Genomic DNA, 56404 nt, shown 5'->3' with positions numbered 1-56404 from the left:
CGCACATAGCCTTCCTCCGGCGCATCGCCGTAGAGCAGGCCGTCGATGCCGGCGAGATAGTAGTCGCGGCCGCGATCGCCGATCGTGCCTTCCGCGCCGAAGGCGCGGGCGTGCAGGCGCGCAAGCTCCACGCGCTGCGGCGCGTTCGGATGGCTCGACAGGAAATCGAGGCTCTGGTCGGAATCGGGATCGACCGCGGTGAAGCGGGCATAGGCCGCCATGGAATCGAGGAAGCGTGCGGCGGCGTAAGGATCGTAGCCCGCCTCGCCCAGCATGCGCACACCGATGACGTCGGCCTGGAGTTCCTGGTTGCGCGAGAAGGCGGCAAGGCGCAGCTTGCCGCGGGCCAGCGCCTGCTTGCCGGCAATGTTGCTGGAAAGCACCTCGGCCACCACGCGGCTCGCGATGACTTCCGCCTCTTCCTTCTTCTGCCGCTCGATGCCGTGGTTGGCGGTGACATGCGCCATTTCGTGCGACAGGACGGCGGCCACTTCCGAGGCGTCGTTGGCAAGCGCCAGCAGGCCGCGCGTGACATAGAGATAGCCGCCCGGCAGCGCGAAGGCGTTGATCGCCGGCGAATTGAGAATGGTGATGCGGTAGGACTGGTTCGGATTTTCCGACACCGCCGTCAGCGCGCCGGTGATGCGCGCGACGAGCCGCTCGGTCTTGGCGTCCTTGTATTCGCCGCCGTAGCTCGCGACGATGCGCGGATGCTCGCGGGCGCCCATCTGGGCGCGCGGGTCGTTCTTCTGAACCTCGTCGACGATCTGCGGATTGGACGAGGGCGAGATCGTCGGCTCATAGGTCTGCTCGATGAGCGACTGGCAGCCGGAAAGCAGCATGCCGGCAAGCATCAGGGCCGCGACGGGCCTAAACACCCCGCGTCCGGATACTGTTGCAGCTGCCTGCGTTGCTTTCGCCATCTCTTTTGCCCATAGCCCTTACCGGCTTCTCGAAGGATGAGATAGACGCGCCACACCCGGCCGGCAACTCCCGATTCGACAAACGGTTCCCATGTGGCTCCGGTGACACAGGGGGGCGTCCAAATTGTGGCGCGCCATCCGGTCAAATTGCTTCGTTTCCGGCTAAAGCGTGGATTGGCCGAGGAATTTTGCAACGGCCGGTGGCTCCCGGCGCGCAAGGAAACCCTGAACAGTCTCGTCGACCACGATCGCGCCAGCGTCGAGGAACAGGACCCGTTCGGCAAGCCGGCCGATATCCTCCGGCTGGTGGCTGATGAAGAGGAGCGTACTCTTCGTCTCTGCGTGAAGCTCGAGAAGGAGGCTCGCCATATCTGCGCGCATGGCCGGGTCGAGCGCGGCGAAGGGTTCGTCCAGGAGCAGGATCGGCCGGCGGCGCACCAGCGCGCGGGCCAGCGCGACGCGTTGCCGCTCGCCGCCGGACAGCGAGCCCGGCAGGCGCCGCTCATAGCCGCCGAGGCCGACGCGCGACAGCGCGGCGAAGACGCTCTGGCGGGCGGCGGAATCGAGCCTCAGGGCGGGATCGATGCCGAGGCCAACATTGTCGGCGATGGAGAGGTGGGCGAAGAGATTGTTGTCCTGGAAGACGATGGAGACCGGCCGCTCCGCCGGGTCGTGGCCCGCCATGTCCTGCCCGAGCAGCGTCACGCTGCCGGCTGCCGGCGTCTCGAAACCGGCAATGACGTTGAACAGTGTCGACTTGCCGGCACCCGACGGCCCGGCGACGGCGACGACCGCGCCCGCGGGAATGGCGCAGTCGAAGGCGAGGCGCTTTTGCGCAAAGCGCACGGTAACATCGGCAAGGCGAATGGCGGTATCAGGCATCGGAGCCGGGTCTTTCGGTTGTGCGCTCGGCGGCCGTCGAGGGCAGCGTCAGCAGAAGGCATAGCACGCCGAGGATCAGCGCAATGCCGGCCGCATCGGCCGTGCGATAGCTCGCCATGCGGGAATAGAGCAGCCAGGGCAGCGTGACGAAGCCTTCCGCGCCGAAGATGGCGACCGCGCCGAGATCGCCGAGCGACAGCGCCATGGCGAAGGCGAAGGCGGTGAGGAAGGGTTTCTTCAGCGCAGGCCAGTCGATCCAGGCGAGGCGCTGCCTGCCGGTGACGCCGAGGCTGAGCGCAAGCCGTGCGGTGCGGGACAGATGGGTGCGATAGGCGGGCTCCAGCACGCGCACGACGAAGGGCAGCGCCATCAGCGCATTGAGCACGGTGACGACGGTGGGCGCGAAACGGCCGGCCTCGCCGAAAGTGCGCAGCATGAGGAACCAGCCGGTCGCCACGACGACCGGCGGCACGAGCAGGATCAGCGAGCCGACTGCCGGCAGTATGCGCGCCATCAGCCGAGTTGCGATGCCGGCATCGCCGGTTTCCGCCAGCGGCGGTACCAGCACGATCGGCAGTGCGATGGCGAGGCTGAGGCTTGCCGAGGCAAGGGAAATCACGAGGCTGGTGAGGAGCGCCCGGTGCAGCAGGGGATCGAGCGCCAGCCGGGCGAAATCGGCGGCAAGGCCCGCGGTAAGGGTGGCGGCGAGCGGGGCGGCGGTGAACAGCGTGAAGACGAGGATGACCAGCCCGTCGCCAATGCGGTTCCGGCGACCGTCGAAGCGGCGGATTGCGCGGCCGGCGGTCATGCCCTCTTCCGGCGGGCGGGCGAAAAGCGAGATCAGCCACAGCAGGACTGCCGTCACGGCGATCTGCAGGAAGGCCAGCAGCACGGCGCGGCCGGGATCGAAATCGAAGCGTAGCGCCTGGTAGATGGCGACTTCGATGGTGGTGGCGGCAGGGCCGCCGCCAAGGGTCAGGACGATGGTGAAGCTCGTCACGCAAAGCATGAAGACGAGGCCGGCGATACCCGGCAGCACGCGGCGGATGACCGGCCATTCGATCAGCCGGAACATTGCTCCGCCTCTCATGCCGAGATTGGCTGAGGATAGCCAGTATTCCGGTGGAATACGGTCGAGCGCGGCAAGCAGGAAACGTGCGGCGAGCGGCAAGTTGAAGAAGACGTGGGCGATGAGGATGCCCGCAAGCCCGTAGACGCTGACCGGGCTCTGCAGCCCGGCAAGGCGCAGCAGATCGTTGACGACGCCCTGCCGCCCCCAGATCTCGATGACGCCGAGCGCTGCCACCAGTGCCGGCAGGCCGAGCGGCACGACGGAAAGCCGGATGATCCAGATACGTCCCCAGAAGGTCCGCTGCCGGGCAAGCGCGCGGGCAACGGGAATGGCGAGCACGAGGGAGAGCAGGGTTGAGAGCGCCGCCTGCATCAGCGTGAACCGTGCGACGCGGCCGATATAGGCGTCGAACAGCGGCGCGTCTCCACCGTCGCCCGCATGGGCGAGCAGCACGATGGTCGCCGCGCCGACAAAGGCGAGCACGCCGCCGAGGGCAAGGGCCCCGGCGGTGCGCAGCGTCCGACGCTCGTTGCGGGCGAAGATCACCCTGCCTGTCCCGTTACTTGGCGCTCATGGCGCCGAGCCATTCGTCGATCCAGGCCTTGCGGTTTGCCGCCACCTCGTCCGACTTCATCAGGAAGGTCTTTTCCGGCTTCACCAGCGCGTCGAAGGCGGCGGGCAGCGGGTCGCGGGTTTTCGCCGCCGGCATCATCCAGTTGGTTTGCGGGATGATCGACTGGAAATCCGGTCCCGTCATGAAGGTGAGGAACTGGCGGGCAAGCGCCTTGTCATGGGAGGTGCGCATCAGGCCGGCGACCTCGATCTGGATATAGTGCCCCTCGGAGAAGGCCGCCGCCTTGTAGCGCTCGGTGTTCTCGGCAATCACATGGTAAGCCGGCGAGGTCGTGTAGGACAGCACCATCGGCGCTTCGCCCTTGGTGAAGAGGCCATAGGCTTCCGACCAGCCGGGGGTGACCGTCAGGACGCGATCCTTGAGCTTTGCCCAGGCTTCCGCCGACTTGTCGCCGTAGACAGACTTCACCCAGAGCAGGAGACCGAGGCCCGGCGTCGAGGTGCGCGGGTCCTCGATGACGATCTTCTGCGAAGCGTCGCCCTCGACCAGTTCCTTGAGGCTCGCCGGCGGGGTCTTCAGCGTCTCGCTGTCGTAGACGACGGCGAAGTGGCCGTAGTCGTAGGGCAGGAACGTGTCGTCGGCATAACCGCCCGGCACCGTCAGGTCTTGCGGCGAAAGGTCGTGGGGCTCGAACAGGCCGGTCGCCTTGGCCTCCGTGATGAGGTTGGTGTCGAGACCGAGCACCAGGTCGGCCTTGGAGCTCTCGCCCTCGAGCTTGAGGCGGGTCAGGAGTTCCACGCCATCGGCAACGCCGACCCATTCCACCTTGCAGCCGCAGGTCTTCTCGAATGCTTCCTTGACCTTCGGCCCCGGACCCCATTCGGAAACGAAGCTTTCATAGGTGTAGACGGTCAGCGTCTTTTCCTGCGCGAAGGCGGGAAAGGCCAGCGATACGGCGAGCGCCGCGATGGAAGAAAGAAATGCCGTGCGCATCAGCGCCTCCTTGTCTGGTCACAAACGGGAATAGGGCGCTGGAATGTGCCGTCTAATCCCTCCGCCGGTGCTAACCGGATCAGGTTCTTCGGGTTGGCAAATGCCTCTCAGCCGGCGGATCGAAACCCGCGGAGCACCCCGTTAGAGCAGAAGAAGGCATAATGCCGCTTCGGGCGGCGCGCAAGGGCTGTTCCGCATGGAACAGCGGGCGGCGGGGCGGTGTGCGACCTTGTGATCACCGGATGAGAGAGGCTCATCCCCCACCGATCAGGAGAGACCCATGCGCAAGATCATCGTTTCCGCTGCCCTCGCCGTCGTCGCTGCCGTTTCCTTCGCTGCGCCCTCGCAGGCTGGCTACTACGGCTACGACTATCAGCCCACCTGCTTCGTCAAGAAGGTGAAGTCGTACGATTACTACGGCAATGTCATCATCAAGAAGTTCCGCGTCTGCCGCTAATCCCCCGTAGCTGCCGACCTCCAGACAGGCCCGGATGTCCCTGCATCCGGGTCTTCTTTTTGCCGGAGGGCCGCAAGGCGCAATGCTTCGCCCACAATGCATGGTGAAGCAGTTCGCGCGGGAGCCTTCAGAGGCCGAAGGCGTCCTTGAACTGGTACCACCAGGAGCCGACGGTGGAATACTGGGCGCGGAACATGCGCCCGCCCGGGAAGGGGATCCAGGGCAGTTTCTCGAACTGGCTGAAACGCGACAGGTCGCCGTCGATCGCCTCGCTGAGGATGCGGCCGAAGAGATGCGAACCGGTGACGCCGTGGCCACTATAGCCGTGGGCGAAATAGGTGTTCCTGCCGATCTTGCCCATCTGCGGCACGCGCGAGAAGGAGAGGGCGAAATTGCCGCTCCAGGCGTAGTCGATCTTCACGCCCTTGAGCGAGGGGAAGACCTTTTCGAGGTTCGGGCGGATCTTTGCGCGGACGTCCGCCGGGTCGGTGCCGCCATAGACGGTGCCGCCGCCGAAGATCATGCGCTTGTCGGCCGACAGGCGGAAGTAGTCGAGGATGTAACGCACGTCCTCGACGCACATGTCGCTCGGAATCAGTGCATCGGCGCGTTCGCCGAGCGGTTCGGTCGCGACCATCTGGGTGGAGACCGGCATGACGCGCGAGACGAGCTTCGGCACGACATGGCCGAGATAGGCATTGCCGCACAACACGGCGGCATTGGCCGTGACGCTGCCCTTCGCCGTGTGGATCACCGGCTTTTCGGCTTCGTGTTCGACGCGGATGACGGGCGACTGTTCGTAGATCACGCCGCCGAGCGATTCCAGCGCCTTGGCCTCGCCGAGGGTGAGGTTGAGCGGATGCATGTGGCCGCCGGTCGTATCGAGCATGCCGCCGATATAGGCGTCGGTATTGACCAGCTTCTGCATCGCCGCCTTGTCGAGCATCTGGTGGTCGTCCATGCCGTAGCTCTTCCACAGCGCCTTCTTGTGCTCCAGCTCCTTCATGTGGGCGGGCGTATAGGCGGAGTAGATGCTGCCGTCCTTCAGGTCGCAGTCGATCTGGTACTGGGAGACGAGGCGGCGGATGATCTTGCCGCCCTCCTGCACGAGGCCGCCGACAAAGGCGCCGGCCTGGTCTCCATAGCGGCGCTTGATCGTGTCGAGGCTGGCATTGAGGCCGTTGACGACCTGGCCGCCATTGCGGCCGGACGCGCCCCAGCCGATGCCCGCGCCTTCGACCATCACCACCTTGTAGCCCTTTTCGGCAAGGTGGATGGCGGTCGACAGGCCCGAATAGCCCGCGCCGAGCACGGCGACATCGGCGGTCACCGCGCCTTCGAGAACCTTCGGCGTGCGGACGATGTTGCGGGAGGCGGCATAGTAGCTGTCGGGATAGGCACCGTTGCCGGCATAGGACTGGTTGTTGGCCATCAGACGATTTCCAGATAGGCGCTGAACTCGAAGTCGGTCACCTGTTCGGCGAAACCGGCGATTTCCTGCCGCTTGCAGGCGATCAGCATGGAGCGGAGGTCCTGGTCGAAGATTTCCGAGACGATCGAGCCGTTCTCGAAGGCGGTGACCGCCGAGCCCCATTCCGAGGGAATGCGCGGCAGCTGCGAGATATAGGCTCTGCCCGAGACAGGCGCTGGTGGCTCCCACTTGTTGCGGATGCCGACGAGGGCGGCGCCGAGAATGGCGGCCATGACGAGGTACGGGTTGGCGTCGGCACCGGCGACGCGATGCTCGATGCGGCGCGCCTTGTGGTTGCCGCCGGGAATGCGGATCGCCGCCGTGCGGTTCTCGTAGCCCCAAGAGATCGAGGTCGGGGCGTGCGTATCGGGGCGCAGGCGCCGGTAGGAATTGTAGTGCGGGGCAAAGAGCAGGGTCGATTCGGCCATGCCGCGCGTCAGGCCCGCGACGGCGTTTTTCATGATGGCCGAGCCTTCCGCCGTGCCGTCGTCGAAGACATTGTTGCCGTCTTCGTCGATCACGCTGAAATGCATGTGCATGCCGCTGCCCGAACGCATGCCGTAGGGCTTTGCCATGAAGGTGGCGGCAAAGCCGTGCTTGCGCGCGACGCCCTTGATGATGCGCTTGAAGAACAGCGCGTCGTCGGCCGCCTTCAGCGGGTCGTCGGAATGCATCAGGTTGACTTCGAACTGGCCGATGCCGTTTTCCGCCACGGCCGAATCCGCCGGCACGTTCTGCCGCTCGCATGCCGCATAGACGTCGGAGAAGAATTCGCCGAAATCGTCGAGTTCGTCGATCGACAGGATGGCGTCGGAATCGAGGCGCTTGCCGGTATAGGGCGAGATCGGCGGCTCGGCATGGTCCGGTTCGGCGTCGATCAGGTAGAATTCCATTTCCGAGGCGACGACGGGGCGCAGGCCCAGGTCATGATACTGCCGCACGATATGGGCGAGCGCCTGCCGCGGGTCGGCCAGATAGGGCTCGCCGTCCTCCTTGAACAGCCAGAGCGGTACGACGGCGGAGGGCTTCAGCGTCCAGTTGACGGGCAGCGCGCCACGGCCGGTCGCCGCGCAGATGCCGTCCATGTCGCCGCTCGCGAAAATGTGGCTGGAGCCGACGATATCCTCGCCCCAGACGTCGACGCCGACGATGGAAAGCGGCATGCGGATGCCGCCCTTCAGAACTTTTTCCGCCTGTCCGACGGGAACGCGCTTGCCGCGCAGAATGCCATTCAGGTCGCAGACGACGGCCTGTATGCTCTCCACGCCATCGGCATTGATAAGCCAGTTGGAATCGTCGCTCACTGTATGGTCCTTTCCGTATCACATAATTATTTTTGTGATCACATTTTGAAAATATGCACACTTTCTTGTCGTGGGTCAAGCTGCTAGAACCTGTCACAAAGGGTAGGTTTGCACCCGCTATCCTGTCACAGGAGGGATCGATTGGGCAATTTGGCGCTGGAACCGCTGGAGCGGCCGGAAGGCATGACGACGCATGAATATGCGCATCGACGCCTGCGCCAGGCGATCATGGTGGGCTCGATCCGTCCCGGGGAATCCCTGACGATCCGTGGTATTGCCGAAGCGATGGAGAGCAGCCCGACGCCCGTGCGCGAGGCGCTGCGGCGGCTCTCTTCCGAAGGTGCGCTGCGGGTGCTCGACAATCGCCGCATCATGGTGCCGCGCATGACGGCGGACCGCTTCAGCGAACTCATCTCGCTGCGTGCGATGCTCGAACAGCATGCCGCCCGACGCGCCGTGCCGCATATCACCGAGCGGCGCATCGACCGGCTCGCCGAGATCGACAGCGCGCAGGACGAAGCGATCACCCGCAAGGACAAGGCAACCGCCCTGCTATTGAACCAGGAGTTCCATCGCACGCTCTACACGGCCAATCCCGATCAGGTGATCATGCCGATGGTGGAGAGCGTCTGGCTGCAGCTTGGTCCCTTCCTCGGCATTGCCATGGAGCATGTCGCCCAGCTCTATTTCGTCGACCGTCACCAGGAGGCGATCGAGGCGCTGCGCAAGCGCGACGAGGACGCCGTGGCGGTGGCGATCAAGGCCGACATTTCGGAAGGCATCGGCGGCTTCGAGCGGTCGGCGATCGAAAATCTGCTCAGGCTCGCCGGGCAATAGGCGTGCCGGCCGGGTCTTTCATTGAGGCGGACAGATGAAGACGGATGTCATTGTTCTAGGCGCCGGCGTGGTCGGTATTTCGACGGCGATCCATCTGGCGCGGCGCGGCAAATCGGTGGTGCTTGTCGACCGTCGCGGCGCGGCGGAAGAGACCTCCTACGGCAATGCCGGTCTCATCCAGCGCGAAGGCGTTTTCCCCTATGGTTTCCCGCATGATTTCGGTGCGCTGTTCCGCTATGCGCTGAACAACACGATCGATGCGCATTACCATCTGTCGGCGATCCCCGGCATCATCCCGTTCCTTGCGCGCTATTGGTGGCATTCCGGCTTTCGCCGGCACCAGAGCATCGCCCATCTCTATGCGCCGCTGATCGAGCATTCGATCACCGAGCATGCGGATCTGATCGCGGCCTCCGGTGCCGAAGACCTTGTCCGCAAGGATGGCTGGATGAAGGTTTTCCGCTCGGAGAAGGAGCGCGATGCGGCCTATGCGGATGCCGAACAACTTTCCGCCAATTTCGGTATCAGTCACCAGAAACTGACAGCGGCCGAGATGGCGGCGGCAGAGCCGGACATTCGCGCGGACCTGACCGGGGGCCTGCGCTGGACCGATCCCTGGACGATTGTCGATCCGCAAAGCCTGCTGAAGCGCTACCTTGCCTATTTCCAGTCGCTCGGCGGCCAGCTGAAATCGGGTGACGCGGCGACCATCGAGCATGTGCTGGAAGGGGAGGGCTGGCGCGTCGCGACGCCGGAAGGCCCGCTCGAATCCCGGGATGTCGTCGTGGCGCTCGGCCCCTGGGCGGATACGGTGACGCGCAAGCTCGGCTACCGCTTCCCGCTCGCCGTCAAGCGCGGCTACCACATGCATTACGGTACGCAGGAGGGCGCGAAACTCAACAACTGGGTGCTCGATGCCGAACGCGGCTATTTTCTCGCGCCGATGGCGCGCGGCATTCGCCTGACCACCGGGGCGGAATTCGCCGAGCGCGATGCGCGCAAGACGCCCGTCCAGCTGCGCCGCGCCGAAAAGGTGGCGCGCGAATTCTTCCCGCTTGCCGAAAGGCGCGACGAGGAGCCGTGGATGGGCGCACGCCCCTGCACGCCGGACATGATGCCGGTGATCGGCAAGGCGCCGCGTCATGCCGGCCTGTGGTTCGCCTTCGGCCACGCCCATCACGGCATGACGCTCGGCCCCGTTACCGGCCGGGTTCTGGCGGAGAAAATGCTGGGCGAGCGCACGGTCCTCAATATCGGGCCGTATCGCCCGGAACGCTTTATCGCTTGAGGCGCGCCCTCACGCGTAGGCGAAATCCGTCGTCATGCCGATCAGCACGGTCTTGAGCTTTTCCAGCGCCCGGTTTTCGATCTGGCGGACGCGCTCCTTGGAAATGCCGAGCATCGCCCCCAGCTCCTCGAGCGTCGCGCCGTTTTCAGCGAGGCGGCGGGCGCGAATGATCTTCATTTCCCGCTCATTGAGCTGACCGAGGGCGGATTGCAGCCAGCAATGGCGGCGCTCGCCGTCGATACTGCCTTCCGCCTGCTCGTCGGGAAGCGGTTCGTCGCTGGTGAGGAAATCCAGCCGGTTGGCACCTTCGCCCTCGGTGGAGGAAATCGGTGCCTGGAGGGAAATGTCGGAGGCTGAGAGGCGGGCGTCCATGGTGCGCACGTCAGCGGTCGAAACGCCGATCGCTGCGGCGATCTCCTGGTGCATGGCTTCGCTGGTGAGGTAGGTGTCGCCGCGCGCCAGCCGCGCGCGCAGGCGCCGGAGATTGAAGAACAGTGCCTTCTGCGCCGAGCTGGTGCCGCCGCGCACGATCGACCAGTTGCGCAGCACATAGTCCTGGATCGAGGCACGGATCCACCAGCTGGCATAGGTGGAGAAGCGCACCTGCCGCTCCGGTTCGAAACGGGCGGCGGCCTCCAGAAGGCCGATATAGCCCTCCTGCACCAGGTCGCTCAGCGGCAGACCGAAGTTGCGGAATTTACCGGCCATCGAGATGACGAGGCGCATATGCGCCATGGCGATACGGTTGCGGGCTTCCTGATCCTTGTTGTCCTTCCAGGCATAGGCGAGCGCCTGTTCCTCGGCGCGTTCGAGATAGGGGGCGGACATTGCGAGCTTGATCATACGGCGGTCTGCGGTCGTCGTAGCCATGGCGGTCTCTCCACGTGAACCGAACCGACGCAGGAAAGTGCCCTGCGCCCTGCTTAACGATGACGTTTCATGGAGACCGATGGGTTCATTCGAAAGTGATTTCGCGACGATAAAGTGGCTACGCCACACCCGCGGCCGCCCGAAGCCGGTCGTCCTCGGGCCTAACAACGATAGCCGCGTCAAAAAGTTCCAAGAAAAAATTAGGTTTCAGGCTGGCTGGTAACCGGATGAAATCAGGCGGGATGGCTGCCGCACCTGAATGAAATCCACAAAAAAACCGCCGGGGAAACGGCGGTTCTCAATAGCTTGACCCCGCCGTTTCCGGCGGGGTCCGTATCAGCCATCCGGCTGCTTGCGTTACTCGCGGTTGCCGAGGAAGCGCAGCAGGAACAGGAACAGGTTGATGAAGTCGAGGTAGAGCGTCAGCGCGCCCATGATGGCCTTGCGGCCGGCGACGGCAGTGTCGTCGGCGTCGAAGTACATTTCCTTGATCTTCTGCGTGTCCCACGCCGTCAGGCCGGCGAAGACCAGAACGCCGATCGCGGAGATCGCGAAGTCGAGCGCCGAGGACTGCAGGAACAGGTTGACGAGCGAGGCGATGATCAGGCCGAAGAGGCCCATGATCAGGAACGAGCCCATCGCGGAGAGGTCACGCTTCGTCGTGTAGCCGAACAGCGACAGCGCGCCGAAGGCGGCGGCGGAGACGAAGAAGGTCTGCGCGATGCTGGCACCCGTATAGACGAGGAAGATCGACGACAGCGACAGGCCCATCAGGCCGGCATAGACCCAGAAGGTCGCCTGCGCGGTGGAAACGCTCATCGTGTGGATGCGGAAGCTCAGGAAGAAGACCAGCGCGAGCGGGGCGAGCATGACGACCCACTTGAGCGGGCTGACATAGATCGCCTGGCCGAAGCCGGTCAGCTGGCCGTCTGCGAAGGCGGCCTGCGAGGCGAAATAAGCGACGACACCCGTGATCGCGAGGCCCAGAGCCATCAGGTTGTAGACCCGGAGCATATAAGCGCGCAGGCCCTCGTCGATGACGGCACCGGCCTGAGCGCCGGTATTGGCCGTTCGGGTCTGGTAGTTGCGGAGATCTGCCATGTTTTCCTCTCGTAAAGCCCCAAGAATTTACGGTGTCGGGCTCCCGCCTGTTCGCTCCGGTCGTTTGAAGCGCTTGCGGGATCCAGGCAGCCGCTGCGGGGCTCCAGCTTGCCTGCCCATAAATATGCGCATGAATTGTGTCTCGCACAAGACCCGCACCCCCTGCGGGGGACGCGGGCCGTGCCGATTTCATAGCTCGCGCAGGACCGGCGCCGCCTTCTGCCCCAGAATGCGCCAGGTGCCGGCAAGGCCCATGCCGACGGTCAGGACGAGCGCAATCACCACGGTCGTCACTGCCACATCCGGCAGGAAGCTCGACGGGAGTTTCATGATGCGGCTGACCACGAACCACGCGGCCACCCCGCCGGCAAACAGCGCGAAAACCGCCGTCGCCAGCCCCAGCATCATATACTCGTAGCTGAAGGCGCGGATCAGCGTCGTGCGCGTCGCCCCGAGCGTCTTCAGGACGACGGCATCGTGCACGCGCGCCCGGTTGCCTGCGGCAAGCGCGCCGGCAAGCACGAGGATCGAGGCGATGAGCGCGACGGCCGCCGCCGCGCGGATCGCCGTTGCTAACTGGCCGACCAGCTCGTTGACCACGTCGAGCGCATCCTTGACCCGCACGCTGGTGACGGTCGGATAGGCATTGGTGATGGCCTTCAAGGCCGCCGCCTCCTCGACTGCCGTTGCCGACGGGTCGATGACGGTGGCCAGCCAGGCATGCGGCGCGCCGGCAAAGGTGTTCGGCGAGAAGACCATGACGAAGTTGATCGACAGGGATTCCCACTCGACGTTGCGGAAATTGGCGATGCGGGCGGTGATGTTGCGCCCGAGCACGTTGACCGTCACCGTGTCGCCGAGCTTGAGGCCGAGTTCGCGGCCCTCTTCCGTCGAGAAGGAGACGAGCGGCTCGCCGCTATAATCTTCCGGCCACCATTCGCCGGCCGACAGGGTCGAATTCTCCGGCACGCGCTTGGCATAGGTGATGCCACGGTCGCCGCGCAGCACCCATTGCCCTTCCGGCGGCACCTTGACCTTGCCGACCTCCACGCCGTTCAGCTCCATCACCCGGCCGCGCAGCATGGGCACCTCGATGATCTTGCCCTCCGGCATGTTTGCCGAGAGCACGGTGCGGAAGCCTTCCACTTCGTTGCTCTGGATATCGACGAAGAAGAAGTTTGGCGCCCGCTCCGGCAGGTTGCCGGTAAGTTCGCGCCGCAGGTTCCCGTCGATCAGCGTCAGCGTGACGAGCAGCGCAAGGCCAAGGCCGAGCGAGAGCACGACGGAGGAGGTCAGCGCTCCCGGCCGGTGGATATTGCCGACCGCCAGCCGCAGCGCCGGCGAATTCACCCGCGGGCTGCGCCTGGCCAGCGCCGTGATCAGCATGGCGACGACCCGCAGCACGACGAAGGCGAAGGCGATCGCGCCAAGGAAGACGACGGCGATATAGCGATCATAGGCCGTGAAGATCGCGAGCCCCGCGAGTGCCGCGAGAAAGACGGCCGCGCCCAGCACATAGGGCCAGCTCGGCAGGCGTCCGGCATCGAAACCCTGTTCGCGGAAAAGCGCCGTCGCCGGCACTTCGCGGGCATGGCCGAGCGGCAGGACCGCGAAGGCGAGCGCCGTCAGAAGGCCGAAAACCGCAGCGAGCAGCAGGGAGGAGGGATAGAGCGCGGCTTCCGCCGGCACCGGCAGCACGCCGCCGAGGAACTGCATGGCCACCATCGGCATCAGCGCACCGGCGACTAGGCCGATCAGGATGCCGACCGAAGCGATCAGCGCGATCTGCATGAGATAGACCAGCGCCACCAGCGAGGCGGGCGCGCCGAGGCATTTGAACGTCGCGATCACCGAACGCTTGGAATCGAGATAGGCGCGCACGGCATTCGCCACGCCGACGCCGCCCACGATCAGCGCCGTCAGGCCGACGAGCGTCAGGAACTGCGAGAAGCGCGTGATGTTGGCGGTCAGCGACGGTGCGGCGCTGTCGGAGGTGCGGATCGACCAGCCGGCCGTCGGGAAGGCCTTGTTGGCCTCGGCCCGCAACGTGGCGAACGACGTGCCGGGATCGGCGAGGCGAATGCGGTAGGAGTTTTCCACGAGGCTGCCGGTCTGCACGAGGCCGCTGGCCTGCAGAGCCTCTTGCGACACCATCAGCCGCGGTGCGAAGCCGAAGCCTTCGGAAACGGCGTCGGGTTCGCGCACCAGCGTTGCCACGATCGTGAGTTTTGCCGTGCCGAGCAGGATCTCGTCGCCGATGGCAACGCCGAGCCGGTCGAGCAGCAGCGGCGCGACCACGGCGCCATAGGCATCGCCCTGCCGCGCAAAAAGGTCAGGGGCCGGCTTGTTCGGTTCGGCCTCAAGCGCGCCGTAGAGCGGATAGGCGCCGTCGACGCCCTTGGCCTCGACCAATGTCTGGTCGGATCCATCCGGCAGGCGCACCATGGAGCGCAGGCCCGTCGACAGCGACACATCGCCAAGCCCCTGGAAATGCTTCAGTTCCTCCGGCGTCGCCAGGCGGTTCCTGAACTCGAAGCGCGCGTCGCCGGCCAGCAGCGACTGCCCTTGCGAGGCGATGGCCTGGGTTATGGCGCTCGATACCGAATTGACGCCGGCAATCGCCGCCGTGCCGAGCGCGATGCAGGCGAGGAAGATGTAGAAGCCCTTCAGGCCGCCGCGCATCTCGCGCAGCGCCAGCCTGAGGGCGAGCGGCACCTGCCGGAGAATTGAACCAATCCTCATGCCGGCACCGCTGCGGCCGAAGCCCGGATGGGCGCGGCCCCCGAAACGATCTCGCCGGAGCGCATGGCGACCTGCCGGCCGCAGCGGGCGGCAAGCGACGGGTCGTGCGTCACCAGCACCAGCGTCGTGCCGCGCTCGGCCTGCTTGGAAAAGAGCAGGTCGGCGATCTGCCGGCCGGTCTCGGTGTCGAGATTGCCGGTGGGCTCGTCGGCGATCAGCAGTTTCGGCGAAGGGGCAAGCGCCCGGGCGATCGCCACGCGCTGCTGCTCGCCGCCCGAAAGCTGGCCGGGATAGTGAGACAGGCGCTCGCCGAGCCCGACGGCCGTCAGTTCGCGCCGCGCGATCTCGAAGGCGTCGCGCACATTGGCAAGCTCCAGCGGCACCGCAACGTTTTCCAGCGCGGTCATGTTGGGGATGAGGTGGAAGGACTGGAAGACGATGCCGATATTGCGGCCGCGGAAATCCGCCACCTGGTCCTCGTTCATCGCGTGCAGGCCTGCGCCGTCGATATGGATCTCGCCGCTGTCCAGCCGTTCGAGGCCGGCAAGCACCATCAGCAGCGTCGACTTGCCGGAACCGGACGGACCGACGATGCCAACCGATTCGCCCGCATCGATCGCAAGGTCGATCCCCTTCAGCACGTGAACGGAGGCGGCCGCCTGGCCGAGGGTGAGATCGGCTTTTTTCAGATCGATGATGGTTTTGGCCAAGGAATTCTGCCCTATATGTATCTGGAACAACTGGAATGTCAGCAATCTAGGAATAGCTATATGTCGTTTAAAGCGACCGTTGGGTTTTTCGCCTCACTTGCGATCACAGCTTTGTTATCCACCGGCATCGCGCGGGCCGAGCCCGTCAAGCTCGTCGGCTTCGGCGACAGCCTGATGGCAGGCTATCAGCTTCCCGCCACGGACGCCTTTCCGGTGAAGCTGGAGGCGGCGCTTCGGGCGAAAGGCTACGCGGTCGAGATCGCCAATGCGGGCGTCTCCGGCGATACCACATCCGGCGGCCTTTCTCGCCTCGACTGGTCGATCCCGGACGGAACGCAGGGCGTGATCCTCGAGCTTGGCGCCAATGATGCGCTGCGCGGCATTGCCCCGGAAGAGAGCGAAAAGAACCTCGACGCCATGCTGACCCGCCTCAAGGCGCGCGGCATCCCGGTGCTGCTTGCCGGCATGCTCGCCCCGCCGAACATGGGCGCTGACTATGCCGAACGCTTCAACGGCATCTACCAGCGCCTTGCCGACAAGCACAATGTGTCACTTTACCCGTTTTTCCTCGAAGGGGTGGTGACGAAGGCGAACCTCCAGCTCGACGACGGTATGCATCCCAACCCGCAAGGCGTCGACGTCATGGTGCAGTCGATCCTTCCGACGGCGGAAGCCTTCCTCAAGTCGATATCGGCGGGGGAGTAGTTCTCGCGGGCGCAAAATAGGGGTTGCACAAAAGGCGTTTGCGTGATTCGCTGGCGTTACATTCCAGTAGGGAGAAGTCGCCATGCCGAGACTTTTCGTTGCCCTCGAAGTGCCGCGAAATGCGGCGATGAGCCTCTCATTGTTGAGAGGCGGACTTCCCGGAGCTCGCTGGATCGATGTCGAGAACTTCCACATTACCTTGCGCTTCATCGGTGATATCGACGGGCGCACTGCCGACGAGGTGGTCGACAAGCTCGACCGCATCGAGCGCCCGGAATTCCAGCTCGCGCTATCCGGCATCGGGTCCTTCGGTTCGAAGAAGCCCCATTCGATCTATGCCGGTGTCACGCAGAGCCCCGAAATGTACGCCCTCCAGGCAGAAATCGAGCGCATCTGCCAGCGCCTCGGCCTTGCCGCCGACCCGCGCAAGTTCACCCCGCATGTCACGCTCGCCCGCCTGCGCAATGCCCGCCCCGAGGATGTTGCGCGCTACCTCACCGGCCGCGGCAATTTTCACACCGCACCCTTCACGGTGAACCGTTTCGTGCTGATGTCCTCCAAGGAATCGGTCGGCGGCGGCCCCTACCTCACCGAAGAGGTCTTCCCGCTGTACGATTCGGGCAACAGCTGGGACAGCGCGGATGTGCGCGATCATCCGGTTTGACCCGAGGTCCGCAAGGTGATCCCCGCCGTGGGACTGCTCGGATTCACTGGGCTGCCTGCGCCGTTGCAGGGCCTGCCAGCCGCCCGTAGTCAAATGCTGACCTAGTGTCTGATCCGATTCAACATTTCGTGGTGCAGGCGCGAATCCGGTCAATCCCTTGCGGTGAACAAACCCTGAATCCGGCTGAGTCAGCGATTCGTCGCCGTTTCGTTCCGTCCCTGTTCCATGAGCCGGCGAAAGACCCGGAAAAGTGGTAGATTTCGCCTTCCCCCTTGCCATTCCCCGCCCCGATGGGCATCTGTGGCCTGCCGGGAGTGCTTCCGGCCGAAATTGAAACCTGCCGGGGCGTGTCTTGTCGCAAGCACCCATGATCTTGAGCGGCCGCGGGGTCACCGCGGTGCTCGGCCCGACCAACACGGGCAAGACCCACTACGCAATCGAACGCATGGTGGCACATGAGACGGGCGTTATCGGCCTGCCTCTGCGCCTGCTGGCGCGCGAGGTCTATGGGCGTCTCGTCGACAAGGTCGGCCAGCACAATGTCGCCCTCGTCACCGGCGAGGAGAAGATCACGCCGCACATGGCGCGCTACTCGGTCTGCACCGTCGAGGCCATGCCGCGCGAGACGCGCGCCTCCTTCGTCGCGATCGACGAGGTGCAGTTGGCCGGCGATCTCGAGCGCGGCCATATCTTCACTGATCGCGTGCTGCATCTGAGGGGTCGCGACGAGACGCTGCTGCTCGGCGCGGCCACCATGAAGCCGATCCTCGAGCAGCTCCTGCCCGGCATCCACGTCATCGAGCGCCCGCGCCTCTCCCAGCTGTTCTATTCGGGTTCCAAGAAGATCACCCGCCTGCCACAGCGCACCGCCATCGTCGCCTTCTCGGCCGACGAGGTCTATGCGATCGCCGAACTGATCCGCCGCCAGCGCGGCGGGGCGGCCGTCGTGCTCGGCGCGCTCTCACCGCGCACCCGCAATGCGCAGGTTGCGCTCTATCAGGAAGGCGATGTCGAATATCTCGTCGCCACCGATGCGATCGGCATGGGCCTCAATCTCGATGTCGACCATGTCGCCTTCGCGCAGGACCGCAAATTCGACGGCTATCAGTTCCGCAACCTGAACCCCGCCGAACTCGCCCAGATCGCCGGCCGCGCCGGCCGGCACCTGCGCGACGGCACCTTCGGCGTGACGGGCCGCGTCGATCCGTTCGACGACGAGCTGGTCAAGCGCATCGAGACCCACCAGTTCGATCCCGTCCGCATGCTGCAATGGCGCACCACCCGCTTCGACTATTCCTCGCTGGCGAGCCTGCGCCAGTCGCTCGACGCCCCGCCGCCGATCGGTGGGCTGACGCGCGCGCTGCCGGCCGTCGACCAGCAGGCGCTGGAACATCTGTCGCGCTATCCCGACGTCCGCGACCTTGCGACGAGCCCGGAACGGGTCGAAAAGCTCTGGGAAGTCTGCGCGCTTCCCGACTACCGCCGCATCGCGCCGGCCCAGCACGCCGATCTGATCTCGACAATCTACGCAGATCGCGTAAAACGCGGCACGGTTAATGAAGACTTCATGGCGGACCAGGTTCGCCGCGCTGATCGGACCGACGGTGAAATCGACACGCTTTCGGCGCGAATCGCGCAGATAAGAACATGGACCTATGTATCGAATCGGCCGGGATGGCTTGCCGATCCGACACACTGGCAGGAAAAGACGCGGGAAATCGAAGACCGATTGTCCGATGCGCTACATGAACGGTTGACGAAACGCTTTGTTGATCGCAGGACATCTGTGCTCATGAAGCGCCTGAGAGAGAATGCGATGCTGGAAGCTGAAATCAGTGTGAATGGTGATGTCTTCGTAGAAGGACATCATGTCGGGCAGTTGGCCGGTTTCCGGTTCACCCTCGTCCCCGGAACGGAAGGCCCGGATGCGAAGGCCGTGCAGGCGGCTGCGCAGAAGGCGCTTGCGCTCGAGTTCGAGGCCCGTGCCGCACGTCTGCATGCCGCCGGCAATGCCGATCTCGCGCTCGGCTCGGACGGCACGGTGCGCTGGCTCGGCGATCCCGTTGCGCGCCTGACCGCCAGCGATCACATCATGCGCCCGCGCGTCATCCTGCTCTCCGACGAGCAGCTGGTCGGCAATGCGCGCGATCACGTCGCCGCCCGCATCGAGCGTTTCGTGAACCATCATATCGCGACCGTGCTGAAGCCGCTCGACGACCTTTCCCGCGCGGAAGATCTCCAGGGCCTTGCCAAGGGCCTGGCCTTCCAGCTCGTCGAAAGTCTCGGCGTGCTGTTCCGCCGCGACGTCGCGGACGATGTGAAGACCCTCGATCAGGACGCTCGCGCCTCCATGCGCAAGCACGGCATCCGCTTCGGCGCCTATCACATCTTCATGCCGGCGCTGCTGAAGCCTGCTCCGGCCGAACTCATCACCCTGCTCTGGGCGCTGAAGAACGACGGCCTCGACAAGCCCGGCTACGGCGATCTCATTCCGGCGCTTGCCGCCGGCCGCACCTCGGTCGTCACCGATCCGAGCTTCGAGCGCGCCTTCTACAAGCTTGCCGGCTTCCGTTTCCTCGGCAAGCGCGCCGTGCGTATCGACATTCTCGAGCGGCTGGCCGATCTCATTCGTCCGCTGCTCCAGTGGAAGCCGGGCACGCCGCGTCCCGACGGCGCCTATGACGGCCGCCGCTTCGTGGCGACGACCGCCATGCTCTCCATCCTCGGCGCGACGCCGGACGACATGGAAGAGATCCTCAAGGGTCTCGGCTATCGCGCCGACAGCGTGAAGGCGGAAGAAGCTGCCGCCTTCCTCGCCGCGCAGGCCCCGGCCGGTGCAAGTGCCGCTGCGCCGACGGAAGCTGCAGAAACCACTGCGGAAGCCGCCGACGAGCACGACGCCGATGCGGCGGATGCCGAAGGCGAAGCGCCGGTTGCCGCTGAACAGGCGCCGGCCACGGAAACTGCCGAAGCCGCCGCTGCGGTGGAGACGCCTGCTGCAGAGGCCGAAGCGCTGGCTGCCGAAGGCGTCGCTGCCGATGCTGAGCCGGTCGAGGCCAAGCCCGTCCTGCTCTGGCGTCCGGGCTCGCGCCACGACAACCAGCGCCAGGGCCAGCGTCACGGCGGCGAGCGCCAGGGCGACCGTCAGGGCCAGGGTGAACGCCGCGAAGGTGGTCGTCCTCGCGGCCAGCCGGCCGGCGAACGCGGCGAGCGCCGTGATGGCGGTCGTCCCAACCAGGGCAAGGGCCGCGACGGAAAGCCGCAGGGTGGCAATCGCCCGGATCGCGGCGAGCGCAACGAACGCGGCGGCAAGCCGCAGCAGGCGAAATTCGAGGCAAGGCCGCCCCGCAAGGAAAAGCCGATCGACCCGGATTCGCCCTTCGCCAAGCTTGCAGCGCTCAAGGAGCAGCTGAAGAAGTAAGCCGATGGCACGTGACGAGGAACAGCCGGCAGGTCAGGCGCGACAGCGCATCGACAAATGGCTGTTCTTCGCGCGGCTGCGCAAATCCCGCTCGCTGGCGGCGAAATCCGTGGAAGCGGGCGATGTCCGCATCAACGGCGCGAGCGTCCGCCAGCCGTCGCATGGCGTGCGCCCCGGAGACGTCATCACGCTTTCGCTCGACCGGCACGACATGGTCGTCAAGGTCCTCCAGCCCGGCGAACGCCGCGGTCCCTACGAGGAAGCACGGCTTCTCTACAGCGACATGACGCCGCCCCCGCCGCCGCGCGAGGAGCGCACGCTTTTCGAGCAGGCGACGCGCGAAAGAGGCACTGGCCGCCCGACCAAGCGGGAACGCCGGGAAACCGACCGCCTGCGCGGATTTCCGGGCGACGACGACGATTAGAATTCTATACCTCCCGCACGCCGGAACGCGCATGTATTGCGCTTGCAAAGCGCCGGCAAAGCCTTTACCTCACCCACCTGACAGCCTGCGCACGCGGCCTTTTCCTCCCCGGGCAAGCCGATCGCATGACGGGTTTTGCGGTGATGGATGACCCATTTTCAGCCGCTTCGTGACCATTCTGGAGTGAATCATGACGTATGTCGTGACTGACAACTGCATCCGCTGCAAGTACATGGACTGTGTGGAAGTGTGCCCCGTCGACTGCTTCTACGAGGGTGAGAACTTTCTCGTCATTCACCCGGACGAATGCATCGACTGCGGCGTGTGCGAGCCGGAATGTCCCGCCGAGGCGATCAAGCCGGACACCGAGCCGGGCCTCGACAAGTGGCTGCAGGTGAACACGGAATTCGCGTCGATCTGGCCGAACGTCACGGTCAAGCGCGATGCGATGCCGGAAGCCAAGGAAATGGACGGCGTGGAAGGCAAGTACGAACTGTACTTCTCGCCCAATCCCGGCAAGGGCGACTGACCGCGCCACGGCGCGTTGACGGATTTTGGGGAAAAAGGCTTGCTCCTGTCGAAAGGCGATAGGGCAGGCTTGATGACCCATGCGAAGCAAATTATTGATTTCGGCACTTTTTTGTGATAGGGTCACGATACTGATCCAAATCGCGGCATTTTCGCATGCCCGAACACCACCACGAAAGTAAACGATCCCTCAACGTCGCTCACCTCCCATAGGCAACTTCGGTTGCTCAAATGTGAACGCGTCGAAGCGGATCTTTTTGCGTATCGCGGACGGAGCAGAGTGGTGGCACCGCAAGGTGCACACGTCTTTCCTGGGTCCTCGGACCCATCCGGCTCATGCCGGAGCGTAACAGGGAGTATTTGAACAGAATGACGACCCAGCAGAAGAAATCTTCCACGCGCCAGGGCTTCAAGACCGGCGAGTCGATCGTCTATCCCGCTCACGGTGTCGGCCAGATCGTGGCCATCGAGGAGCAGGAAGTCGCCGGCATGAAGCTCGAGCTTTTTGTCATCGATTTCGAAAAGGACAAGATGCGTCTCAAGGTGCCGGTTGCCAAGGCCGTTTCGATCGGCATGCGCAAACTGTCGGAGACCGATTTCGTCGAACGCGCGCTGAAGGTTGTCCAGGGCAAGGCCCGTGTGAAGCGCACCATGTGGTCGCGCCGTGCGCAGGAATATGACGCCAAGATCAATTCGGGCGACCTGATCTCGATCGCCGAAGTGGTCCGCGACCTCTTCCGCGCTGAGAACCAGCCGGAGCAGTCCTATTCCGAGCGCCAGCTCTACGAGGCCGCTCTCGACCGTTTCGCTCGCGAAATCGCCGCCGTCAACAAGATGTCGGAGACCGAGGCTGTCCGTCTCGTAGAGACCAACCTCGCCAAGGGTCCGAAGCGCGGCAAGTCCATCGAAGAGGACGAAACTCAGGACGAAGCAGCCTGATCCAGGCCATCTCCTGAAATTGACGCCCGGTCTTCGGGCTGTCTGGACGTGATTTGAAGGCTCCGGTTTGTCCGGGGCCTTCTTTGTTTTGAGGCTCCGCCTCCTTGACGTCCGGGGTGTCTGGCGAGTGCCGTGTCGCGGTTCATTCCCGCAATCATTCCGGCCATCGCCATCCCATGAAAAATGGCCGCCTCTTTCTGGAGGCGGCCATTCTGGCTTGTTGGGCTGGTTCAGGCTGCCTGCATCGCCTTCCGGGATGGGAGCGTGCTCCCCGCCGCTGTCACGACGGCAGGGCGCCCGTGATCACTGCCAAGTGCGGATGTCGACGAAGTGGCCGGCGATCGCGGCTGCGGCGGCCATGGCGGGCGACACAAGATGCGTGCGGCCCTTGAAGCCCTGGCGGCCCTCGAAGTTGCGGTTCGAGGTGGAGGCGCAGCGCTCGCCCGGCTTCAGGCGGTCGTCGTTCATGGCAAGGCACATCGAGCAGCCCGGCTCGCGCCAGTCGAAACCGGCTTCCTTGAAGATCTTGTCGAGACCTTCCTTCTCGGCCTGTTCCTTCACGAGGCCGGAGCCCGGAACGATCATGGCGTTGACGGTGGAGGCGACCTTCTTGCCCTCGACGACGGCGGCAACGGCGCGCAGATCCTCGATGCGGCCGTTGGTGCACGAGCCGATGAAGACGCGATCGATGGCGATGTCGGTGATCTTGGTGTCCGGCTTCAGGCCCATATAGTCGAGCGCGCGCCACTTGGACGAACGCTTGGTCTCGTCTTCGATATCGTCTGGGTTCGGCACGATGCCCTCGACGGAGACGACGTCTTCCGGCGACGAGCCCCAGGAGACGATCGGCGGCAGGTTGGCGGCGTCAAGCACAACGACGCGGTCGAAATGCGCGCCTTCCTCCGTGTACAGCGTCTTCCAGTAGTCGAGCGCCATTTCCAGCGCCTTGCCCTTCGGCGCGCGCGGCTTGTCCTTGATATATTCGAAGGTCTTCTCGTCCGGCGCGATGAGGCCGGCGCGGGCGCCGCCTTCGATCGTCATGTTGCAGATCGTCATGCGGCCTTCCATCGAGAGCGAGCGGATCGCTTCGCCGGCAAACTCGATGACGTGGCCGGTGCCGCCGGCCGTGCCGATCTCGCCGATGATGGCGAGGATGATGTCCTTGGCGGTAACGCCGTCGGGCAGCTGGCCGTCGACGCGCACCAGCATGTTCTTCGCCTTCTTCTGGATCAGCGTCTGGGTTGCCAGGACGTGTTCCACCTCGGACGTACCGATGCCATGCGCCAGCGCGCCGAAAGCGCCATGCGTGGACGTGTGGCTGTCACCGCAGACGATCGTCATGCCCGGCAGGGTGAAGCCCTGCTCCGGGCCGACGATGTGCACGATGCCCTGGCGAACGTCCTTCTCCGAATAGTATTCGACGCCGAATTCCGCAGCGTTGCTGGCGAGCGCCTCGACCTGGATGCGGCTCTCCTCGTTCTTGATGCCCTGGTGGCGATCCGGCGAGGTCGGGACGTTATGGTCGACGACGGCGAGCGTCTTTTCCGGTGCACGAACCTTGCGGCCGGACATGCGTAGGCCTTCGAAAGCCTGGGGCGACGTCACTTCGTGAACGAGGTGACGGTCGATGTAGAGAAGACAGGTGCCGTCTTCCTGGCGGCTGACGATGTGGTCGTCGAAAATCTTGTCGTAGAGTGTCCGGGGTGCGCTCATGGCTCTTCATCCGCTTGGCATGTTTGGGGTACGGGAAATCGGCAAGCCATGGGCTCGCTGGATCGGCAACGATCAGGCGGGGCGGCTGGTGAGCGCCCCGAAGACACGGGCAAAGAAGCGTGCCGGCAGGCGCTTGTGGTCCTGCAGCACAACGACATGCTTTTCCGTGCATCCGAACTTGGATTCCATGGCCTGCATATAACGATTTTTCGCCGGTTGGGCAAGTTGTCCGCCGCGCCGTCATTTTACGCTCTTGCCGAATATTTTCAGCGGCCTGCTTGCCGTGCCCCAGAATATTTGACACTCGATAGACGTATCCGGCTAAGCGTCGGCTGAGGGGCAAAATTATGAAGACGATTACATGGCGGGATCGCCTGCGCTACCAGTTCGACAGGAGCATGGCGGCGGGGCCGATCGCGCTGATCGGATGGCTTGCGGTCATTTCTCTGATCGTCATCATTCTCGCCGGTCTTTTCCTGGCAATAACCGGCATAGCACCGGAGGGGGGCGAGCGCGTCTCCTTCATCGAGGGCGCCTGGGAATCGCTGATGCGCACCATGGATGCCGGCACGATGGGCGGCGATGCCGGATGGAGCTTCCGCGGCGTCTCTCTCGCTGTCACCGTCGCCGGCATCTTCGTCTTCTCGGCGCTTATCGGCGTGCTCTCCTCCGGCCTCGACGAGAAACTCGACGAGTTGCGCAAGGGCCGTTCGCATGTGCTGGAGAAAGACCACACGATCATCTTCAACTGGTCGTCGTCGATCTTCGACATCATCTCCGAACTCGTCATCGCCAACCAGAGCCGCCGCAATCCGCGCATCGTCATCATGGCCTCGAAGGACAAGGTGGAAATGGAGGACGAGATTGCCGACAAGATCGCCGATCTCGGCAATACCCGCATCATCTGCCGCAGCGGCGACCCGACCGACCTCTATGACGTCAATATCGTCAACCCGCAGGCCTCGCGCTCGATCATCGTGCTGTCGCCGGAAAGCGACTATGCCGATTCCGAGGTCATCAAGACCGTGCTTGCCCTCGTCAACGACCCGGAGCGGCGCAAGGAACCCTACCAGATCGCCGCCGAGATCCGCGATGCGAAGAACGCCGAGGTCGCCCGCATCGTCGGCGGTGCGGAGCTGCAGCTGGTGCTTGCCGACGAACTGATTTCCCGCATCGTCGTCAGTTCCAGCCGGCAGGCGGGCCTTTCGGCCGTCTATACGGAACTGCTTGATTTCGACGGTTCGGAAATCTACGCGGTCGAGCAGCCGGAGATCGTCGGAAAATCCTTCGGCAACGCCGTCATGGCCTATGACACGTCGACGCTGATCGGCATCTGCGACACAGCCGGCATCGTGCAACTCAACCCGCCGACGAACCGGGTCATCGTGGCCGGCGAGCGGGCGATCCTGATTGCCGAGGACGACGCCACGATCAAGCTGCGCGGCGCTGATTTTGCGGTCGATCGGGCTGCGGTGCGCCACCACGTCCACCGCGATCCCGTGCCCGAGCGCATGCTGCTGCTCGGCTGGAACCGGCGCGGGTCGATCATCACGCAGGAGCTTTCGCGCTATGTCGCGCCCGGCTCCGAGCTGATGATTGCCGCCAATACGCCGGATCTGCACACGGAGGTCGCGGGCATTGCCAACATCAAGGAAAACCTGACGGTGCGCTGCGCCGTCCTCGACACGACGAACCGCACGGCGCTCGATGCGCTCGACGTGCCCGCCTACGACCATGTTCTGGTGCTCGGCTACAGCGACCACATGGCCGCCCAGCCCGCCGACACGGCGACGCTGGTGACGCTGCTGCAGCTGCGCAAGATTGCGGATGCCGCCAACAAGCATATCGGCATCGTCAGCGAGATGATCGACGTGCGCAACCGCAACCTTGCCGCCGTCACCCGCGCCGACGATTTCGTCGTAAGCAACAAGCTGGTGAGCCTCATGCTGGCGCAGGCCTCGGAAAACGAGCTGATGGCGCAGATCTTTGGCGAGCTACTCGACGAGGATGGTTCGGAAATCTACATGCGGCCTGTCACCGACTATATCGCCACCGACGGGCCGGTGAATTTCTATACCGTCAATCTTGCGGCGCTCATCCGCGGCGAGGTGGCGCTCGGCTACAGCCGCGCCAACCCGGTCGGGCACGACCCGCGCAACATGGGCGGGGTCGTGGTCAATCCGGTGAAGTCGGACATGGTGACCTTCGGCCCGAACGATCGCCTGATCATTCTCTCGCGCAACTGAGCGTGCCTCAGTGGCGGCGAAGCCGCCTTTCCAGCGCCCGCAGGCCAAGTGACAGGCCGATAGTGAGCATCAGGTAGACATAGGCGACGATGGAATAGGTCTCGAAAAACCGGAAGGAGCCGGACGCATAGACCTTGCCCATCTGCGTGATGTCGGCGACACCGAGCACGGAGACGAGCGAGGAATCCTTCACCATCGCCACGAAATCGTTGCCGAGCGGCGGCAGGATGACGCGCACCGCCTGCGGGAAGACGACGAGGCGAAAGCGCTGGAAGCGCGACAGGCCGAGCGCCTTGGCCGCCTCGATCTGTCCCTTGTCCACCGACTGGATGCCGGCGCGAAATACCTCGGCGATGAAGGCGGAATAGCCGATCATCAGCGCGATGATCGCCCGCCACATCAAGGAGAGGTCGCGCACCAGCATCGGCTCGGCGGCGCCGGCGGAAACCAGCGGGGAGATCACGAAATTGATCACCGCCACCAGCGCCGGCGCGCCGACGAAGGCGATGTAGAAGAGCAGCACGAGGACCGGCACGCCACGGATCACCTCCGTGTAGAAGCGCGCGATCTGGCGCAGCAGCTTGCTTTCGGAGAGCGCCATCAGCGCGATGCCAAGGCCGAGCATCGTGGCGAGCAGGAAGGCGACGAGGGTCACGAAGATCGTGACCCACAGCCCCTTCAGCACGACGCTGAACACCTGCGTGTAGAGATCGTTGGTGATGATCAGGCCGGCAAGTGCCAGCGCGATCACGGCAAGCGCGACCAGCCACCAGGGATAGTCGCCCTTTGCCGCGTCAGAGGAAACGGGCGCCATGGCTGCCCGCTACTGACCCATCTTGTAATCGAGGAACCACTTCTTGTTGAGCGCCTCCAGCGTGCCGTCGGCCTTCAGCGCCGCAATCGCCGCGTTGACCGGGGCGACGAGGTCGGAACCCTTCGGGAAGATGAAGCCGAAGTCTTCCGTGCCGAGCGGCTCGCCGACCACCTTGAGCTTGCCGCCCGAGGCATCGACATAGCCCTTGGCCGCGACGCTGTCGGTGAGGACGAGGTCGACGTCGCCGGCCTGCAGCGCCTGCACGGTCGCGCCAAACGTCTCGAACAGCTTGATGCGCGGGTTCTGCTCGTTGCCGTCGAGGATTTCGTAGACGGCAGTGTAGAAGGGCGAGGTGCCGGGCTGGGCGGCGATCAGGCCGTCCGTCAGCGCCGCGAAGGATTTGGCGTCTGTGAAGCGAGCCTCGTCGGCGCGCACCAGCATGAACTGCTGCGAGCGCATATAGGCGTCGGAGAAGTCGACCTTCTCCTTGCGGTCGTCCTTGATGGTGATGCCGGTCATGCCGATGTTGTACTGGTTGTCGGAGACCGCCTGGATCATCGCGTCCCAGCTGGTGTTCTGGTATTCGACCTTGACGTTGAGGCGCTTGGCGATCTCGTTCATCGCGTCATATTCCCAGCCGATCTGCTCGCCGCTCTTCGGATCAACGAATTGCAGCGGCGGATAGGCGTTTTCCGTCACGACGACGACGGTCTTGCCGCCAAGATCGGGAAGATCCGAGGCGAAGGCGGCGGCGGGCATGAGCGCAGCGGCAGCAAGGCCTGCAAGTACGGCGCGACGGGAAAACATCAAATATGCTCCTGAAATTGTGGCAGCGGAACACTGTCACAGGTTGAGGCGGGCAAGCAAGCATGACTCTTGCGCGCGAATGCTTTTCCGTAAAACAAAAAAGCCGCCGGCAGATGCCGACGGCTTCGATCGATCGGATGCGCTGCCGATTATTCGGCGGCGGCTTCCGCAGCCTTTGCGGCTTCAGCGGCTGCTGCCTTTTCGGCGGCTTCTGCTGCGGCCTTTTCAGCGGCGAGCGCCTGGGCTGCTGCAACCTTTTCGGCTTCCAGGCGTGCCTTTTCCTCGGCAATGGCCTGACGCTCGGAATCGTTCAGCTTGCGGGCGCGCGTGCCGGTGTTCTCGACGATACGAGCCGACTTGCCGCGACGATCGCGCAGGTAGTACAGCTTCGCGCGACGGACGCGGCCGCGGCGGACGACTTCGACGCCTTCGACGAGCGGCGAGTAAACCGGGAATACGCGCTCGACGCCTTCGCCGTAGGAAATCTTGCGAACGGTGAAGCTCTCGTTCATGCCGCCACCCGAACGGGCGATGCAGACGCCTTCATAGGCCTGCACGCGGGTACGCGTACCTTCCGTCACGCGGACGTTGACGCGCACGGTGTCGCCCGGGGAGAATTCCGGAAGCGTGCGCTTGGCTTCGATCTTCGCGGCCTGTTCGGCTTCGAGCTGCTGGATGATGTTCATCGGTCTAACCTTCTGGTTTTTCTGAAACAGCCAGAGCGCTCGACGGTCACCTTGCAAGGTCCATGCCTTCGAAGGTTAGTCCGTTGCCGGACGGAGCGGATTCGCCATTCTTTGATTGCAGGTCGGCGGGATAATCCCAAATCCGTGCGGGCCTATACACGCATCCGGCGGGCTTGTCATCCCCGACGACGAAAAATCGACGCGAAAACGGCGGTTTCTCGGGTCTTGCCCGCCTTCCGGCGCCACGATATCACGCTCTGGAGGGGAGGGCGGCCGCTTCCGGCTGCGCCACGGGGAGTGTTCATGACGTTTGCCGATGCCATACTGCTGTTTGTTGCCGGTTTTCTATCCGGCGTCGTCAATGCCATTGCCGGTGGCGGCACCTTCCTTACCTTCGGCGCGATGACGCTGATCGGCCTGCCGCCGATCGTCGCCAATGCGACCTCCGCGATCACGCAGTTTCCAGGCTACGTCACGTCCTCGCTCGCCTATGCAAGGGAGATCCGGGCGGACTGGAAAGAAGCGCTGCTGCTCGGGGCGCTGTCGCTGGTCGGCGGGCTTGCCGGTGCGCTGCTGCTGCTTTCCTTCTCCAATCCGTCGTTTCGCGCGCTCGTGCCCTGGCTGCTGCTTGCCGCGACCGCGATCTTTGCCGCCGGCCCCTACCTCAAGCCGAAAACGCTGAGCCCGGAAAAGCCGGTCTCGCCGCTCGGTCTCTTCAGTCAGTTCGTCACCTCGATCTATGGCGGCTTCTTCGGCGCCGGCATGGGTATCATGACGCTCGCCGTGCTCGGCCTTACCAAGGGCGGCGACTACCACCGCCTGAATGCGCTGAAGAATTTCCTCGCGGTGGTGATCGCCGGCATGGCGATCGTGGTCTTTGCCAGCGGCAATGTGGTTGGCTGGCCGCAGGCCGCGGTGATGGTGCCGGCGGCCGCGCTCGGTGGCTATAGTGGTGTCTGGGCGGCGCGACGCGTGGCGCAGCCGGTGATCCGCGCGCTCGTGGTCGCGGTCGGCATCGCGCTGACGGCCTATTACTTCCTGACCGGCTGAGTGGAAAGCAGGTCCGGCCGGCGCTCGCGCGTCAGCTTTTCGGCTTCTTCGCGCCGCCAGGTCTCGATGGCGGCATGGTGGCCGGAGGTCAGCACGCCGGGAATTTCCTGTCCTTCCCAGACCTGCGGGCGGGTATAGTGCGGATGTTCCAGCATGCCGCCCTCGAAGCTCTCGTGTTCGCCGGAGAGCGCATTGCCCATCACGCCGGGCAGGATGCGCACGATTGCGTCCAGCAGGATCATCGCCGCCGGCTCGCCGCCGGACAGGATGTAGTCGCCGATGGAGACCTCTTCGAGCTGCCGCCCGTCTATGACGCGCTGGTCGACACCCTCGAACCGGCCGCAGACGATGATGGCGCCTTCGCCGGAGGCAAGCTCCCGCACGCGCTGCTGCGTCAGCGGTCGTCCGCGCGGGCTCATGAGGAGGCGCGGGCGGTTGTCGCCCTCGGAGGCATGGTCGATGGCACGGGCCAGCACGTCCGGCTTCAGCACCATGCCGGCACCGCCGCCGGCCGGCGTGTCGTCGACGGTTCGGTGGCGGTCTGTCGTGAAATCGCGGATCTGCACGCAGTCCAGCGACCAGTCGCCGCGCGCCAGCGCCTTGCCCGAGAGGGACTGGCCGAGAAGACCCGGAAACATTTCCGGATAGAGCGTCAGGATGGTGGCGTGGAAGGCCACGTCATTCTCCGTTTTCTTCAGGCGGGCGGCGGCGTCGGCTGCCCGGGCCGTCCTTTTCCTCGTCTTCGAGGCCGGCGGCAACCGCATCGATCAGCAGGCGTCCGCCCTCGAGGTCGATTTCAAGCACGGCGGCTTCGGAAAAGGGAATGAGCACGGGCCGCTTGCCCGGTCCCTTGAGTTCCAGGAGATCGCCTGCCCCGAAATCGAAGATGCCCGTCACCTTTCCGTGGCTGCGCCCGGCCGTGTCGACCGCCTCCAGACCTTCGAGGTCGGCATAGAAGAACTCGTCTTCGTCCAGTTCCTCGTCCGGCAGGTTTTCGCGTTCGATATAGAGGTCGAGGCCGTTCAGCGCTTCGGCGGCATTGCGGTCGTTGATGCCGCGAAAGCGCACCACGACTACGTTCTTGCCCTCGCGCACCTCAAGCACCTCGAAGGACCGGCCGTCCTCGGTATGCAGATGCCCGTAGTCGCCGATCGCCCTGGGATCGATGGTGTAGGATTTGACACGGACCTCGCCGCGCAGGCCCTGTGCCGCGCCGACGCTGCCCATGAGGACGGGATTTTCCAGTTTCAGCATGGCTCCGTTCCGTGCGTTCAATGAAGCCTCATACGACGTCCGCGCCAAGGCTCCTAGAGCAATTCCAGCAAAAGTGCCTGAGTGTTTTGCGTCCGCAACCGCGTAAAAGCAAAATAAAAACGGGCGGCATGAAACACGCCGCCCGCTTCAGAATGGTGGAGAAGTCGCTTATTCGCCGGCGGCGGCTGCAGCAGCGTCTTCTTCCTTCTGCTTCTTCTCGGCAGCGCGCTCGATTGCCTTCTTGCCCGGCTTGCCCTTGTCCGGGTTGTTGCGGGCTTCGCGCTTCAGGACGCCGGCTTCGTCGAGGAAGCGGGTGACGCGGTCGGTCGGCTGTGCGCCCTTGGCAAGCCATTCCTTGACGCGGTCGAGGTCGATCTGAACGCGGTTGGCGTTGTCCTTGCCGAGCATCGGGTTCCAGGAGCCGAGCTTTTCCAGGAAGCGGCCGTCGCGCGGCGAGCGGGCGTCGGCAACGACGATCTGGTAGAACGGGCGCTTCTTGGAGCCACCGCGGGCGAGACGAATTTTCAGTGCCATGTCATTTCTCCTTGAGATGTAGGGACCGCTTCTTCAAGCGGTAGTCTGGTTTGCGCCGCCATGTTCGGCAGCAATGGCTTCATGGTGCCGGATCACCTCGTGGATGATGAAGTTCAGGAACTTCTCCGCGAAATCCGGATCCAGATTGGCATCCTTCGCCAGGCGGCGAAGGCGCTCGATCTGGTATTCCTCGCGCGCCGGGTCGGCCGGCGGCAGTTCATGCGTCGCCTTCAGCACGCCCACTGCTTTCGTGCAGCGGAAACGCTCGGCGAGCATATGCACAAGGGCAGCGTCGATATTGTCGATCGACTGCCGGTATTCCCCCAATTGCTGCTTGACGTTCTGATCGATTGTCATGCCTCAAATCCCTCACTTCTTCTTCGGCAGGCCGGGAAGACCCGGCAGGCCGCCGAGACCCGGAAGGCGTCCGCCGCCCAGACCCGGAAGGCCGCCACCGCCGCCAAGGCCTGGCAGGCTGCCGGGCTTGATGCCGGCGGCTTCGGCCTGCTTGGCAAGCGCTTCCAGCTGCTTCGGATCCATCTTCGACAGGTCGGGCATGCCGCCCATTCCGCCCATGCCGCCAAGACCCATCTTGCCGGCAAGGCCACCCATCATCTGCTTCATCATGCCGCCCTTCTTGCCGCCCATCATCTTCATCATGTCCGCCATCTGGCGATGCATTTTCAGAAGCTTGTTGATGTCGGCGGCATCCGTGCCGGAACCGGCAGCGATGCGCTTCTTGCGGGAGTGCTTGAGAATATCCGGGTTGGCGCGCTCGGCTTTGGTCATCGAGGAGATGATCGCGATCTGGCGGCCGAAAAGCTTGTCGTCGAGGCCGGCGGCGGAGATCTTGTCCTTCATGCCGGCCATGCCGGGCATCATTCCCATGATGCCGCCCATGCCGCCCATCTTCTGCATCTGGCGCAGCTGGTCGGCGAGGTCGTCGAGGTCGAACTTGCCCTTGGCCATCTTGGCGGCCATGGCGGCCGCCCTTTCGGCGTCGATGTTTTCCGCGGCCTTCTCGACAAGCGAGACGATGTCGCCCATGCCGAGGATGCGGTCGGCGACGCGGCGGGGATGGAACTCCTCGAGTTCGCCCATTCTTTCGCCGACGCCGATCAGCTTGATCGGCTTGCCGGTGACGGCGCGCATCGAAAGGGCCGCACCGCCGCGGCCGTCACCGTCCATGCGGGTGAGCACGAGGCCGGTAATGCCGACGCGGTCGTCGAAGTTGCGGGCGAGGTTGACGGCGTCCTGACCGGTCAGCGCATCGGCGACGAGCAGGATTTCGTGCGGATTGGACTTGCGCTTGATCTCCGCCATCTCGATCATCAGCGGCTCGTCGATATGCGTACGGCCGGCGGTGTCGAGGATGACGACGTCATGGCCGCCGAGCTTGGCGGCCTGAACGGCGCGCGCGGCGATATCGGTCGGCGACTGGCCGGCGATGATCGGCAGCGTATCGATGCCGGTCTGGACGCCGAGCTGGCGAAGCTGCTCCTGCGCGGCCGGACGGCGCGTGTCGAGCGAGGCCATCAGGACCTTTTTCTTGTCACGCGTCGCGAGCCGGTTGGCGATCTTGCCGGAGGTGGTGGTCTTGCCGGAGCCCTGCAGGCCCACCATCATGATGACGACGGGGGCGGCGGCGTTGAGGTCGATCGAGACGCCCTCGGAGCCGAGCATCGAGACAAGCTCGTCATGCACCAGCTTCACGACCATCTGGCCGGGCTTGATCGACTTCAGGATTTCCGCGCCGACGGCCTTCTGGCGTACCGCATCGGTGAAGGAACGCACCACTTCCAGCGCCACGTCCGCTTCGAGAAGCGCGCGGCGGACCTCGCGCAGCGCTGCCGAGACATCCGCCTCGGAAAGCGCGCCACGGCCTGTCAGTCCATTCAGAATGGAGCCAAGGCGGTCCTGGAGTGTTTCAAACATCACGTTTTCCTTCTTGTTTCCGATCACGCGGAAACGTCGGTGCTATCTCCGACAAAAACAAGACGCAAAGCCAAAAAGCACCCGAGGGCGCATCGCGCTGTCGGGTGTTGACCTCCGGGATCTCTTTATACCGCTATGGGTCCCGGTCGGTGGCTTCAAGCATTCTCACTTGTCGCAGATGCGCGGCTTAAACAGCAAAGAAGCCGGAAAGTCAAGGATCAGCCGGCAGAGGGCCGCCTGTCACATTTCCGAGAGAGTGCAGTCACGCATTGCAGCGCCTGCGGGCAGGACTTATGTTTTGTCAATGAACCGTCGCAAGTTCCTCAAATGGTCGAGCCTTGGCGCCCTGGCAGCACTTGCCGGCGGCGCCTTTGCAAGCCGCAGCCTTGCCGCCAACCGCTATTATGACGGCCCTGTCAGCGACCATTTCGACGGCACGTACTTCTTCAACCCGGATGGAGAAGAGCCGAACAATTTCTTCGAGCTGTTGCGCTGGCAGTTCGGCGGCGGCCGCGCCGCCTGGCCGGCCGACTGGCCAAGCCCCTTTCCCGCCGCGGTGCCGGCGGCGCGGGTGGCGGGCGATCGCCTCGTCGTGACCATGGCGGGACATGCCGCGCTGCTGATCCAGACCGCGGGCCTCAATATCCTGACGGATCCCGTCTGGAGCGATCGCGCCAGCCCGCTTGCCTTCGCCGGCCCGAAGCGCGTCAATCCGCCGGGCATACGCCTTGCCGACCTGCCGAAGATCGATATCGTGCTCGTCACGCACAACCATTACGACCATCTCGACCTTGCAACGCTGAAGGCGCTCGCCGACCGGGATGGCTGCCGCATCGTCACCCCGCTCGGCAATGACCGGATCATCGCGCCGGCGGTTGGAGATACGCTTGTCACGACGATGGACTGGGGCGGCAACCTTGCCGTGACGGACGGCGTGACCATCCATTGCGAACCCTGCCATCACTGGTCGGCCCGTGGCCTTGGTGATCGTCGCATGGCGCTCTGGGCAGCCTTTCTCATCGAGACGCCGGGCGGAAATGTCTACCACATCGGCGATACCGGCTTTCACCAGGCCATCAACTATCGGGCGGTCCGTGAAAAACACGGTCCCATCCGTCTCGCCAATCTGCCCTTCGGCGCTTACGAGCCGCGCTGGTTCATGCGTCCGCAGCATCAGAATCCGCTCGAGGCGGTGCAGGGGATGGCAGCATGTGGCGCCGCCTACGTCGCCGGCCATCATTGGGGCACGTTCCGGTTGACCAACGAAGGCATAGACGAGCCGCTGGCGGCCCTTGTGGCCGCGCTCGATGCGGCCGGGATCGAGCGCGAACGCTTCCGGGCGCTCAGGCCCGGAGAGGTCTTCGAGGTTCCCGCCGCCGCCGTCTGACGCGCCGGCGTGCAAGGCACTGGAAATCCGCGGACTTTTCCGCCATATACGCCGCAACGGGCCCCTCTGGCCCAATCGGGCAGACGTGATGACGAAGACGGTCGATTTCGCGAAGATGAACGGGCTGGGAAACAAGATCCTGGTCGTGGACATGCGTGGGCGCGGCGATGTCGTGACGCCGGCCGCCGCGATTGCGCTGAACAGCGATCCCGACACCGGTTTCGACCAGATCATGGCCGTGCACGACCCGAGGGTCGAGGGCACGGACGCCTTTATCGATATTCTCAATTGCGACGGCACGAAGGCGCAGGCCTGCGGCAACGGCACGCGCTGCGTCGTGCAGGCGCTCGCCGCCGAAACGGGCAGGAAGGTCTTCACCTTCCAGACGGTCGCAGGGATCCTCAACGCCGTGGAGCATGAGGACGGTACGATCTCCGTCGACATGGGCAAGCCGGTCTTCGCGTGGGACCGCATCCCGCTTGCGGAAGAGTTCTTCGACACGAGCCGCATCGAATTGCAGATCGGGCCGATCGATGCGCCGGTGCTGCATTCGCCCGCCGCCATGTCGATGGGCAATCCGCACGCCATCTTCTGGGTCGACCGTGACCCGATGACGTTCGATCTCGACCGGTTCGGCCCGTTGCTCGAAAGCCACCCGATGTTCCCGGAAAAGGCCAATATCACGCTGGCGCACGTCACCTCGCCGACGGCTATGACGACGCGGACCTGGGAGCGCGGCGCGGGGCTGACGCTCGCCTGCGGCTCGGCTGCCTGCGCGGCCGGCGTCAGCGGCGCACGCACCGGGCGCACCGGCCGCAAGGTCGCCATCACCGTTGCCAGCAGCCCCAATCGCGGCACGCTGACGATCGACTGGCGCGACGACGACCATGTCGTCATGACGGGACCTGCCGAATGGGAATGGTCCGGCACGCTCGATCCCGCAACCGGGGCCTTCCGCCGGGACGACGCCCAGGCGTCCGCCCTTTGAGCGGCGTCACGGTCATAACCTTCGGCTGTCGGCTCAACACCTACGAATCGGAAGTGATGCGCGCCGAAGCCGAGAAGGCGGGGCTCAACAATGCCGTGCTGGTGAACACCTGCGCCGTGACGGGCGAGGCGGTGCGCCAGGCCCGCCAGGCGATACGCCGCGCGCGGCGCGACAATCCGCATGCCCGCATCATCGTCACCGGCTGCGCCGCGCAGACGGAAAGCGCAACCTTTGCCGACATGGCGGAGGTGGATGCGGTGCTAGGCAACGAGGAGAAGCTGAAAAGCGCCTCCTATCGCGCGCTGCCGGATTTCGGCGTCTCGGCGGAAGAGAAGCTCCGCGTCAACGACATCATGAGCGTGCGGGAAACCGCGCCGCAGATGGTGCGCCTGATCGACGGGCATGTCCGCGCCTTCGTGCAGGTGCAGAACGGCTGCGACCACCGTTGCACCTTCTGCATCATCCCCTACGGTCGGGGCAATTCCCGCTCGGTGCCGATGGGTGCTGTGGTCGACCAGGCGCGAAAACTGGTCGAGAGCGGCTATGTGGAGATCGTGCTGACCGGGGTTGACGCGACCAGCTATGGCGGCGACCTGCCGGGCGCGCCGAGCCTCGGCCAGCTCGCCAGGACGCTGCTGAAGCAGGTGCCGGAAATCCGCCGCCTGCGTCTCTCCTCGATCGACAGCATCGAGGCGGACGAGCACCTGTGGGACCTGATTGCCGACGAGCCGCGCTTCATGCCGCATCTGCATCTTTCGCTGCAGCACGGCGACGACATGATCCTCAAGCGCATGAAGCGCCGCCATTCGAGCAGCGAGGCGCTGGCCTTCTGCGCCCGGGCGCGCGCCCTGCGGCCGGAAGCGAGCTTTGGCGCGGACATGATCGCCGGCTTTCCGACGGAAACGGAAGAGATGTTCGAGAACGCCGCGCGGCATGCGCAGGAGTGCGGCATCGCGCATCTGCACGTCTTTCCCTACAGCCCGCGCCCCGGCACGCCGGCTGCGCGCATGCCCCAGCTTGACCGGGCCCTGGTCAAGGAGCGCGCTGGCCGCCTGCGCGAGACTGGAAAGAGACTGCACGAGGCCCATCTCGCTTCCATGATCGGGCGAGAGGAGATGATCCTCGTGGAGAACAACGGCTTCGCCCACACGGAAAACTTCACGCTCGTCGACGCCACGGGCCTGAAACCTCGCGACCTTGTGCCGGTGACGATCACCGGACACAATGGAAAGAACCTGACGATGCGGCCAGTGATCGCTCCTGCCACCGCCACGCAACGCAACTAGCGGATACCTTTCATGGCTCTGGGCTTCATCAAGAAGATTTTTACATTCGGAAAAGACCCGGCGGCCGAGCCGAAGCCGGAGGCGGTGACGCCTGCCATCGAGCCGCAGGTGAGCGAGCCGGCGCACGAGGCGGCGGTCGAGGCCCCGATAGCCATCCCGCAAACCACCATGGTCGAGGAGCGCGACGCGCTGCTTGACGAGGCGGAAGCCGCCAATCCGGAAGCCGACTACCACATTTCCGAGGATGTCGAGCCGGAGATCTATCCGCTGCCGCACGCGCCAGTCCTGCCGGTCGCCAAAGATCCGGTAGCGCCGGTTGAAATGGAAACCGCCGGCGGACCGGCCGGCGACGAAGACGCTCCCGAACTGGAGGCCGAGCCGGAGCCGGTGGAAGAGACCGTCGAGGAAGAGACGGTCGCAGTCGTAGACGAGATTGCCGAACCGGACGAGGAAATCGCACCGCTCGAGGAGGCTGCGCCGGAAGAGACCGCCGCCGGGATCGAGGACCCCGTTCTCGCCGAGGCCATCCGCGCCGAGCCGCCGGAGGAAGCGCCTGTCCTGCCGAAGGGCTTTGCCAGCGCCGGAAGCGAAACCCTGGAAGAAGCCGCCCCGGCAGCGCAGCCGAAGCGCACCTGGTTCCAGCGCCTGCGCGACGGGCTTTCGCGCACCTCCTCGCAGCTTACCGGGCAGATCACCAGCCTCTTCACCAAGCGCAAACTCGACGACGATACGCTGCAGGATCTTGAAGACCTCCTGATCCAGGCCGATCTCGGCGTCGAAACGGCGCTGCGCATCACCGATACGCTCGCTGCCGAGCGCTATGGCAAGGACGTGACCGGCGCGGACGTCTCGCGCATCATGGCGAGCGAAATCACCAAGGTCCTCTCGCCGGTCGCCAAGCCGCTGGCGCTCGACCTCAATCATAAGCCGCATGTCATCCTCGTCGTCGGCGTCAACGGCACCGGCAAGACGACGACGATCGGCAAGCTCGCGGCCAAGCTTTCGGGCGCGGGCCTCAAGGTCATGCTCGCCGCCGGCGACACGTTCCGCGCCGCCGCCATCGAGCAGCTGAAGATCTGGGCGGACCGCACCGGCTCCGACATCGTCTCCTCCAAGCTCGGCGCCGATGCGGCCGGTCTTGCCTACGAGGCCTATGAGCAGGCCAAGCTGAAGAAGAGCGACGTGCTGATCGTCGATACGGCCGGTCGCCTGCAGAACAAGACGGAACTGATGGCGGAACTGGAAAAGATCGTGCGCGTGCTCGGCAAGCTCGATCCTGACGCGCCGCACACCGTTCTCCAGACGCTCGACGCCACCACCGGCCAGAACGCGATGAACCAGGTCGAGATTTTCCGCAACGTTGCGGGTGTAACGGGCCTGATCATGACAAAATTGGACGGTACGGCCCGCGGCGGCATCCTTGTGGGCATCGCCGCCAAGCACAAGCTGCCGGTCTATTTCATCGGTGTCGGCGAAGGGATCGACGATCTCGAACCCTTCGAGGCCAAGGATTTCGCGGAAGCGATTGCAGGAGTACAGGCATGAGCAAGGCAACGCTGGACGCCCCGGCCAAGGCGGAGGAGAAGGTCAGCCCCTTCCTCAAGATGGTGCTGGAGCTTGGCCCTCTCGTCGTCTTCTTCTTCGCCAATTCCCGCGGCGAATGGCTGGCCTCGCAATTTCCGGTTCTTGCCGAAATGGGGGGCCCGATCTTCATCGCCACCGGCCTCTTCATGGCGGCGACCGCCACGGCCCTCATCGTCTCCTGGATCCTCACCCGCACGCTGCCGATGATGCCGCTGATTTCCGGCATCGTCGTCTTCGTCTTCGGCGCGCTGACGCTCTGGCTGCAGAACGATACCTTCATCAAGATGAAGCCGACCATCGTCAACACACTGTTCGGTGCGATCCTTCTCGGCGGCCTGCTGTTCGGCAAGTCCCTGCTCGGTTACGTATTCCACGCAGCCTTCCGGCTGGATGACGAGGGCTGGCGCAAGCTGACGCTGCGCTGGGGCCTGTTCTTCATCGTGCTCGCGGTGATGAACGAAGTGGTCTGGCGCAATTTCTCGACGGACTTCTGGGTCGCCTTCAAGGTCTGGGGCACCATGCCCATCACCATACTCTTCACGCTCTCGCAGATGCCGCTGATCATGCGTCATGCGATCGAGGTCCCGGAGGAGAGCAAGGCGCCCTGAAGTGCTGATCGGCACGCCTTGCATGTCTTGCCGCAATCAATCGTGATAACCCTCGTTCATTGACGTTTTTGCCTACTTGTGCGCATTGTTGCCCAATCGTGCATGATTTGGTTTGATCAATGTCCATACAGGATCTACTTCTCGGGGAACGGCAGGACCTCATCCGCGCGCGGCTCGACCTTTCGGGGCGGGTCATTGCGGCGGAACTGGCGCAGGAACTCGGCGTGTCGGAGGATACGATCCGGCGGGACCTGCGCGAGATGGCGGCGTCCGGCCTGTGCCGCCGCGTCTATGGCGGGGCGCTGCGTATTTCCCACACGACCACGACGATGAACGAGCGCATGGCAGCCGGCGGCGAGCGCAAGGCGGCGCTGGCGCGCACGGCGGCAGGGCTCATTCCTGCGGGCGTCACCGTTTTCCTCGATGCCGGCAGCACGAACCTTGCGCTCGCCCGCGCGCTACCCGCCGGCAGCGATCTCACCGTCGCGACCAATGCGCCGGCCATCGCCGCTGCGCTGCTCGAACGCGACATTGCGACGATCCAGCTCGGCGGACTGATCGATCCGCGTGTCGGCGGCGCCATCGGCGCCAAGGCGATGCGCGACGCCGAAGCCTTCCGCCCCGATATCCTCGTGCTCGGCGTCTGCGCCATGGACGCGGAGGCCGGCGTGACCGCCGATGCATTCGAGGATGCGGAGTTCAAGCGCTTCCTCGCCTCGCGCGCAAGGACAGTGCTCGTGGCGGTCACCAATGACAAGCTTTCCACCGCCGCCCCCTATTCGGTCGTGCCGCTCTCGCGCATTGCGCACGCCGTCATCGAGGCGGATGCGGACGAAACAGAGGCCGCCGCATTGACGGCGGCCGGCATCGAAACATTACGCGCCGGCTGAATGCCCCGGCTACACGACGCTGCGAAACGGATATCCCATGACGACGCCTGAAAACGCCCTTGCCGGCAAATCCTTTGCCAAGACCTATTTCCCGTCGACGCGGCTTGCCGTTTCCGGCCTCTTCCTGCTCAACGGCACGTTTGCCGGCGCCTGGGCGCCGAAGATCCCGGAATTCGCGAGCCGCCTGGGGCTCACCGAATCCGGGCTCGGCCTGATGATCATGTGCTTTGGCATCGGCTCGCTCATCCTGATGCCGATCGCCGGCATCCTGATCGCCCATTACGGGACGACGCGCACGGTGAAGGGGGCGACGATCCTCTTTCTCTCGACCCTGCTGCTTCTGTCGCTTGCGCCGACGATCCCTCTCGGCGCCATTGCCATTTTCTTCTTCGGTGGCCTGATGGGCGCGATGGACGTCGCCATGAACGGCAATGCCGTCGAGGTGGAGAAGTCCATGCGCCGGGCGATCATGTCGTCCTGCCATGCCTTCTGGAGCCTCGGCGCGTTCATCGGCGCGACGACCGGAGGCTTCCTCATGGCGACGCTGGGCGTGATGGGCCATGCCGCGCTGCTGACCGTGGCCGGAGCGGCGATGCTCCTCTTCATCTGGCCGCGCGTCCTGCACGATGCGCCGCATCCGAGCGAGGAGCGCCAGAAGGTGCGCCTGCCGATGACGCCGCTGCCCTGGCTGATCGGCATCATGGCGCTGTTCTGCATGGTGCCGGAAGGCGCGATCCTCGACTGGGGTGCGCTCTACATGCGCGACGAACTGGGTGCGTCGCTGGCGCTTTCCGGCTTTGCCTTCGGTGCGTTCTCGCTGACCATGGCCGTCATGCGCTTTGCCGGCGATCATGTGCGCGACCGTTTTGGCGCGGTGAAGACGCTGCGCTTCTGCACGGTCATGGCGATCATCGGCATGGTCGTCGCGGGCACGGCGCCGAACGCCTATGTGGCGATGGTGGGCTTTGCGATCTGCGGCATCGGTATTTCCAACATGGTGCCGATCGCTTTCTCCGCGGCCGGCAACCTGCCGGGCTTCGCGCAGGGCGTGGCGCTCTCGGTGACGACGGTGATGGGCTATTCCGGTTCGCTCTTTGCGCCCTCCGTCATCGGCTTCATCGCCGAGCATACCGGCTTCGCGCTGATCTTCGCCCTTCTGCCGCTGCTTTTCATCGTCGTGCTGCTGCTGTCGCACCATGCGGTGCATGCGGATGTACGCGATCGGAATTGAGGCACTTGCGCATGCGCGGTGATCAAATCGTCGCGCGTTCCGGCGCTTGCAGTTGACAAGCCACATTTCCTGATCCACCTGAGGGCAAAGGCCGCGCGCCCCAAGCGGCGCGGCCGCTTTTCGAGCAAGAGGCTCCAAAAATGTCCTTCTCCTTCGACTTTGAACCGAAACCACGGCGCCAGTCCGTCGGTGTCGATGTCGGCGGCGTGCTTGTCGGCGGCGGCGCGCCGGTTGTCGTGCAGTCGATGACGAACACCGATACGGCGGATATCGACGGGACGGTGGCCCAGGTGGCCGCGCTCCACCACGCCGGCTCCGAGATCGTCCGCATCACGGTCGACCGTGACGAGAGCGCGGCGGCGGTGCCGAAAATCCGCGAGCGCCTGCTCCGCCTCGGCCTCGACGTGCCGTTGGTCGGCGACTTCCACTATATCGGCCACAAGCTGCTGGCCGATCATCCGGCCTGCGCCGAGGCGCTGGCGAAATACCGCATCAATCCCGGCAATGTCGGCTTCAAGGACAAGAAGGACCGGCAGTTCGCCGCGATCGTCGAGACGGCGATCCGCCACGACAAGCCGGTGCGTATCGGCGTCAACTGGGGCTCGCTCGACCAGGAGCTGTTGACGCGGCTGATGGACCAGAACCAGGACAAGGGCTTTCCACTGACGGCCCAGCAGGTGATGCGCGAAGCGATCTGCCAGTCGGCGCTGCTGTCGGCGGAACTGGCCGAGGAGATCGGCCTGCCGCGCGACCACATCATCCTGTCCGCCAAGGTTTCCAACGTGCAGGATCTCATCGCCGTCTACGCGATGCTGTCGGCGCGCTCCGACCATGCGCTGCATCTCGGCCTGACCGAAGCCGGCATGGGCACGAAGGGGGTCGTTGCCTCCTCCGCCTCGCTCGCCATCCTCATGCAGCAGGGCATTGGCGATACGATCCGCATCTCGCTGACGCCGGAGCCCGGCGGCGACCGCACCCGCGAGGTGCAGGTGGCGCAGGAGCTGTTGCAGGTCATGGGCTTCCGCCAGTTCATTCCGGTGGTTGCCGCTTGTCCGGGTTGCGGGCGCACGACCTCGACCGTCTTCCAGGAACTCGCCCAGAAGATCCAGGACGATATCCGCAAGAACATGCCGGTCTGGCGCGAGAAATATCCGGGTGTCGAAGGTCTGAAGGTCGCCGTCATGGGCTGTATCGTCAACGGGCCGGGCGAAAGCAAGCATGCCGATATCGGCATCTCGCTGCCGGGCACCGGGGAACTCCCCATCGCGCCGGTCTATGTCGACGGCAAGAAGGCGATGACGCTGCGCGGCACCGATATCGCCGGCGAATTCGAGGCGCTGGTCAACGACTATATCGAGAAGCGCTACGGCCGGGATCAGGCCGCCGCCGAGTAAGCTTTTGGGCGGCGCGGCTCAAAGCCGCGTCGTCAGCAGCTTGAAGCCGGCAAAGGCGAAGAAGGCGGCCATGATGCCCTCGATGGCGCGGCGCGCCTTCAGGTAGGCCCGGTGCACGGGGCCGAGCGAGAAGACCAGCGCGAAGCCGAGGAAGACGGCAATCCCGATCAGCATGCAGCCGCCGATGAAGGCCGCCATGACGCCGCCGGGTGCGCCGGGCGGCATGCCGAGCGATGTCAGCATGATCCAGTTGAAGATCGCCTTCGGATTGGTGATGTGGATGCCGAGGCCCTTCAGATATTGCCGTCGCAGCGAGAGCGGCGGCATGGCGGCCATCTGTGCGCGGTAGGCCGCCTCGCTCCTGCGCGCAGCGCGCCAGGCGTTCCAGGCGAGCCACAGGAGGTAGCAGCCGCCGACGATCTTCAGCACGACGAGCGCTTCGCCATAGGTGCGGATGAGGGCGGACAGGCCGGATGCCGTGAGAATGGCCCAGACATAGGAGCCCGTCAGCACGCCGGAGGCGAGCGCCAGCCCGGAGCGCCGGCCCTGGCTGATGGAGGTGGCGATGATGGCGATGATCGCCGGCCCCGGCGCGGCCGTGGCGATGAAGTAGGCCGTCCAGGCGACGGCGAGCTGGGGCAGGTAGGGCGTAAGATCGGTCATGGAGCACCCGCGGATATTCGCGGACCATAACCCATCGCTTTTTACGCTCCAAGCGGGGGAATTGCACCACATGTCCCTCTCCCGCGCCCGAAGAAATGGGCGGCCGGAAAGGGGATGGCGGCAGGTTTCGTCCTAGAGGATATCCTCGATGGCCGCGATCAGGCGGTTGCATTCCTCCGGCGTGCCCATGGTGATGCGCAGGAAATCGGAAATGCGGGGCTTGGCGAAGTGGCGCACCAGCACGGCGCGCTCGCGCAGACCCTTGGCCAGCGCCTCGCCGCTATGGGCCGGATGGCGGGCGAAGACGAAGTTCGCCTGCGAAGGCAGCACCTCGAAGCCGCGCTGGCGCAGCGCCCCGGTGACCCGTTCGCGCGTTTCGATGACCTTGCCCCGCGCTTCGTCGAACCAGGCGCGGTCGTCGATGGCGGCAGCCGCGCCGGCCTGGGCGACCCGGTCGAGCGGATAGGAGTTGAAGCTGTCCTTGACGCGTTCCAGCGCGTCGATCAGCGGGCGCTGGCCGATGGCGTAGCCGACACGCAGCCCCGCCAGCGAACGGGATTTCGACAGCGTGTGGATGACCAGCAGGTTGTCGTATTTCTTCGTCAGCGGGATCGCGCTCTCGCCGCCGAAGTCGATATAGGCCTCGTCGATGACCACCGGCTGGTCCGGATGATCGGCAACGAGTTTTTCGATTGCCGAAAGCGGCAGGCCGATACCGGTCGGGGCGTTCGGATTCGGCAGGATGATCGCGCCGGCGGGGCGGTCATAGTCTGAAAGGGCGATGGTGAAATCGTCCATCAGCGGGATTTCGACGGCCTCGATGCCGAAGAGGCGGCAATAGGTCGGGTAGAAGCTGTAGGTGATATCAGGGTAGAGCAGCGGCTTGTCGTGCTTGAGCAGCGCGACGAAAGCGTGCGCCAGCACCTCGTCCGAACCGTTGCCGACAAAAACCTCATCCGCATCGACGCCGTGGAAGCGGGCGATCGACTGGCGCAAGGCGAGTGCGCTGGGGTCGGGGTAGAGCTTCAGGCTGTCGGCGACGGCGGCCTGCATCGCGGCGATGGCCTTCGGCGAGGGGCCGTAGGGGTTTTCGTTGGTGTTCAGCTTGATGAGGTTGGGAATGCGCGGCTGCTCGCCTGCGACATAGGGCTTGAGCGTGGCGACGATCGGCGACCAGAATTTGCTCATGGCGTCAGTTCCTGCGATTTGCAATGAAATGGGCGGTTTCGATGAGAATACCGGCCCGATGGCTGAACGGCGCAAGAAGCGCCTCGGCCTCCATGACAAGTCCCTTGAGACGGTTTTCCGCCCAAGCCTGGCCGCGGCGGGAAACGAGCGTCGCCTTGCCGCGCTCGGCGTCCTTGCCGGTCGCCTTGCCCATGGTCGCGCTATCGGCGGTGAGATCGAGCAGGTCGTCGGCGATCTGGAAGGCGAGGCCGACGGTTTCGCCATAGCGGCGGAGCGTCTGCCGCTCATCCTGCGGGGCGCCCGCGATGATCGCGCCGGCCTCGCAGGCAAAACGCAGCAGCGCGCCCGTCTTCATAGCCTGGAGCGTGACGATGTCGTCCTCCTCCGGCGCAGCGTTTTCCGCCATGAGGTCGAGCGCCTGGCCGCCCGCCATGCCGCCGATGCCGGCGGCGCGGGCAAGCGCCAGCACCAGCGCCGTCTTGGTGGCGTCGGGAAGACGCGTCTCGGGCGCAGCGACAATGTCGAAGGCGAGCGTCAGCAGGGTGTCGCCGGCAAGGATTGCGGCGGCTTCGTCGAAGGCGATGTGCACCGTCGGCTGGCCGCGGCGAAGGTCGTCGTCGTCCATGGCCGGCAGGTCGTCGTGGACGAGCGAGTAGCAATGGATGCATTCGAGCGCGGCGCCGATGCGCAGCGCCGTCTCGCGTTCCACATCCGGGAACATGGCTGCCGATTCGATGACGAGGAAAGGGCGCAGCCGCTTGCCGCCGTTGAGCACGCCGTGGCGCATGGCGGCGAGCAGTCGTTCGGGCCGTGCGATCTCGTCCGACTGCAAATTCGCCGACAGCAGGTCGGTGAGCAGCGTCTCCACCGCTTCGGCATTGGTCCTCAGGAGGGACTGGAATTCCTGGTAACGTTCGCTCATGGCCGCTCTTTGGCATGGGCTCCCCGGTGAAGCAACGGTAATGCCTGGACTGCTTCAAAGAATCGCGCCGCAGACTGGTTTTTGAAGAGCCGGGACGGTATGAAGGCGCAACGACGGAAGGACGGACGCCGGCTCTTGGACATCGTACCGGAAACACGGGCAGACATGGAGGTTGCAACCGGTGAGAGGGGCGGCGGGATGAGCCGGCTTCGCCGGAGCTGGCGACGCATCGTTCTTGCCCTCCTGGCGTTCGTCGCACTGCCCTATGTGCTGATCCTCCTCTATACGGTGGAGTTCGTCCGCCCGGTTTCGACGCTGATGCTGCGCGACCTCGTGCTCCTGCGCGGCTACGACAGGCAATGGGTGGAGTTCGAGGAGATTTCTCCCAATCTCGTGCAGGCGGTCATGATGTCCGAGGACGGTCAGTTCTGTCGCCATTCGGGCGTCGACTGGGGCGAGATGCGGGCCGTCGTGAGCGAGGCACTGGCCGGCGAACAGACGCGCGGCGCGAGCACCATCCCGATGCAGACGGCCAAGAACCTCTTCCTGTGGAACGGCCGCTCCTTCCTGCGCAAGGTGATGGAGATGCCGCTCGCGGTGGTGGCGGATTTCGTCTGGAGCAAGCAGCGACTGATGGAAATCTACCTCAACATCGCCGAATGGGGGCCGGGCATCTACGGCATCGAGGCCGCCGCGCAGCACCATTTCAACATACCGGCCGCAAAACTGTCGCGCCGGCAGGCCGCCCTTCTCGCCGTCTCGCTGCCCAATCCCTATGAGCGGAATGCCGGAAATCCGGGGAACGGCCTGCAGCGCCTTGCCCGTCTCATCGAGCGGCGGGCGAGCCGGTCGGGCGAATATATCAGGTGCCTTTATGATTGAGTTCATGGGTTTTCATTGGTGTTGCCGCCGGTGAACGCTTAGGGTCCAGGCCTCGCAAGGAGCAAGAAATGTCGGACCTCGTCCTCTATGTCGGCAACAAGAACTATTCCTCCTGGTCCTTTCGGCCGTGGATCGCGCTGGAAGCGGCGGGCGTGCCCTTCACGGACCGGGTGATCCCCTTCGATTTTGCCGCCGGCAACCCGGAATTCCGCAAGATTTCGCCGACGGGCCGAGTGCCGGTTCTGCATCATGGCGAAGTGCGGGTCTGGGAATCGCTCGCCATCATCGAATATGCCGCCGACCTTTTCCCCGATGCCGGCATCTGGCCGAAGGACCGCGCTCTGCGGGCCGAGGCGCGGGCGATCTCGATGGAGATGCTGTCTGGCTTCGGTGCGCTGCGCAATGCCTGCCCGATGAACATCCGCCGCAAGCCGGGCGCGATCGATTTGCCGGAGGGCGTGCGGGGCGACGTGACGCGGATCGAAACGCTCTGGAAGGCGGCGCTTGCGCGCTCCGGCGGGCCGTTCCTGTTCGGCGCCTTCTCGGCGGCCGACGCCATGTATGCACCGGTCGTCAATCGTCTGGAGGCCTATTGCCTGACGCAGGACGAGGTCGTATTGGCCTACATGGCGCGCATGAAGGCGCATCCGGCCTGGCAGAAATGGCAGGCGGCCGCGCTTGCCGAACCGTGGATCGTGCCGGAAGACGAGGTCTGAGCCTGGATTCGAAAAAATCAGGCCGGGGACTGGTCAAGCGGGGTTTTGCCATGTATAAGCCCGCCAAATTTCCGAGATAAAGACATGTCTTTGTCGGCCATTCGGTGGCCTTCGGATGTGTTCGCCCGATAAGTGGAGTTAGTGAAATGGCTGTACCAAAAAGAAAAACGAGCCCGTCCAAGCGCGGTATGCGCCGTTCCGCAGACGCTCTGAAGGGTTCGACCTACATCGAAGACAAGAACTCGGGCGAACTGCGCCGTCCGCACCACATCGACCTGAAGACCGGCATGTACCGCGGTCGCCAGGTTCTGACGCCGAAGGAAAGCGCATAATCTGCGTTTTCGGCATCAGCTGAGATCAAGGGCCGGTTTGACCGGCCCTTTTCTTTTCAGGCTATCTGCATCCTTCCGGCATCCGCGACATTTTCTTGTGCCGATTCTTCGGTTAAGACGGCCGGAACGCCGCCATGCGAGAGCGGCCCAGGGAGTTCTCCATGCTTTTGGCCATACCGCTGCTGATCATTCCGTTCGCCCTTTACAACCTCGCCATGACCGGGCTGTTCGGTGACGGCGGCGTTGCCGTGCTCGACAGCGAGGTGATGGCGGTCAACATGCTGTCCGGCACGACCTGGACGATGGCCTTCGGCGACCTGCTCATCTTGATCGCGCTCGTGCTGCTCTTCGTTGAAATCCTCAAGGCCACGCGGCCGGGCTCGCGGGCGCTCCTCGATCACATGCTGTCGATGGTGCTGTTCGTGGTGTTTCTCGTCGAATTCCTGCTGGTGCAGGGCGCGGCGACGCAAATCTTCTTCATCCTGATGACGATCACGTTCATCGACGTCATCGCAGGCTTTGCGGTCTCTATCCGCACGGCGAGCCGGGATCTCTCGATCGGGCTCTGAAGGCGCGGGGTGTCCCCGCGCCGTCCCATCCTTTCGTTCGGCCGGCCTTTCAGCCCAGCCCGCCCTAGCTCAAATTGTCGAGCTTGGTCTGGAGCGCGCGCAGCTGCTCCTTCAGTTCGTCGAGATCCTTCGCCTCGGCCTTGCGGGGCTCCTTCGCCGGCGCAGCATTGGCGAAGGGCGAGAACATCTTCATCGCCTGCTGGAACATTTCCGTGTTGCGCCGCACCGTCTCCTCGACGAGCTGCATCGGCACCTGCAGGTTCTTGCCGATCGGCGTGTCGCCGAAGGTCTTGTTGATCTGCTCGCGCATCTGGCTCTGCTGGTCGGTGAAAGCCTGCATCGAGTGCTCGAGATAGCTCGGCACCACCATCTGCATCTGGTCGCCGTAGTAGGAAATCAGCTGGCGGAGAAAGGAGATCGGCAGCAGCGTGTTGCCGGTCTTGGATTCCTGCTCGAAGATGATCTGCGTCAGGACGGAATGGGTGATGTCATCGCCGGATTTCGCGTCCTGCACGGTGAATTCCTCGCCCTTCTTCACCATGACCGCGAGATCGTCGAGCGTCACATAGGTGCTCGTGCCCGTATTGTAGAGCCGCCGGTTGGCGTATTTCTTGATGACGATCTGCCCGTCGTTCTTGGCCATTAGGGTCTCCTCATCCCCGTGTTCCTGTTTCTTTTTTGGTTCCGGGGAGTATCCGCAAAAAGATACCTGCTGACAATCGAATTGTGCGATGCGGCGAGGAATGCTGCGCAACATGGATTTTCATGCTGCACGCCTCCGCGATGAAATTTTAGCGGCATCGGATATCCCGTTTGACTCTCCCCTTCCGCTTTGCCAGTTTTGATTTCGGGAGAACCGCCGGGCTCGCGCCGTTCGCGTGCTGAACCCGGTTCCAGGGCCGGCCGCAAGGTCGCCAGAATTGAGGAAATACACCATGAGCACCCCGTCCATCGTCATTGCCAGCGCCGCCCGCACCGCGGTCGGATCCTTCAACGGAGCCTTTGCCAACACGCCTGCCCACGAGCTCGGCGCGTCGGTCATCTCGGCGGTTCTGGAGCGCGCGGGCGTTGAAGCGGGCGAAGTGAACGAGGTGATCCTCGGCCAGGTTCTGCAGGCCGGCGAGGGCCAGAACCCGGCCCGCCAGGCCGCCATGAAGGCCGGCCTGCCGCAGGAGGCGACGGCCTGGGGCATGAACCAGCTCTGCGGTTCGGGCCTGCGCGCCGTAGCGCTCGGCATGCAGCAGATCGCAACGGGTGATGCCGGCATCATCGTTGCCGGCGGCATGGAATCCATGTCGATGGCGCCGCACTGCGCGCATCTGCGCGGCGGCGTGAAGATGGGCGACTTCAAGATGATCGACACGATGATCAAGGATGGTCTGACCGACGCCTTCTACGGCTACCACATGGGCATCACCGCCGAGAATGTCGCCAGGCAGTGGCAGCTTTCGCGCGATGAGCAGGACGCTTTCGCCGTCTCCTCGCAGAACAAGGCCGAGGCCGCCCAGAAGGAAGGCCGCTTCAGGAACGAGATCGTCCCCTTCATCGTCAAGGGCCGCAAGGGTGACGTCACCGTCGATTCCGATGAATATATCCGCCATGGCGCGACGCTCGAATCGATGGCCAAGCTCCGTCCGGCCTTCGACAAGGAAGGCACAGTGACGGCGGCCAACGCTTCCGGCCTCAATGACGGCGCGGCTGCCGCGCTGCTGATGAGCGAAGCGGAAGCTTCCCGCCGCGGCATCCAGCCGCTTGCCCGCATCGTTTCCTGGGCCACGGCCGGCGTCGATCCGAAGATCATGGGCACCGGCCCGATCCCGGCGTCCCGCAAGGCGCTTGAACGCGCCGGCTGGAAGATCGGCGACCTCGACCTCGTCGAGGCCAACGAGGCCTTCGCCGCGCAGGCCTGCGCGGTCAACAAGGACCTCGGCTGGGATCCCTCGATCGTCAACGTCAATGGCGGCGCCATCGCCATCGGTCACCCGATCGGCGCGTCCGGCGCCCGCATCCTCAACACGCTCCTCTTCGAGATGAAGCGCCGCGGCGCCTCGAAGGGCCTTGCCACGCTTTGCATCGGCGGCGGCATGGGCGTGGCGATGTGCATCGAGAGCCTCTGAGCATCGGCCTGCACGCTGCTTTGCCATGACCTGCCGCCGGCGGGGCGACGGGTCGACCCAAAAACAGAACAAGGGGAGTGAGCCACATGAGCAGGGTAGCATTGGTAACGGGCGGATCGCGGGGCATCGGCGCGGCCATTTCGGTCGCGCTGAAGGCCGCCGGATACAAGGTGGCCGCGAACTATGCCGGCAATGACGACGCCGCCAACGCGTTCAAGGAGGAAACCGGAATCCCGGTCTACAAATGGGACGTTTCGAGCTACGAAGCCTGTGTCGAGGGGATCGGCAAGGTCGAGGCCGATCTCGGCCCGGTGGATATCCTCGTCAACAATGCGGGCATCACCCGCGACGCGATGTTCCACAAGATGACCCCGGACCAGTGGGGGGCGGTGGTCAACACGAACCTTACCGGCCTCTTCAACATGACCCATCCGGTCTGGTCCGGCATGCGGGACCGCAGCTTCGGCCGTGTTGTCAACATCTCCTCCATCAATGGCCAGAAGGGCCAGATGGGCCAGGCGAACTATTCCGCCGCCAAGGCCGGCGACCTCGGCTTCACCAAGTCACTCGCCCAGGAAGGCGCCGCCAAGGGCATTACGGTCAATGCGATCTGCCCCGGCTATATCGGCACGGAAATGGTCCGCGCCATCCCGGAAAAAGTGCTGAACGAACGGATCATCCCGCAGATCCCGGTCGGCCGGCTTGGCGAGCCGGAGGAAATCGCCCGCATCGTCGTCTTCCTCGCCTCTGATGATGCCGGTTTCATCACCGGTTCGACGATCTCGGCCAATGGCGGCCAGTTTTTCGTCTGACGCGAACCGAAGACAGGGAACACGGCGCCTTCGGGCGCCGTTTTCATAGGATCGGACTGGAAGGAGAGGGCGTCATGAAACAGGAAAAGCTGACCGAAGAGGCAATCGGCGAGGCGCTGGCGGCGCTTGACGGCTGGAGCCGCTCGGACGACGGCATCGCCATCGAGAAGCGCTACAAGTTCAAGACCTTCCGCGAGGCCTTCGGCTTCATGACCGAAGGTGCGCTGGCGGCGGAGAAGTTCAACCACCATCCCGAATGGTTCAATGTCTACAATCGCGTCGACGTGCGGCTGACCAATCACGATGCCGGCGGTCTCACCGAACTCGACTTCAAGCTGGCGGGTGCGATGGAGAGGGCGGCGGCCTTGCGCACGAACAGTTGACGGGATGTGAAGGCGCCCCCATATGATTTGCGCCGGGCTATGCCGGCGCTGCCGCCCAAGGGAGGCCCTGCATGGATGATGTGAAGATCGGCGAGATCCTTCTGCCGGGGGACGAAGACGAACAGGAGCGCCAGACCCGGCGCGTCAAGAAGCGGTTCTGGCCGGTTTTGAAGCGCGCCATGCGGCAGGTTCCGTTCTCCCGAGACCTCGTCGCCGCCTATTATTGCGCGTTCGATCCCCGCACGCCGATGAAGGTGCGCGGCATCCTGCTCGCGGCGCTCGCCTATTTCGTCCTGCCGCTCGACGGCATACCGGACGTCCTGATGCTCGTAGGCTTTTCCGACGATATTGCCGTGCTGACGGCAGCCTTTGCGGCCATCCGCGGCCATATCCGCGACGACCACTATGTGGCGGCCGACAAGGCCCTGGCGGAAGAACCGGACATGCAACCGGCCCGCTAGCCCGGCTGTCGGTTCGGCCCGCGCAAATGCGGGTCAAATTCTCGCCCTATTCCTTGTGCCATTAGAAGCTTCGACGGGTTCTATCTCACCAACTGGGGACTGGGCACGCCCGCCTTTCATTTTAAAGGCAGCGGCGTAATTCTGACGCATATTCGTCCCGGTGCGGCGTGGAAGACCTTTGTAAAATGCTCGTATGTTGACGGTTTGGTAACCTGGATTAAGTCAAAATAAATCAAATTGTCATCATGCGTGGCCGACACCGGCATCGAAGGCGCGCCCTTCGGCTGGAATCATTGGCAAGACAACCGGCAGGAAAACATGTTCGTAAGAAAGCTCGCAACCGCACTCGCCCTCGTTCTGACGACCGCAGGCGTTGCCTCGGCACAGACGCCGACGCGCATTCAGCAGTTCAATGCCTGGGGCGCCTATTCCTATCAGGCGAACGGCGGCAAGGTTTGCTACGTTCTTTCCGTCCCCAAGGAGAAGAACCCGGCCGGCGTCGACCATGGCGACGTGTTCTTCCTCGTCTCGCAGCGCCCGGGCCAGAACATCAGCTATGAGCCGCAGGCGATGATGGGCTATCCGCTGCAGGAAAGCTCCAAGGTCAATGTCGTGATCGACGGCCGCTCCTTCGTCATGTTCACCAAGGGCAATTCGGCCTGGGTGGAGAACGCCGCCGAAGAGCCGGCGCTCGTCGCCGCGATGAAGAACGGCAAGGATATGCAGGTCCAGGCGAAATCGCGCCGTGGCACCGGCACGTCCTACTCCTATTCGCTTTCCGGCATTTCAGCAGCGCTGAAGCAGATCGAAGGCTGCCGCTGAGGCATCGACCAGACACGCAAAAAGGCCGGCATCATGCCGGCCTTTTCGTTTGCACGGTTTTCAAGCGGCGCGGCCTCTTGAGCGGGTGGCCATCAAGGCAAGGCTCGCCAGAATCAAGAGGGCGGCGACCGCAAAGGTGACCTGTATGCCCGTGGCGACGGCCGCGCCGTCCGCATTCGCCACGTCCGCCGTTCCGACGGCCGCTGTGAAGACCGCGCCCATCAGCGAGGCGCCGGTGATCAGGCCGAGATTGCGCGACAGGTTGAGCAGGCCGGAGGTGATGCCTCTTTCATCCGGTGGAACGCCCATCATGACGCCGGCATTGTTGGCGGCCTGGAACAATTGGTAGCCCGGCGTCAGGACGGCGATCGCCGCGATATAGCCGGAAAGGCCGAAGAGCGCCGAGAGTACCGGCAGCCCGGCAGCGCCCGTTGCCATCGTTGCAAGCCCTGCCAGCACCATCGGCGCGCTGCCGAAGCGGTCGACCAGCCGCCCGGCAAGGATGCCGCTCAAAACGGAGACGAAGGGGCCGGTTGCCAGCACGAAGCCGACCGCGGCCGGACCAAGGCCGAGCGTGCGCGACAGATAGAACGGCCCGACGACCAGCGTCACCATGATCACCGTCGCCACGAGCAGGTTGGCGGCAAGGCTGGCAGGAAAGCCGTGGCGACGGAAGGCGGCGGGCCGGACCAGCGGTGAGGCGGCGGTCTTCTGCCGCAGGACGAAGAGCGCGGCGCCGGAAAGCGACACGGCGATGAGCGTCAGGTTCAAGGGTCCGAGCCGGCCCTTGCCGACCGTCATCGCCAGCGCATAGGCCATCAGCGTTGCTGCGAGCAGGCCGGCTCCGGCGAGATCGAAGCGGGCTTGTGTCGCGGCAGCGCGGTCGGTGGGCAGGAAACGCCAGGCGAGTGCGAAGGCCAGAAGGCCGAACGGGACGGCGACGAGGAAGATCGCCGGCCAGCCGAAGCCGCTGATCAGCAGCCCGCCAAGCGACGGGCCGAGGGCGGTGCCCACCGCGGAGGTGGTGCCGAAGAGGCCCATGACGCTGCCGATCCGCTCCTTCGGGACGGTTTCGCTGACGAAGGCCATGGCGAGCGCCATCATGGCGGCGGCCCCTGCCCCCTGGATAGCGCGGGCGGCAATGAGCACCGGCAGGGAAGGCGACAGGCCGCAAAGCAGCGAGGCGAGCGAGAAGAGCATGAGCCCCGTCAGGAGCAGCCGGCGGCGGCCGAAGAGGTCTCCAAGGCGCCCGATGCCGGCGATCAGCACGGTGCTGGCCAGAAGATAGGCAAGCACGACCCACTGGACCTGCTGGAACGTCGCCGAAAAGCTCTCGCCGAGGGTTGGCAGCGCGACATTGGCAATGCTGGTGCCGAGCGAGGAAAGCAGGATGGAGAGCGAGAGACCGGCAAGCGCTCCCGCCCCTGCTTTGGTTTCTATGGTTTGTGCATGATCCATGGCGTGCCCCCTTGCGGCATTTTCGGAGCAGATATGCGCCGCTGGATAACATGGCGGAAGGCGCATCATTTGCATTCAATTCATGCATCGGACGCCATGTCATCTTCCCGTGGGCGTGCTAGGATCGCGCCATGGCCAGACCCGATCTCAACCTTCTCGTCACACTCGACGTGCTGCTTGCGGAGGGCAATGTCGCGCGCGCGGCGCAGCGGCTGCGGCTCAGTCCCTCGGCGATGAGCCGCGCGCTCGCGCGCCTGCGGCATGTGACCGGCGATCCGCTGCTGGTGCGGGCCGGGCGAGGGCTCGTTCCCACCCCGCGGGCGCTGGAATTGCGGCAGGAGGTCGGCCGGGTCGTCGAGGAGGCCGAGGCGCTTCTGCGGCCGGCCAGGCTCCTCGACCTTGAGGGGCTGGAGCGAACCTTCACGCTGCGCACCCGCGAGGGCTTCGTCGATACGTTCGGGCCGGCGCTGCTGGCGCGCATCGCGCAGGAGGCGCCGCGCGTCAAGATCAGCTTCGTGCCGAAGCCCGACAAGGAGAGCGCGCCGCTGCGCGACGGGGCGGTCGATCTCGAAACGGGCGTGATCGGCGATACGACGGGGCCGGAAATGCGGGCGCAGGCACTGTTTCGCGACCGTTTCATCGGCATCGTCCGCAAGGGCCATCCGCTGCTGGACGGGCCCATCACCCCCGAGCGTTATGCGGAAGGCAGCCATATCTTCGTTTCCCGGGGACGGCGTGCGCGCGGCCCGGTTGACGAGGCGCTGGCGCAGAGGGGATTGAAGCGCACCATAGCCGTCAGCGTCGCCAGCTTTTCCGAGGCCGTGACGCTGGTCCGCGGTTCCGACCTCATCGCTGAGGTATCGGACATTTCGACGATGTCGCTTCGCGACGGCGTGGCGAGTTTCACCCTGCCGCTCGCGCTGCCCGCCTTCACCATCTCGCTGCTCTGGCATCCGCGCATGGATGCCGATCCGGCGCATCGCTGGCTGAGGACGTGCCTGCGTGAGGTCTGTACCGGCAAGGCAGGTGACTTTCCGCCGGAACAATGCTAAAGGGCCGGCAACTGGGCCGTAAGCCGCATCTGTCGGCAATGACAGGCCCGCGATGAACATCAGTCGAGCATGGACCGCTAGCGGCGCAGAAGCCTGCGCCGGCGCGCCCTGTTCTTGAGGTTGACCCGATGGCAAGCATGGACTTTCTCAACACGGACGAGCCCGTCAAGGCGCCGGCCGCCCGCAATCTTCCGGCCGCCGAAAAGCCGTCGCTGATCGGCCTGTCGCGCGAGGACATGGGCCGCGCGCTCGCTGAAAAGGGCGTTGCGGAACGGCAGGTGAAGATGCGCGTCAGCCAGCTCTGGCACTGGCTCTACGTGCGCGGCGTCTCCGACTTCGACGACATGACCAATGTCTCCAAGGACATGCGCGAAATGCTGAAGCAGCATTTCACGATCGCCCGTCCCGAGATCGTCGACGAGCAGATCTCCAGCGACGGCACGCGCAAGTGGCTCTTGCGTTTCCCGGCGCGCGGCGCCGGCCGACCGGTCGAGATCGAGACCGTCTACATTCCCGAAGAGGGCCGCGGCACGCTCTGCATTTCCAGCCAGGTCGGCTGCACGCTCACCTGCTCCTTCTGCCACACCGGCACGCAGAAGCTGGTGCGCAACCTGACGGCCGAGGAAATCCTCGCCCAGCTGCTGCTGGCGCGCGACCGGCTCGGCGACTTCCCCGACCGCGATACGCCTGCCGGCGCCATCGTGCCCGCCGACGGCCGCAAGGTCTCCAACATCGTCATGATGGGCATGGGCGAGCCGCTCTACAATTTCGAGAGCGTGAAGACCGCGCTTCTGATCGCCACCGACGGCGACGGCCTGTCGCTCTCACGGCGGCGCGTCACGCTGTCGACCTCCGGTATCGTGCCGGAGATCTACCGTACCGGTTCCGAGATCGGCGTCATGCTGGCGATTTCGCTGCATGCGGTGCGCGACGACCTGCGTGACATGCTTGTGCCGATCAACAAGAAATATCCGCTCAAGGAGCTGCTCGACGCCTGTCGCGCCTATCCGAGCCTGTCGAACGCCCGCCGCATCACCTTCGAATATGTGATGCTGAAGGACGTCAACGATTCGCTCGAGGACGCCAAGCTGCTGGTGCAGCTGCTCAAGGGCATTCCGGCCAAGATCAATCTCATTCCCTTCAACCCCTGGCCGGGCACGAACTACCAGTGTTCGGACTGGGAGCAGATCGAGCGGTTCGCCGATTTCATCAACCAGGCCGGCTATGCCTCGCCGATCCGCACCCCGCGCGGCCGCGATATTCTGGCCGCCTGTGGTCAGCTCAAGTCGGAATCCGAGCGCATGCGCAAGGTCGACCGCATGGCTTTCGAGGCCATGATGATCGTCGGCCACGGCGAAGACGACTGACTTGAGCGGCCGTCCGGACCTCGCATCAGAAAATATGATCGACTCAACGGCTTCCGAGAATTGATTTGAACCGCGGTTTTGCCTAGAACCAGCTTAAAATCAATCTAGGGAGAACAATCCATGCGCCACCTTCTGCTTGCCGTCGCGGCTTCGCTCGCGATTTCCATGCCTGCCAAGGCTGAAGACGTCACGGTTGCCGTGACCGCCATCGTCGAACATCCGGCGCTCGATGCAGCCCGTGACGGCGTGAAGGAAGTGCTGGAAGCGGCCGGCTACAAGGAAGGTGAGAACCTCAAGTTCCTCTACGAGTCGGCGCAGGGCAACCCCGCGACGGCCGCGCAGATCGCC

Annotated in this window: 56 protein-coding genes and 1 riboswitch (2 of these 57 running past the window's edge); of the genes, 31 read left to right on the top strand and 25 right to left on the bottom strand. The window is 64.5% G+C overall.

What is annotated here, in order from left to right:
* The 4 genes from WA950_RS21235 to thiB all read right to left on the bottom strand — a co-directional run.
* A protein-coding gene (locus WA950_RS21235; RefSeq protein ID WP_424553753.1) for a M48 family metalloprotease crosses the window boundary here: on the bottom strand, positions 1-854 show its 5' portion. The gene continues 583 nt to the left of window position 1, outside the view; 854 of the gene's 1437 nt are visible here — the first part of the coding sequence; its start codon is at positions 852-854; its stop codon lies off the left edge, out of view.
* A gap of 231 nt (positions 855-1085) precedes the next feature.
* Positions 1086-1805 carry a thiamine ABC transporter ATP-binding protein gene (thiQ, locus tag WA950_RS21230; RefSeq protein ID WP_424553725.1) on the bottom strand — a complete coding sequence of 240 codons (720 nt, stop codon included), beginning with the start codon at positions 1803-1805 and terminating at the stop codon, positions 1086-1088.
* Positions 1798-3420 carry a thiamine/thiamine pyrophosphate ABC transporter permease gene (gene thiP, locus WA950_RS21225; RefSeq protein WP_424553752.1) on the bottom strand — a complete coding sequence of 541 codons (1623 nt, stop codon included), beginning with the start codon at positions 3418-3420 and terminating at the stop codon, positions 1798-1800. The genes thiQ and thiP overlap by 8 nt, the downstream gene beginning before the upstream one ends.
* Positions 3421-3436: 16 nt before the next feature.
* A complete protein-coding gene (gene thiB / locus WA950_RS21220; RefSeq protein ID WP_424553724.1) occupies positions 3437-4444 on the bottom strand; it encodes a thiamine ABC transporter substrate binding subunit in 1008 nt (335 codons plus the stop codon).
* Between the two features lie 39 nt (positions 4445-4483).
* Positions 4484-4595: riboswitch (TPP riboswitch) on the bottom strand.
* Between the two features lie 129 nt (positions 4596-4724).
* Here thiB and WA950_RS21215 point away from each other — a divergent pair.
* Positions 4725-4901 (top strand): hypothetical protein, encoded by a 177-nt coding sequence (locus WA950_RS21215; protein WP_424553723.1) that lies wholly within the window; start codon positions 4725-4727, stop codon positions 4899-4901.
* A gap of 127 nt (positions 4902-5028) precedes the next feature.
* Here WA950_RS21215 and WA950_RS21210 read toward each other — a convergent pair whose 3' ends face one another.
* The gene (locus WA950_RS21210; protein WP_424553722.1) at positions 5029-6333 is read right to left on the bottom strand and encodes an NAD(P)/FAD-dependent oxidoreductase; all 1305 of its coding nucleotides are present in this window, start codon (positions 6331-6333) and stop codon (positions 5029-5031) included.
* Positions 6333-7676: a glutamine synthetase family protein gene (locus WA950_RS21205; protein ID WP_424553721.1), complete on the bottom strand. Its 1344-nt coding sequence runs from the start codon at positions 7674-7676 to the stop codon at positions 6333-6335. Before WA950_RS21205 ends, WA950_RS21210 begins: the two co-directional genes overlap by 1 nt.
* A 183-nt stretch (positions 7677-7859) precedes the next feature.
* On the opposite strand from WA950_RS21205, the gene WA950_RS21200 reads away from it, so the two are divergent.
* Complete coding sequence (locus WA950_RS21200; protein ID WP_424553751.1) at positions 7860-8513, top strand: GntR family transcriptional regulator; 654 nt, start codon at positions 7860-7862, stop codon at positions 8511-8513.
* Between the two features lie 34 nt (positions 8514-8547).
* Entirely contained in the window at positions 8548-9801 is a 1254-nt protein-coding gene (locus WA950_RS21195) for an NAD(P)/FAD-dependent oxidoreductase (protein WP_424553720.1), read from the top strand.
* A gap of 9 nt (positions 9802-9810) precedes the next feature.
* On the opposite strand, the gene WA950_RS21190 is transcribed toward WA950_RS21195, so the two are convergent.
* The 4 genes from WA950_RS21190 to WA950_RS21175 all read right to left on the bottom strand — a co-directional run bounded on the left by WA950_RS21190 (position 9811) and on the right by WA950_RS21175 (position 15224).
* Positions 9811-10671 (bottom strand): RNA polymerase factor sigma-32, encoded by an 861-nt coding sequence (locus tag WA950_RS21190; protein WP_424553719.1) that lies wholly within the window; start codon positions 10669-10671, stop codon positions 9811-9813.
* 357 nt (positions 10672-11028) lie between these two features.
* Positions 11029-11772, bottom strand: a complete 744-nt coding sequence (locus WA950_RS21185) for a Bax inhibitor-1/YccA family protein (protein WP_424553718.1) — start codon at positions 11770-11772, stop codon at positions 11029-11031.
* Positions 11773-11961: 189 nt separating this feature from the next.
* Positions 11962-14514 carry an ABC transporter permease gene (locus tag WA950_RS21180; RefSeq protein ID WP_424553717.1) on the bottom strand — a complete coding sequence of 851 codons (2553 nt, stop codon included), beginning with the start codon at positions 14512-14514 and terminating at the stop codon, positions 11962-11964.
* Positions 14511-15224: an ABC transporter ATP-binding protein gene (locus WA950_RS21175; RefSeq protein WP_424553716.1), complete on the bottom strand. Its 714-nt coding sequence runs from the start codon at positions 15222-15224 to the stop codon at positions 14511-14513. Before WA950_RS21175 ends, WA950_RS21180 begins: the two co-directional genes overlap by 4 nt.
* A 60-nt stretch (positions 15225-15284) precedes the next feature.
* On the opposite strand from WA950_RS21175, the gene WA950_RS21170 reads away from it, so the two are divergent.
* The 6 genes from WA950_RS21170 (at position 15285) to WA950_RS21145 (ending at position 21905) form a co-directional block, all read left to right on the top strand.
* Positions 15285-15929 carry an arylesterase gene (locus WA950_RS21170; RefSeq protein WP_424553715.1) on the top strand — a complete coding sequence of 215 codons (645 nt, stop codon included), beginning with the start codon at positions 15285-15287 and terminating at the stop codon, positions 15927-15929.
* Between the two features lie 82 nt (positions 15930-16011).
* Positions 16012-16593, top strand: a complete 582-nt coding sequence (gene thpR / locus WA950_RS21165) for an RNA 2',3'-cyclic phosphodiesterase (RefSeq protein ID WP_424553714.1) — start codon at positions 16012-16014, stop codon at positions 16591-16593.
* Between the two features lie 367 nt (positions 16594-16960).
* A complete protein-coding gene (locus WA950_RS21160) occupies positions 16961-20014 on the top strand; it encodes a helicase-related protein (protein ID WP_424553713.1) in 3054 nt (1017 codons plus the stop codon).
* Positions 20015-20018: 4 nt separating this feature from the next.
* Positions 20019-20438 (top strand): RNA-binding S4 domain-containing protein, encoded by a 420-nt coding sequence (locus tag WA950_RS21155; protein ID WP_424553712.1) that lies wholly within the window; start codon positions 20019-20021, stop codon positions 20436-20438.
* Positions 20439-20628: 190 nt separating this feature from the next.
* A complete protein-coding gene (gene fdxA / locus WA950_RS21150) occupies positions 20629-20967 on the top strand; it encodes a ferredoxin FdxA (protein WP_424553711.1) in 339 nt (112 codons plus the stop codon).
* A 368-nt stretch (positions 20968-21335) separates the two neighbouring features.
* Positions 21336-21905 (top strand): CarD family transcriptional regulator, encoded by a 570-nt coding sequence (locus WA950_RS21145; protein WP_424553710.1) that lies wholly within the window; start codon positions 21336-21338, stop codon positions 21903-21905.
* Between the two features lie 303 nt (positions 21906-22208).
* Here the strand turns inward: WA950_RS21145 and leuC are convergent, their stop codons facing one another.
* Both leuC and WA950_RS21135 read right to left on the bottom strand, forming a co-directional pair.
* Positions 22209-23618, bottom strand: coding sequence for a 3-isopropylmalate dehydratase large subunit (leuC, locus tag WA950_RS21140; RefSeq protein WP_424553709.1), 1410 nt, complete (start codon positions 23616-23618; stop codon positions 22209-22211).
* Positions 23619-23690: 72 nt separating this feature from the next.
* The gene (locus WA950_RS21135; RefSeq protein WP_424553757.1) at positions 23691-23816 is read right to left on the bottom strand and encodes a hypothetical protein; all 126 of its coding nucleotides are present in this window, start codon (positions 23814-23816) and stop codon (positions 23691-23693) included.
* Between the two features lie 149 nt (positions 23817-23965).
* On the opposite strand from WA950_RS21135, the gene WA950_RS21130 reads away from it, so the two are divergent.
* A complete protein-coding gene (locus tag WA950_RS21130; protein WP_424553708.1) occupies positions 23966-25864 on the top strand; it encodes a CASTOR/POLLUX-related putative ion channel in 1899 nt (632 codons plus the stop codon).
* Between the two features lie 7 nt (positions 25865-25871).
* On the opposite strand, the gene WA950_RS21125 is transcribed toward WA950_RS21130, so the two are convergent.
* The 3 genes from WA950_RS21125 to rplS form a co-directional block, all read right to left on the bottom strand.
* Complete coding sequence (locus tag WA950_RS21125; protein WP_424553707.1) at positions 25872-26678, bottom strand: amino acid ABC transporter permease; 807 nt, start codon at positions 26676-26678, stop codon at positions 25872-25874.
* A gap of 9 nt (positions 26679-26687) precedes the next feature.
* Positions 26688-27485, bottom strand: coding sequence for a transporter substrate-binding domain-containing protein (locus WA950_RS21120; protein WP_424553706.1), 798 nt, complete (start codon positions 27483-27485; stop codon positions 26688-26690).
* A gap of 149 nt (positions 27486-27634) precedes the next feature.
* A complete protein-coding gene (rplS, locus tag WA950_RS21115) occupies positions 27635-28171 on the bottom strand; it encodes a 50S ribosomal protein L19 (RefSeq protein ID WP_424553705.1) in 537 nt (178 codons plus the stop codon).
* Between the two features lie 303 nt (positions 28172-28474).
* Between rplS and WA950_RS21110 the strand changes: the two genes are divergently transcribed.
* On the top strand, positions 28475-29221 hold the full coding sequence (locus WA950_RS21110) for a sulfite exporter TauE/SafE family protein (RefSeq protein WP_424553704.1): 747 nt from the start codon (positions 28475-28477) through the stop codon (positions 29219-29221).
* On the opposite strand, the gene trmD is transcribed toward WA950_RS21110, so the two are convergent.
* From trmD to ffh, 5 genes are all read right to left on the bottom strand, one after another.
* On the bottom strand, positions 29203-29898 hold the full coding sequence (trmD, locus tag WA950_RS21105; protein WP_424553703.1) for a tRNA (guanosine(37)-N1)-methyltransferase TrmD: 696 nt from the start codon (positions 29896-29898) through the stop codon (positions 29203-29205). The genes WA950_RS21110 and trmD overlap by 19 nt on opposite strands.
* Position 29899: 1 nt before the next feature.
* Entirely contained in the window at positions 29900-30475 is a 576-nt protein-coding gene (gene rimM, locus WA950_RS21100) for a ribosome maturation factor RimM (protein WP_424553702.1), read from the bottom strand.
* A 168-nt stretch (positions 30476-30643) separates the two neighbouring features.
* On the bottom strand, positions 30644-31009 hold the full coding sequence (rpsP, locus tag WA950_RS21095; protein WP_424553701.1) for a 30S ribosomal protein S16: 366 nt from the start codon (positions 31007-31009) through the stop codon (positions 30644-30646).
* A 33-nt stretch (positions 31010-31042) separates the two neighbouring features.
* On the bottom strand, positions 31043-31366 hold the full coding sequence (locus tag WA950_RS21090; protein ID WP_424553700.1) for a chorismate mutase: 324 nt from the start codon (positions 31364-31366) through the stop codon (positions 31043-31045).
* A 12-nt stretch (positions 31367-31378) separates the two neighbouring features.
* A complete protein-coding gene (ffh, locus tag WA950_RS21085; RefSeq protein WP_424553699.1) occupies positions 31379-32944 on the bottom strand; it encodes a signal recognition particle protein in 1566 nt (521 codons plus the stop codon).
* A gap of 304 nt (positions 32945-33248) precedes the next feature.
* On the opposite strand from ffh, the gene WA950_RS21080 reads away from it, so the two are divergent.
* The 8 genes from WA950_RS21080 to ispG all read left to right on the top strand — a co-directional run bounded on the left by WA950_RS21080 (position 33249) and on the right by ispG (position 42312).
* A complete protein-coding gene (locus WA950_RS21080) occupies positions 33249-34331 on the top strand; it encodes an MBL fold metallo-hydrolase (RefSeq protein ID WP_424553698.1) in 1083 nt (360 codons plus the stop codon).
* An 88-nt stretch (positions 34332-34419) separates the two neighbouring features.
* On the top strand, positions 34420-35319 hold the full coding sequence (dapF, locus tag WA950_RS21075) for a diaminopimelate epimerase (protein WP_424553697.1): 900 nt from the start codon (positions 34420-34422) through the stop codon (positions 35317-35319).
* Positions 35316-36605 (top strand): tRNA (N(6)-L-threonylcarbamoyladenosine(37)-C(2))-methylthiotransferase MtaB, encoded by a 1290-nt coding sequence (mtaB, locus tag WA950_RS21070; protein ID WP_424553696.1) that lies wholly within the window; start codon positions 35316-35318, stop codon positions 36603-36605. Before dapF ends, mtaB begins: the two co-directional genes overlap by 4 nt.
* Before the next feature lie 12 nt (positions 36606-36617).
* On the top strand, positions 36618-38150 hold the full coding sequence (ftsY, locus tag WA950_RS21065) for a signal recognition particle-docking protein FtsY (protein WP_424553695.1): 1533 nt from the start codon (positions 36618-36620) through the stop codon (positions 38148-38150).
* Positions 38147-38797: a septation protein A gene (locus tag WA950_RS21060; RefSeq protein ID WP_424553694.1), complete on the top strand. Its 651-nt coding sequence runs from the start codon at positions 38147-38149 to the stop codon at positions 38795-38797. The genes ftsY and WA950_RS21060 overlap by 4 nt, the downstream gene beginning before the upstream one ends.
* A 125-nt stretch (positions 38798-38922) precedes the next feature.
* The gene (locus WA950_RS21055; RefSeq protein ID WP_424553750.1) at positions 38923-39687 is read left to right on the top strand and encodes a DeoR/GlpR family DNA-binding transcription regulator; all 765 of its coding nucleotides are present in this window, start codon (positions 38923-38925) and stop codon (positions 39685-39687) included.
* Positions 39688-39724: 37 nt separating this feature from the next.
* Entirely contained in the window at positions 39725-40918 is a 1194-nt protein-coding gene (locus WA950_RS21050) for an MFS transporter (RefSeq protein WP_424553693.1), read from the top strand.
* A 140-nt stretch (positions 40919-41058) separates the two neighbouring features.
* Positions 41059-42312, top strand: coding sequence for a flavodoxin-dependent (E)-4-hydroxy-3-methylbut-2-enyl-diphosphate synthase (gene ispG, locus WA950_RS21045; RefSeq protein ID WP_424553692.1), 1254 nt, complete (start codon positions 41059-41061; stop codon positions 42310-42312).
* Positions 42313-42330: 18 nt separating this feature from the next.
* On the opposite strand, the gene WA950_RS21040 is transcribed toward ispG, so the two are convergent.
* From WA950_RS21040 to WA950_RS21030, 3 genes are all read right to left on the bottom strand, one after another.
* Positions 42331-42975, bottom strand: a complete 645-nt coding sequence (locus WA950_RS21040; RefSeq protein WP_424553691.1) for a LysE family translocator — start codon at positions 42973-42975, stop codon at positions 42331-42333.
* 132 nt (positions 42976-43107) lie between these two features.
* A complete protein-coding gene (gene hisC / locus WA950_RS21035; RefSeq protein ID WP_424553690.1) occupies positions 43108-44163 on the bottom strand; it encodes a histidinol-phosphate transaminase in 1056 nt (351 codons plus the stop codon).
* Positions 44164-44167: 4 nt separating this feature from the next.
* Complete coding sequence (locus WA950_RS21030; RefSeq protein ID WP_424553689.1) at positions 44168-45085, bottom strand: polyprenyl synthetase family protein; 918 nt, start codon at positions 45083-45085, stop codon at positions 44168-44170.
* 165 nt (positions 45086-45250) lie between these two features.
* Here WA950_RS21030 and mtgA point away from each other — a divergent pair, with 165 nt between their 5' ends.
* From mtgA to WA950_RS21010, 4 genes are all read left to right on the top strand, one after another.
* Positions 45251-45967, top strand: coding sequence for a monofunctional biosynthetic peptidoglycan transglycosylase (gene mtgA / locus WA950_RS21025; protein WP_424553688.1), 717 nt, complete (start codon positions 45251-45253; stop codon positions 45965-45967).
* Between the two features lie 68 nt (positions 45968-46035).
* Positions 46036-46683, top strand: coding sequence for a glutathione S-transferase family protein (locus tag WA950_RS21020; RefSeq protein ID WP_424553687.1), 648 nt, complete (start codon positions 46036-46038; stop codon positions 46681-46683).
* Between the two features lie 146 nt (positions 46684-46829).
* The gene (gene rpmF / locus WA950_RS21015) at positions 46830-47015 is read left to right on the top strand and encodes a 50S ribosomal protein L32 (RefSeq protein WP_069060722.1); all 186 of its coding nucleotides are present in this window, start codon (positions 46830-46832) and stop codon (positions 47013-47015) included.
* A gap of 161 nt (positions 47016-47176) precedes the next feature.
* Positions 47177-47584, top strand: coding sequence for a hypothetical protein (locus WA950_RS21010; RefSeq protein ID WP_064331869.1), 408 nt, complete (start codon positions 47177-47179; stop codon positions 47582-47584).
* A gap of 64 nt (positions 47585-47648) precedes the next feature.
* On the opposite strand, the gene phaR is transcribed toward WA950_RS21010, so the two are convergent.
* The gene (gene phaR / locus WA950_RS21005) at positions 47649-48227 is read right to left on the bottom strand and encodes a polyhydroxyalkanoate synthesis repressor PhaR (RefSeq protein ID WP_424553686.1); all 579 of its coding nucleotides are present in this window, start codon (positions 48225-48227) and stop codon (positions 47649-47651) included.
* 292 nt (positions 48228-48519) lie between these two features.
* On the opposite strand from phaR, the gene WA950_RS21000 reads away from it, so the two are divergent.
* From WA950_RS21000 to WA950_RS20980, 5 genes are all read left to right on the top strand, one after another.
* Positions 48520-49701 (top strand): acetyl-CoA C-acetyltransferase, encoded by a 1182-nt coding sequence (locus WA950_RS21000; protein ID WP_424553685.1) that lies wholly within the window; start codon positions 48520-48522, stop codon positions 49699-49701.
* Between the two features lie 86 nt (positions 49702-49787).
* Positions 49788-50513, top strand: a complete 726-nt coding sequence (locus WA950_RS20995; RefSeq protein ID WP_424553684.1) for a beta-ketoacyl-ACP reductase — start codon at positions 49788-49790, stop codon at positions 50511-50513.
* A 74-nt stretch (positions 50514-50587) separates the two neighbouring features.
* Positions 50588-50896: a 4a-hydroxytetrahydrobiopterin dehydratase gene (locus WA950_RS20990; RefSeq protein WP_424553683.1), complete on the top strand. Its 309-nt coding sequence runs from the start codon at positions 50588-50590 to the stop codon at positions 50894-50896.
* A 71-nt stretch (positions 50897-50967) separates the two neighbouring features.
* Positions 50968-51357 carry a YkvA family protein gene (locus tag WA950_RS20985; RefSeq protein WP_424553682.1) on the top strand — a complete coding sequence of 130 codons (390 nt, stop codon included), beginning with the start codon at positions 50968-50970 and terminating at the stop codon, positions 51355-51357.
* Between the two features lie 318 nt (positions 51358-51675).
* Entirely contained in the window at positions 51676-52179 is a 504-nt protein-coding gene (locus WA950_RS20980; protein ID WP_424553681.1) for an invasion associated locus B family protein, read from the top strand.
* A 60-nt stretch (positions 52180-52239) separates the two neighbouring features.
* Here WA950_RS20980 and WA950_RS20975 read toward each other — a convergent pair whose 3' ends face one another.
* Positions 52240-53637, bottom strand: a complete 1398-nt coding sequence (locus tag WA950_RS20975; RefSeq protein ID WP_424553680.1) for an MFS transporter — start codon at positions 53635-53637, stop codon at positions 52240-52242.
* A 131-nt stretch (positions 53638-53768) separates the two neighbouring features.
* Between WA950_RS20975 and WA950_RS20970 the strand changes: the two genes are divergently transcribed.
* The 3 genes from WA950_RS20970 to WA950_RS20960 form a co-directional block, all read left to right on the top strand.
* Positions 53769-54689, top strand: coding sequence for a LysR family transcriptional regulator (locus WA950_RS20970; protein WP_424553679.1), 921 nt, complete (start codon positions 53769-53771; stop codon positions 54687-54689).
* Positions 54690-54826: 137 nt separating this feature from the next.
* Positions 54827-56056 carry a 23S rRNA (adenine(2503)-C(2))-methyltransferase RlmN gene (rlmN, locus tag WA950_RS20965; protein ID WP_424553749.1) on the top strand — a complete coding sequence of 410 codons (1230 nt, stop codon included), beginning with the start codon at positions 54827-54829 and terminating at the stop codon, positions 56054-56056.
* 120 nt (positions 56057-56176) lie between these two features.
* Positions 56177-56404 carry the start of an ABC transporter substrate-binding protein gene (locus tag WA950_RS20960; RefSeq protein WP_424553678.1) on the top strand. It continues 726 nt past the right edge of the window, so 228 of the gene's 954 nt are visible here — the first part of the coding sequence; its start codon is at positions 56177-56179; its stop codon lies beyond the right edge, outside the window.

The sequence above is a fragment of the Shinella sp. genome (assembly GCF_049651085.1).
Classification (GTDB): domain Bacteria; phylum Pseudomonadota; class Alphaproteobacteria; order Rhizobiales; family Rhizobiaceae; genus Shinella.
The sequence above is the reverse complement of the archived record's forward strand: the minus strand, read 5'-3'. Positions and strand labels throughout refer to the sequence as shown.

Bases quoted from the DNA above. Each gene is read 5' to 3' on its own strand.
- thiQ (WP_424553725.1), bottom strand. From the start codon at position 1,805: ATGCCTGATACCGCCATTCGCCTTGCCGATGTTACCGTGCGCTTTGCG.
- thiB (WP_424553724.1), bottom strand. From the start codon at position 4,444: ATGCGCACGGCATTTCTTTCTTCCATCGCGGCGCTCGCCGTATCGCTG.
- WA950_RS21215 (WP_424553723.1), top strand. From the start codon at position 4,725: ATGCGCAAGATCATCGTTTCCGCTGCCCTCGCCGTCGTCGCTGCCGTT.
- WA950_RS21210 (WP_424553722.1), bottom strand. From the start codon at position 6,333: ATGGCCAACAACCAGTCCTATGCCGGCAACGGTGCCTATCCCGACAGC.
- WA950_RS21200 (WP_424553751.1), top strand. From the start codon at position 7,860: ATGACGACGCATGAATATGCGCATCGACGCCTGCGCCAGGCGATCATG.
- WA950_RS21195 (WP_424553720.1), top strand. From the start codon at position 8,548: ATGAAGACGGATGTCATTGTTCTAGGCGCCGGCGTGGTCGGTATTTCG.
- WA950_RS21190 (WP_424553719.1), bottom strand. From the start codon at position 10,671: ATGGCTACGACGACCGCAGACCGCCGTATGATCAAGCTCGCAATGTCC.
- WA950_RS21185 (WP_424553718.1), bottom strand. From the start codon at position 11,772: ATGGCAGATCTCCGCAACTACCAGACCCGAACGGCCAATACCGGCGCT.
- WA950_RS21180 (WP_424553717.1), bottom strand. From the start codon at position 14,514: ATGAGGATTGGTTCAATTCTCCGGCAGGTGCCGCTCGCCCTCAGGCTG.
- WA950_RS21170 (WP_424553715.1), top strand. From the start codon at position 15,285: ATGTCGTTTAAAGCGACCGTTGGGTTTTTCGCCTCACTTGCGATCACA.
- thpR (WP_424553714.1), top strand. From the start codon at position 16,012: ATGCCGAGACTTTTCGTTGCCCTCGAAGTGCCGCGAAATGCGGCGATG.
- WA950_RS21160 (WP_424553713.1), top strand. From the start codon at position 16,961: ATGATCTTGAGCGGCCGCGGGGTCACCGCGGTGCTCGGCCCGACCAAC.
- WA950_RS21155 (WP_424553712.1), top strand. From the start codon at position 20,019: ATGGCACGTGACGAGGAACAGCCGGCAGGTCAGGCGCGACAGCGCATC.
- fdxA (WP_424553711.1), top strand. From the start codon at position 20,629: ATGACGTATGTCGTGACTGACAACTGCATCCGCTGCAAGTACATGGAC.
- WA950_RS21145 (WP_424553710.1), top strand. From the start codon at position 21,336: ATGACGACCCAGCAGAAGAAATCTTCCACGCGCCAGGGCTTCAAGACC.
- leuC (WP_424553709.1), bottom strand. From the start codon at position 23,618: ATGAGCGCACCCCGGACACTCTACGACAAGATTTTCGACGACCACATC.
- WA950_RS21135 (WP_424553757.1), bottom strand. From the start codon at position 23,816: ATGCAGGCCATGGAATCCAAGTTCGGATGCACGGAAAAGCATGTCGTT.
- WA950_RS21130 (WP_424553708.1), top strand. From the start codon at position 23,966: ATGAAGACGATTACATGGCGGGATCGCCTGCGCTACCAGTTCGACAGG.
- WA950_RS21125 (WP_424553707.1), bottom strand. From the start codon at position 26,678: ATGGCGCCCGTTTCCTCTGACGCGGCAAAGGGCGACTATCCCTGGTGG.
- WA950_RS21120 (WP_424553706.1), bottom strand. From the start codon at position 27,485: ATGTTTTCCCGTCGCGCCGTACTTGCAGGCCTTGCTGCCGCTGCGCTC.
- rplS (WP_424553705.1), bottom strand. From the start codon at position 28,171: ATGAACATCATCCAGCAGCTCGAAGCCGAACAGGCCGCGAAGATCGAA.
- WA950_RS21110 (WP_424553704.1), top strand. From the start codon at position 28,475: ATGACGTTTGCCGATGCCATACTGCTGTTTGTTGCCGGTTTTCTATCC.
- rimM (WP_424553702.1), bottom strand. From the start codon at position 30,475: ATGCTGAAACTGGAAAATCCCGTCCTCATGGGCAGCGTCGGCGCGGCA.
- rpsP (WP_424553701.1), bottom strand. From the start codon at position 31,009: ATGGCACTGAAAATTCGTCTCGCCCGCGGTGGCTCCAAGAAGCGCCCG.
- WA950_RS21090 (WP_424553700.1), bottom strand. From the start codon at position 31,366: ATGACAATCGATCAGAACGTCAAGCAGCAATTGGGGGAATACCGGCAG.
- ffh (WP_424553699.1), bottom strand. From the start codon at position 32,944: ATGTTTGAAACACTCCAGGACCGCCTTGGCTCCATTCTGAATGGACTG.
- WA950_RS21080 (WP_424553698.1), top strand. From the start codon at position 33,249: ATGAACCGTCGCAAGTTCCTCAAATGGTCGAGCCTTGGCGCCCTGGCA.
- dapF (WP_424553697.1), top strand. From the start codon at position 34,420: ATGACGAAGACGGTCGATTTCGCGAAGATGAACGGGCTGGGAAACAAG.
- ftsY (WP_424553695.1), top strand. From the start codon at position 36,618: ATGGCTCTGGGCTTCATCAAGAAGATTTTTACATTCGGAAAAGACCCG.
- WA950_RS21060 (WP_424553694.1), top strand. From the start codon at position 38,147: ATGAGCAAGGCAACGCTGGACGCCCCGGCCAAGGCGGAGGAGAAGGTC.
- WA950_RS21050 (WP_424553693.1), top strand. From the start codon at position 39,725: ATGACGACGCCTGAAAACGCCCTTGCCGGCAAATCCTTTGCCAAGACC.
- ispG (WP_424553692.1), top strand. From the start codon at position 41,059: ATGTCCTTCTCCTTCGACTTTGAACCGAAACCACGGCGCCAGTCCGTC.
- WA950_RS21040 (WP_424553691.1), bottom strand. From the start codon at position 42,975: ATGACCGATCTTACGCCCTACCTGCCCCAGCTCGCCGTCGCCTGGACG.
- hisC (WP_424553690.1), bottom strand. From the start codon at position 44,163: ATGAGCAAATTCTGGTCGCCGATCGTCGCCACGCTCAAGCCCTATGTC.
- WA950_RS21030 (WP_424553689.1), bottom strand. From the start codon at position 45,085: ATGAGCGAACGTTACCAGGAATTCCAGTCCCTCCTGAGGACCAATGCC.
- mtgA (WP_424553688.1), top strand. From the start codon at position 45,251: ATGGAGGTTGCAACCGGTGAGAGGGGCGGCGGGATGAGCCGGCTTCGC.
- WA950_RS21020 (WP_424553687.1), top strand. From the start codon at position 46,036: ATGTCGGACCTCGTCCTCTATGTCGGCAACAAGAACTATTCCTCCTGG.
- rpmF (WP_069060722.1), top strand. From the start codon at position 46,830: ATGGCTGTACCAAAAAGAAAAACGAGCCCGTCCAAGCGCGGTATGCGC.
- WA950_RS21010 (WP_064331869.1), top strand. From the start codon at position 47,177: ATGCTTTTGGCCATACCGCTGCTGATCATTCCGTTCGCCCTTTACAAC.
- phaR (WP_424553686.1), bottom strand. From the start codon at position 48,227: ATGGCCAAGAACGACGGGCAGATCGTCATCAAGAAATACGCCAACCGG.
- WA950_RS21000 (WP_424553685.1), top strand. From the start codon at position 48,520: ATGAGCACCCCGTCCATCGTCATTGCCAGCGCCGCCCGCACCGCGGTC.
- WA950_RS20995 (WP_424553684.1), top strand. From the start codon at position 49,788: ATGAGCAGGGTAGCATTGGTAACGGGCGGATCGCGGGGCATCGGCGCG.
- WA950_RS20990 (WP_424553683.1), top strand. From the start codon at position 50,588: ATGAAACAGGAAAAGCTGACCGAAGAGGCAATCGGCGAGGCGCTGGCG.
- WA950_RS20985 (WP_424553682.1), top strand. From the start codon at position 50,968: ATGGATGATGTGAAGATCGGCGAGATCCTTCTGCCGGGGGACGAAGAC.
- WA950_RS20980 (WP_424553681.1), top strand. From the start codon at position 51,676: ATGTTCGTAAGAAAGCTCGCAACCGCACTCGCCCTCGTTCTGACGACC.
- WA950_RS20975 (WP_424553680.1), bottom strand. From the start codon at position 53,637: ATGGATCATGCACAAACCATAGAAACCAAAGCAGGGGCGGGAGCGCTT.
- WA950_RS20970 (WP_424553679.1), top strand. From the start codon at position 53,769: ATGGCCAGACCCGATCTCAACCTTCTCGTCACACTCGACGTGCTGCTT.
- rlmN (WP_424553749.1), top strand. From the start codon at position 54,827: ATGGACTTTCTCAACACGGACGAGCCCGTCAAGGCGCCGGCCGCCCGC.